At 62.8% G+C, this 55984-nt stretch carries 59 protein-coding genes and 1 pseudogene (2 of these 60 running past the window's edge); 28 read left to right on the forward strand and 32 right to left on the reverse strand.

Going from position 1 to position 55984, the window contains the following annotated elements; translation table 11 throughout:
• From NE850_RS04055 to NE850_RS04065, 3 genes are all read left to right on the forward strand, one after another.
• Positions 1-312, forward strand: partial view of an anti-sigma factor domain-containing protein gene (locus NE850_RS04055; RefSeq protein WP_310698452.1) — the end only. It extends 471 nt beyond the left edge of the window; only the last 312 of its 783 coding nucleotides appear in the window; the start codon falls outside the window, past its left edge; it ends in the stop codon at positions 310-312.
• 141 nt (positions 313-453) lie between these two features.
• Positions 454-1734, forward strand: coding sequence for an FAD-binding oxidoreductase (locus NE850_RS04060; protein WP_007177854.1), 1281 nt, complete (start codon positions 454-456; stop codon positions 1732-1734).
• Between the two features lie 97 nt (positions 1735-1831).
• A complete protein-coding gene (locus NE850_RS04065) occupies positions 1832-2551 on the forward strand; it encodes a TetR/AcrR family transcriptional regulator (protein ID WP_165188722.1) in 720 nt (239 codons plus the stop codon).
• Here NE850_RS04065 and NE850_RS04070 read toward each other — a convergent pair.
• The 3 genes from NE850_RS04070 to aroQ are packed head-to-tail and all read right to left on the reverse strand — an operon-like array spanning position 2526 to position 5308.
• Complete coding sequence (locus tag NE850_RS04070) at positions 2526-3896, reverse strand: MFS transporter (RefSeq protein WP_007177856.1); 1371 nt, start codon at positions 3894-3896, stop codon at positions 2526-2528. The genes NE850_RS04065 and NE850_RS04070 overlap by 26 nt on opposite strands.
• Positions 3897-3941: 45 nt before the next feature.
• Positions 3942-4856 carry a shikimate dehydrogenase gene (locus NE850_RS04075; RefSeq protein ID WP_007177857.1) on the reverse strand — a complete coding sequence of 305 codons (915 nt, stop codon included), beginning with the start codon at positions 4854-4856 and terminating at the stop codon, positions 3942-3944.
• The gene (gene aroQ, locus NE850_RS04080) at positions 4853-5308 is read right to left on the reverse strand and encodes a type II 3-dehydroquinate dehydratase (protein ID WP_007177858.1); all 456 of its coding nucleotides are present in this window, start codon (positions 5306-5308) and stop codon (positions 4853-4855) included. Before aroQ ends, NE850_RS04075 begins: the two co-directional genes overlap by 4 nt.
• 319 nt (positions 5309-5627) lie before the next feature.
• Here aroQ and NE850_RS04085 point away from each other — a divergent pair, with 319 nt between their 5' ends.
• The 3 genes from NE850_RS04085 (at position 5628) to NE850_RS04095 (ending at position 8453) form a co-directional block, all read left to right on the forward strand.
• Entirely contained in the window at positions 5628-7511 is a 1884-nt protein-coding gene (locus NE850_RS04085; protein WP_310698453.1) for a TIM barrel protein, read from the forward strand.
• 190 nt (positions 7512-7701) lie between these two features.
• The gene (locus tag NE850_RS04090) at positions 7702-8034 is read left to right on the forward strand and encodes a hypothetical protein (RefSeq protein ID WP_007177860.1); all 333 of its coding nucleotides are present in this window, start codon (positions 7702-7704) and stop codon (positions 8032-8034) included.
• A 158-nt stretch (positions 8035-8192) separates the two neighbouring features.
• A complete protein-coding gene (locus NE850_RS04095; protein ID WP_007177861.1) occupies positions 8193-8453 on the forward strand; it encodes a hypothetical protein in 261 nt (86 codons plus the stop codon).
• 110 nt (positions 8454-8563) lie between these two features.
• Here the strand turns inward: NE850_RS04095 and NE850_RS04100 are convergent, their stop codons facing one another.
• From NE850_RS04100 to NE850_RS04125, 6 genes are all read right to left on the reverse strand, one after another.
• A complete protein-coding gene (locus tag NE850_RS04100; RefSeq protein WP_007177862.1) occupies positions 8564-8893 on the reverse strand; it encodes a hypothetical protein in 330 nt (109 codons plus the stop codon).
• Positions 8894-8903: 10 nt separating this feature from the next.
• The gene (locus NE850_RS04105) at positions 8904-9674 is read right to left on the reverse strand and encodes an AraC family transcriptional regulator (RefSeq protein ID WP_007177863.1); all 771 of its coding nucleotides are present in this window, start codon (positions 9672-9674) and stop codon (positions 8904-8906) included.
• 137 nt (positions 9675-9811) lie between these two features.
• The gene (locus NE850_RS04110) at positions 9812-11101 is read right to left on the reverse strand and encodes an FAD-dependent oxidoreductase (protein WP_035517314.1); all 1290 of its coding nucleotides are present in this window, start codon (positions 11099-11101) and stop codon (positions 9812-9814) included.
• Between the two features lie 124 nt (positions 11102-11225).
• Entirely contained in the window at positions 11226-11504 is a 279-nt protein-coding gene (locus NE850_RS04115; protein ID WP_007177865.1) for a 2Fe-2S iron-sulfur cluster-binding protein, read from the reverse strand.
• On the reverse strand, positions 11494-12624 hold the full coding sequence (locus NE850_RS04120) for an FAD-binding oxidoreductase (RefSeq protein WP_007177866.1): 1131 nt from the start codon (positions 12622-12624) through the stop codon (positions 11494-11496). The genes NE850_RS04115 and NE850_RS04120 overlap by 11 nt, the downstream gene beginning before the upstream one ends.
• A complete protein-coding gene (locus tag NE850_RS04125; protein ID WP_007177867.1) occupies positions 12621-13577 on the reverse strand; it encodes a 4-hydroxyproline epimerase in 957 nt (318 codons plus the stop codon). Before NE850_RS04125 ends, NE850_RS04120 begins: the two co-directional genes overlap by 4 nt.
• A gap of 350 nt (positions 13578-13927) precedes the next feature.
• Between NE850_RS04125 and NE850_RS04130 the strand changes: the two genes are divergently transcribed.
• Positions 13928-14833: a dihydrodipicolinate synthase family protein gene (locus NE850_RS04130; RefSeq protein ID WP_007177868.1), complete on the forward strand. Its 906-nt coding sequence runs from the start codon at positions 13928-13930 to the stop codon at positions 14831-14833.
• Positions 14834-14852: 19 nt separating this feature from the next.
• On the opposite strand, the gene NE850_RS04135 is transcribed toward NE850_RS04130, so the two are convergent.
• A complete protein-coding gene (locus tag NE850_RS04135) occupies positions 14853-15599 on the reverse strand; it encodes a response regulator transcription factor (RefSeq protein ID WP_007177869.1) in 747 nt (248 codons plus the stop codon).
• Positions 15600-15993: 394 nt separating this feature from the next.
• Here NE850_RS04135 and NE850_RS04140 point away from each other — a divergent pair, with 394 nt between their 5' ends.
• Together NE850_RS04140 and NE850_RS04145 are read left to right on the forward strand one after the other, a co-directional pair.
• A complete protein-coding gene (locus tag NE850_RS04140) occupies positions 15994-17295 on the forward strand; it encodes an MFS transporter (protein WP_007177870.1) in 1302 nt (433 codons plus the stop codon).
• Between the two features lie 149 nt (positions 17296-17444).
• Positions 17445-18941: an MFS transporter gene (locus NE850_RS04145; protein ID WP_405044791.1), complete on the forward strand. Its 1497-nt coding sequence runs from the start codon at positions 17445-17447 to the stop codon at positions 18939-18941.
• A gap of 135 nt (positions 18942-19076) precedes the next feature.
• Here the strand turns inward: NE850_RS04145 and NE850_RS04150 are convergent, their stop codons facing one another.
• The 9 genes and pseudogenes from NE850_RS04150 to NE850_RS04190 form a co-directional block, all read right to left on the reverse strand.
• Positions 19077-19349 carry a hypothetical protein gene (locus NE850_RS04150; RefSeq protein WP_007177872.1) on the reverse strand — a complete coding sequence of 91 codons (273 nt, stop codon included), beginning with the start codon at positions 19347-19349 and terminating at the stop codon, positions 19077-19079.
• Positions 19350-19412: 63 nt separating this feature from the next.
• Complete coding sequence (locus NE850_RS04155; protein ID WP_007177873.1) at positions 19413-19871, reverse strand: DoxX family protein; 459 nt, start codon at positions 19869-19871, stop codon at positions 19413-19415.
• A gap of 207 nt (positions 19872-20078) precedes the next feature.
• The gene (locus NE850_RS04160) at positions 20079-20486 is read right to left on the reverse strand and encodes a VOC family protein (RefSeq protein WP_007177874.1); all 408 of its coding nucleotides are present in this window, start codon (positions 20484-20486) and stop codon (positions 20079-20081) included.
• Positions 20487-20659: 173 nt separating this feature from the next.
• Positions 20660-21124, reverse strand: a complete 465-nt coding sequence (locus tag NE850_RS04165; RefSeq protein WP_007177875.1) for an RbsD/FucU family protein — start codon at positions 21122-21124, stop codon at positions 20660-20662.
• A 302-nt stretch (positions 21125-21426) separates the two neighbouring features.
• Positions 21427-21639 (reverse strand): annotated as a pseudogene (locus NE850_RS04170) (hypothetical protein); the annotation flags it as partial.
• 24 nt (positions 21640-21663) lie between these two features.
• Positions 21664-22032, reverse strand: coding sequence for a nuclear transport factor 2 family protein (locus NE850_RS04175; RefSeq protein ID WP_007177877.1), 369 nt, complete (start codon positions 22030-22032; stop codon positions 21664-21666).
• A 265-nt stretch (positions 22033-22297) separates the two neighbouring features.
• Positions 22298-22849, reverse strand: a complete 552-nt coding sequence (locus NE850_RS04180; RefSeq protein ID WP_310698455.1) for a 3TM-type holin — start codon at positions 22847-22849, stop codon at positions 22298-22300.
• Positions 22846-23328 carry a glycosyl hydrolase 108 family protein gene (locus NE850_RS04185; RefSeq protein WP_310698456.1) on the reverse strand — a complete coding sequence of 161 codons (483 nt, stop codon included), beginning with the start codon at positions 23326-23328 and terminating at the stop codon, positions 22846-22848. The genes NE850_RS04180 and NE850_RS04185 overlap by 4 nt, the downstream gene beginning before the upstream one ends.
• Positions 23325-23501, reverse strand: a complete 177-nt coding sequence (locus tag NE850_RS04190) for a hypothetical protein (protein WP_310698457.1) — start codon at positions 23499-23501, stop codon at positions 23325-23327. Before NE850_RS04190 ends, NE850_RS04185 begins: the two co-directional genes overlap by 4 nt.
• Positions 23502-23798: 297 nt before the next feature.
• Between NE850_RS04190 and NE850_RS04195 the strand changes: the two genes are divergently transcribed.
• Entirely contained in the window at positions 23799-24653 is an 855-nt protein-coding gene (locus NE850_RS04195) for a hypothetical protein (protein ID WP_310698458.1), read from the forward strand.
• A gap of 226 nt (positions 24654-24879) precedes the next feature.
• On the opposite strand, the gene NE850_RS04200 is transcribed toward NE850_RS04195, so the two are convergent.
• Positions 24880-27387 carry a tail fiber domain-containing protein gene (locus NE850_RS04200; protein ID WP_310698459.1) on the reverse strand — a complete coding sequence of 836 codons (2508 nt, stop codon included), beginning with the start codon at positions 27385-27387 and terminating at the stop codon, positions 24880-24882.
• A 61-nt stretch (positions 27388-27448) separates the two neighbouring features.
• The gene (locus NE850_RS04205; protein ID WP_310698460.1) at positions 27449-28939 is read right to left on the reverse strand and encodes a host specificity factor TipJ family phage tail protein; all 1491 of its coding nucleotides are present in this window, start codon (positions 28937-28939) and stop codon (positions 27449-27451) included.
• On the opposite strand from NE850_RS04205, the gene NE850_RS04210 reads away from it, so the two are divergent.
• Genes NE850_RS04210 through NE850_RS04220 form a run of 3 tightly spaced genes read left to right on the forward strand, consistent with a single transcriptional unit; the run spans position 28838 to position 30668 of the window.
• The gene (locus NE850_RS04210; RefSeq protein WP_310698461.1) at positions 28838-29491 is read left to right on the forward strand and encodes a PRTRC system protein A; all 654 of its coding nucleotides are present in this window, start codon (positions 28838-28840) and stop codon (positions 29489-29491) included. The two genes, NE850_RS04205 and NE850_RS04210, sit on opposite strands and share 102 nt — an antisense overlap.
• Positions 29488-30234, forward strand: a complete 747-nt coding sequence (locus tag NE850_RS04215) for a PRTRC system ThiF family protein (RefSeq protein WP_310698462.1) — start codon at positions 29488-29490, stop codon at positions 30232-30234. The genes NE850_RS04210 and NE850_RS04215 overlap by 4 nt, the downstream gene beginning before the upstream one ends.
• Positions 30231-30668 carry a hypothetical protein gene (locus NE850_RS04220; RefSeq protein ID WP_310698463.1) on the forward strand — a complete coding sequence of 146 codons (438 nt, stop codon included), beginning with the start codon at positions 30231-30233 and terminating at the stop codon, positions 30666-30668. The genes NE850_RS04215 and NE850_RS04220 overlap by 4 nt, the downstream gene beginning before the upstream one ends.
• Positions 30669-30747: 79 nt before the next feature.
• Here the strand turns inward: NE850_RS04220 and NE850_RS04225 are convergent, their stop codons facing one another.
• Positions 30748-30969: a hypothetical protein gene (locus NE850_RS04225; protein WP_310698464.1), complete on the reverse strand. Its 222-nt coding sequence runs from the start codon at positions 30967-30969 to the stop codon at positions 30748-30750.
• Between the two features lie 94 nt (positions 30970-31063).
• Between NE850_RS04225 and NE850_RS04230 the strand changes: the two genes are divergently transcribed.
• The 12 genes from NE850_RS04230 to flhC all read left to right on the forward strand — a co-directional run bounded on the left by NE850_RS04230 (position 31064) and on the right by flhC (position 38889).
• Positions 31064-31579, forward strand: a complete 516-nt coding sequence (locus NE850_RS04230; RefSeq protein ID WP_310698465.1) for a hypothetical protein — start codon at positions 31064-31066, stop codon at positions 31577-31579.
• A complete protein-coding gene (locus NE850_RS04235; protein WP_310698466.1) occupies positions 31576-32778 on the forward strand; it encodes a hypothetical protein in 1203 nt (400 codons plus the stop codon). Before NE850_RS04230 ends, NE850_RS04235 begins: the two co-directional genes overlap by 4 nt.
• A gap of 51 nt (positions 32779-32829) precedes the next feature.
• The gene (locus NE850_RS04240) at positions 32830-33162 is read left to right on the forward strand and encodes a hypothetical protein (protein ID WP_310698467.1); all 333 of its coding nucleotides are present in this window, start codon (positions 32830-32832) and stop codon (positions 33160-33162) included.
• On the forward strand, positions 33156-33413 hold the full coding sequence (locus NE850_RS04245; protein WP_310698468.1) for a hypothetical protein: 258 nt from the start codon (positions 33156-33158) through the stop codon (positions 33411-33413). Before NE850_RS04240 ends, NE850_RS04245 begins: the two co-directional genes overlap by 7 nt.
• 52 nt (positions 33414-33465) lie before the next feature.
• Positions 33466-33687, forward strand: a complete 222-nt coding sequence (locus tag NE850_RS04250) for an excisionase (RefSeq protein WP_310698469.1) — start codon at positions 33466-33468, stop codon at positions 33685-33687.
• Entirely contained in the window at positions 33677-34792 is a 1116-nt protein-coding gene (locus NE850_RS04255; RefSeq protein ID WP_310698470.1) for a tyrosine-type recombinase/integrase, read from the forward strand. Before NE850_RS04250 ends, NE850_RS04255 begins: the two co-directional genes overlap by 11 nt.
• A gap of 270 nt (positions 34793-35062) precedes the next feature.
• A complete protein-coding gene (locus tag NE850_RS04260; RefSeq protein WP_007177878.1) occupies positions 35063-35434 on the forward strand; it encodes a type II toxin-antitoxin system RelE/ParE family toxin in 372 nt (123 codons plus the stop codon).
• Positions 35431-35733 carry an addiction module antidote protein gene (locus tag NE850_RS04265; RefSeq protein WP_007177879.1) on the forward strand — a complete coding sequence of 101 codons (303 nt, stop codon included), beginning with the start codon at positions 35431-35433 and terminating at the stop codon, positions 35731-35733. The genes NE850_RS04260 and NE850_RS04265 overlap by 4 nt, the downstream gene beginning before the upstream one ends.
• A 111-nt stretch (positions 35734-35844) precedes the next feature.
• Positions 35845-36747: a helix-turn-helix transcriptional regulator gene (locus tag NE850_RS04270; RefSeq protein WP_310698471.1), complete on the forward strand. Its 903-nt coding sequence runs from the start codon at positions 35845-35847 to the stop codon at positions 36745-36747.
• A 74-nt stretch (positions 36748-36821) separates the two neighbouring features.
• Positions 36822-37355, forward strand: a complete 534-nt coding sequence (locus NE850_RS04275) for a GNAT family N-acetyltransferase (RefSeq protein ID WP_007177881.1) — start codon at positions 36822-36824, stop codon at positions 37353-37355.
• A 629-nt stretch (positions 37356-37984) separates the two neighbouring features.
• Positions 37985-38305 (forward strand): flagellar transcriptional regulator FlhD, encoded by a 321-nt coding sequence (gene flhD, locus NE850_RS04280; RefSeq protein WP_007177882.1) that lies wholly within the window; start codon positions 37985-37987, stop codon positions 38303-38305.
• Between the two features lie 14 nt (positions 38306-38319).
• Positions 38320-38889 (forward strand): flagellar transcriptional regulator FlhC, encoded by a 570-nt coding sequence (flhC, locus tag NE850_RS04285; protein ID WP_007177883.1) that lies wholly within the window; start codon positions 38320-38322, stop codon positions 38887-38889.
• A 155-nt stretch (positions 38890-39044) separates the two neighbouring features.
• Here the strand turns inward: flhC and NE850_RS04290 are convergent, their stop codons facing one another.
• The 9 genes from NE850_RS04290 to NE850_RS04330 all read right to left on the reverse strand — a co-directional run bounded on the left by NE850_RS04290 (position 39045) and on the right by NE850_RS04330 (position 52016).
• On the reverse strand, positions 39045-40373 hold the full coding sequence (locus NE850_RS04290; protein WP_007177884.1) for an Nramp family divalent metal transporter: 1329 nt from the start codon (positions 40371-40373) through the stop codon (positions 39045-39047).
• Between the two features lie 59 nt (positions 40374-40432).
• The gene (locus tag NE850_RS04295) at positions 40433-41635 is read right to left on the reverse strand and encodes an acyl-CoA dehydrogenase family protein (protein WP_007177885.1); all 1203 of its coding nucleotides are present in this window, start codon (positions 41633-41635) and stop codon (positions 40433-40435) included.
• 173 nt (positions 41636-41808) lie between these two features.
• Complete coding sequence (locus NE850_RS04300; RefSeq protein WP_007177886.1) at positions 41809-42465, reverse strand: methionine ABC transporter permease; 657 nt, start codon at positions 42463-42465, stop codon at positions 41809-41811.
• On the reverse strand, positions 42458-43618 hold the full coding sequence (locus NE850_RS04305; RefSeq protein WP_310698472.1) for an ATP-binding cassette domain-containing protein: 1161 nt from the start codon (positions 43616-43618) through the stop codon (positions 42458-42460). Before NE850_RS04305 ends, NE850_RS04300 begins: the two co-directional genes overlap by 8 nt.
• A gap of 135 nt (positions 43619-43753) precedes the next feature.
• Positions 43754-44593, reverse strand: coding sequence for a MetQ/NlpA family ABC transporter substrate-binding protein (locus NE850_RS04310; protein ID WP_007177888.1), 840 nt, complete (start codon positions 44591-44593; stop codon positions 43754-43756).
• 379 nt (positions 44594-44972) lie between these two features.
• Complete coding sequence (locus NE850_RS04315) at positions 44973-46586, reverse strand: efflux transporter outer membrane subunit (RefSeq protein ID WP_007177889.1); 1614 nt, start codon at positions 46584-46586, stop codon at positions 44973-44975.
• Positions 46587-46599: 13 nt separating this feature from the next.
• The gene (locus NE850_RS04320) at positions 46600-49785 is read right to left on the reverse strand and encodes an efflux RND transporter permease subunit (RefSeq protein ID WP_007177890.1); all 3186 of its coding nucleotides are present in this window, start codon (positions 49783-49785) and stop codon (positions 46600-46602) included.
• 56 nt (positions 49786-49841) lie between these two features.
• A complete protein-coding gene (locus tag NE850_RS04325) occupies positions 49842-51116 on the reverse strand; it encodes an efflux RND transporter periplasmic adaptor subunit (protein ID WP_310698473.1) in 1275 nt (424 codons plus the stop codon).
• A 45-nt stretch (positions 51117-51161) separates the two neighbouring features.
• Complete coding sequence (locus tag NE850_RS04330) at positions 51162-52016, reverse strand: alpha/beta hydrolase (RefSeq protein ID WP_035517323.1); 855 nt, start codon at positions 52014-52016, stop codon at positions 51162-51164.
• Between the two features lie 183 nt (positions 52017-52199).
• Here NE850_RS04330 and NE850_RS04335 point away from each other — a divergent pair, with 183 nt between their 5' ends.
• Both NE850_RS04335 and NE850_RS04340 read left to right on the forward strand, forming a co-directional pair.
• Positions 52200-53204, forward strand: coding sequence for a LysR family transcriptional regulator (locus NE850_RS04335; RefSeq protein WP_007177893.1), 1005 nt, complete (start codon positions 52200-52202; stop codon positions 53202-53204).
• Positions 53205-53439: 235 nt separating this feature from the next.
• Positions 53440-53745 carry a DUF4148 domain-containing protein gene (locus NE850_RS04340; protein WP_007177894.1) on the forward strand — a complete coding sequence of 102 codons (306 nt, stop codon included), beginning with the start codon at positions 53440-53442 and terminating at the stop codon, positions 53743-53745.
• A gap of 221 nt (positions 53746-53966) precedes the next feature.
• On the opposite strand, the gene NE850_RS04345 is transcribed toward NE850_RS04340, so the two are convergent.
• Positions 53967-55040, reverse strand: a complete 1074-nt coding sequence (locus NE850_RS04345; protein ID WP_310698474.1) for a purine nucleoside permease — start codon at positions 55038-55040, stop codon at positions 53967-53969.
• Positions 55041-55302: 262 nt separating this feature from the next.
• Between NE850_RS04345 and NE850_RS04350 the strand changes: the two genes are divergently transcribed.
• Positions 55303-55984, forward strand: the 5' portion of a protein-coding gene (locus NE850_RS04350; RefSeq protein WP_007177896.1) for an aldo/keto reductase. 299 nt of this gene lie beyond the right edge of the window; only the first 682 of its 981 coding nucleotides appear in the window; it begins with the start codon at positions 55303-55305; the stop codon falls past the right edge of the window.

Genomic DNA, 55984 nt, shown 5'->3' on the forward strand with positions numbered 1-55984 from the left:
AATAAGGATGCGCATCCGGTCATGCTGGTCGCATGGGACGAAGCCCATTCGACCATGACGGTGCAACCGCTCGGCAAGGTCGAGCTACCCGCGGGCCGGGCGATGGAGCTGTGGGGCATTCCGGCGAGCGGCCAGCCGGTCTCGCTCGGCATGCTGCCGGACAGCGCGAACGGCAAGGTCGCAGCCGGCCAGCAGAAGCCTGAGAATTATGCGGCGCTGGCGGTCTCGATCGAAGCGCCGGGCGGCTCGCCGGATCACAACGCGCCAAGCGGTCCGGTGGTGTACACCGGCAAACTGCTGCCGGTATCCTGAGGCCGCTCAGCTTCGTCTCGACTCCCGGTCCGGCAACGCCGGCATTTGCTCTATGCGGGTGCCGGCCTTCCCGGCCGTTCTTCGACACGGGCATCGCGCGACGGCTGGACGCGAGCGCACGAATGCCGCTACCCTAGTTCCATGCAAAGCTTTTACGAAGCCACTGTCACCCGTTCCTCCACCTATGCGCCGCTGGCCGGCCGGCGTGGCGCCAATGTCTGCATTATCGGCGGCGGCCTGGCGGGATTGTCCACCGCGTTGGGACTCGCCGAGCGGGGCGTCGCCGACGTCACCGTGCTCGAAGCGCGGCAGGTGGGTTTCGGCGCATCCGGGCGCAACGGCGGGTTCGTGTTCGGCGGCTACAGCCTCGATTGCGCCGACCTGCTGAAAACTCTCGGTGCAGTTCGCGCCCGCGAGCTCTATACGCTGACCACCGACGCCGTCGATCTGATGAGGAAGCGCATTGCACGCTATCACATCGACTGCGATGCGACCGACGCCGGCGTGATCCTCGCCAACTGGTTCGACGAACCGGCGCGGCTCGAGTCGCAGCGGCGTTTGATGCGCGATTCGTTCGGCGTCGAATGGGAACCGGTGCCGGCGGAGCAGCTCGCTTCGCAACTGAAGACGCGCCGTTATCACGGCGGTCTGTTCGAGCGCAACGCGTTCCACTTTCATCCGCTCAGGTATGTGCTCGGCGTGGCCGGCGCCGCGGCCCATGCCGGCGTGCAGATTCATGAGCACTCGCCGGTCGTGCGCTTGCAGCGCGAGGGCGGCGGGTTCGTGGTGCACACGCAGCACGGCGCGCTCGAAGCACGCCACGTCGTAATGGCGGGCGGCGGCTACGCGCGTCGCGTCTACCCGCGGGTCGAGCGCGCCGTGCTGCCTATCGCCACCTACGTGATGGCAACCGAACCGCTTGGCTCACGTCTGCCAGACGCGATCGACACCCGCGCCGCCGTCTACGACACCCGTTTCGCCTTCGACTATTACCGGCCGCTGCCCGACACGCGCATTCTGTGGGGCGGCCGCATCTCGGTGCGCGACCGCGCGCCCGAGGTGATCGCGCGCCTCTTGCGGCGCGATCTGCTGAAGGTCTATCCGCAGTTGCACGACGTGCGTATCGAGTACGCATGGGGCGGCCTGATGAGCTACGCGCGGCACAAGATGCCGCAAATCGGCCGCAGCACGGACGGCGTCTGGTACGCAGTCGGCTTCGGCGGGCACGGCATGGCGCCGACCACCGTGTCCGGCGAACTGCTGGCGGCGGCGATTGCCGGAGAGCGGCCGGTGCCCGAGGCGTTTGCTTCGTTCGGGCTGACGCCCGCTTATGGCGCGCTCGGTCTGGCGGCCGCGCAACTCACCTACACCGCCATGCAGACACGCGACGCGCTCGCCGCGCGCCGCCGGCCCGCTGTTTGACGTCGGCCAACCTATGCGGCCGCTCAAGCCCGGAACCCCGCGCCGGACGCCATTTTCGCCATGCTAGAATGCGCCGTCACTGCCGCTCGAATACACAATGAAAAAGGGAAGCAAGGCTGCCGAGCCTGATACCAACGGCATCCCGTCCGACAGTCCGCGTACCGACACCCGGCGCAAGTACGATCCCGAACAGACGAAGCGCAACATCCTCGAGGTCGCGACCCAGGAGTTCTCCGCGATGGGACTGACGGGCGCACGCGTCGACGCGATCGCGGAACGCACGAACACCACCAAGCGCATGCTGTACTACTACTTCGGCAGCAAGGAAGGGTTGTACCAGGCGGTGCTGGAGAAGGTGTATGGCGACATTCGCGCACTCGAACAGGATCTGCACGTCAGCGAACTCGATCCGGTCGAGGGCATGCGCGCGCTAGTCGAGTTTACGTTCGACTATCACGACCGTCAGCGCGATTTCGTGCGGCTCGTCACCATCGAAAATATTCACGGCGCGAAGTACGTCGAGCAGGTCAAGAGCTTCAAAGGCCGCAACGTCACCGTGATTCATACGATCGAAGACCTGCTCAAGCGCGGCATCGCGTCCGGACAGTTCCGCAGCGACATCGATCCGATCGATCTGCATCTGCTGATCAGTTCGCTGTGCTTTCACCGCATCGGCAACCGGCATACCTTCGGCGCCGCGTTCGGGCGCGACCCGTCGCATCCGCGTTTGCGCGCGCGGCATCGCGCGATGATCGTTGATGCCGTGCTGCGTTTCGTCCGGTCCCGGACGTTCAATCCACCAGCACGATCCGCTTGATATCGCCGACGATAAAGATGTACGACAGCGCGCCCACCAGAGCGATCGCGCCGATAAACACCAGCGCGCCGACAAACGAGCCGGTTGCCGCGACGATAAAACCCACCACCAGCGGCGTCACGATGCCGGCGAGGTTAGCCGCGAAGTTGAAGATGCCGCCGGTCACGCCGAGCAACCCTTCCGGCGCGATGTCCGACACTAGCGTCCAGCCCAGCGCGGCCATGCCCTGCGCGAAAAACGCCGCGGACAGAATCGCGATCACCACCACGTTGCTCTCGACATAGTTGGCAAGCACGATGGTCGACGCGAGCAGCAGGCCGGCAATGATCGGCAGCTTGCGCGCCACATTCGGCGACTTGCCGCGGCGCAGCAGCCAGTCCGAGAAAATGCCGCCGAACATCACACCGATCGACGCCGCAATGAACGGCATGATCGCGAAGAAGCCGATCTTCAGCCACGCCATATGGCGTTCGGTGGCGAGATACGTCGGGAACCAGGTGAGGAAGAACACGAGCGTCGAGTTGCCGGCAAACTGGCCGAGGCAGATGCCCGCCAGTTGACGATGCTTGAGCAGGCGTCCAATGGTGCGCCATTCGAAGCCGTTCGTCGAAGCGCCGGCCGCGGTACCCTGTGCATCGGCGGTCTTCTTCGCGTTCGTGAGACCGCCGCCCGCCTCGATATAGTCGAGCTCCGCCCGATTCGCCGCAGGATGATCGCGCGGCTCCCGATAGAACATCCACCAGATCACGCCGAATACGAGGCCGATGCCGCCGACCACATAGAACAGCGAACGCCAGCCGAATGCGCCCATCAGCATGAACAGGAACGGACTGAAAAAAGCGAGGCCGATATATTCGCCGACCGTGTACGTGCCGGTTGCCATCGCGCGTTCGCTCTGCGGGAACCATGTCGCGACCACGCGGCTATTGGTTGGAAAACACGGCGCTTCCGAAACGCCGAGGCCGAGCCGGAACACGAACAGCGCGCCGATACCGTGCACCAGTCCTTGTGCGAGCGTGCACAGAGACCAGAAGGTCATCGACAGGAAATAAGTGAGCTTGCTGCCGAAACGGTCGAGAAACAGACCGCCCGGAATTTGCGAGGCCACGTAGCTCCACGAAAATACGGAAAAGAGCAGTCCCATGAGCGCGGCGTTGATGCCGAGTTCTTTGGTCAACTGCGGCGCGGCGATGCCGAGCACCGTGCGGTCGAGATAATTGATCATCGTTCCCACCGCAAGCAGCGTCAGAATCTTATAGCGGGCGTTCGAGCGGCGCACGGTGCTTGCCGCCACGTCTTTCGGCGTTGCGGCGCCGGCGTGGGTAGATTGAATGGGTCGGTGCATGTCGTGTTCGTCTCCTCTGCCTGTTACCGGTTGGGGCGCTACCGGTTAGCGTTGCAACAACGACTGAAAATGGCCATACACCCGCTCGGCGTCGGGTTCGAGACCGGTGAAGATGCGCATGGCGTCGACCGCCTGATACACCGCCATGCCGCCGCCGCTCAGCGTGCGGCAGCCGAGTGCCTCGGCCGCCTGCAGGAGCGCCGTGCGAATCGGGAAATAGACGATGTCCGCTACCCACAGGTCGCGGTGCAGCAATTCGACCGGCAGCGGCAGGCCAGGCAATTTCGCCATGCCGGTGGGTGTGGCGTGAATCAGGCCATTGGCAGCTGCTAGCGACCCGGCGAGCGAACTGCCGGCGCTGACCGCGGCGGCGGGAAAGCGCTTCTGCAATTCGCCGGCGAGCGACACGGCGCGCGCGGCATCCACATCGAATAGCGTGAGCGATTTCGCGCCCAGGGTCAGCGCGGCGTGCGCGACCGCCGCGCCGGCGCCGCCCGCGCCCAGTTGCACGACGCGCTCCAGCGACACGTCCGGCAAGCCGCGCTGGAACGCGCGTGCGAAACCGGACCAGTCCGTGTTGTGGCCTATGCGTTTGCCGTCCTTGAACAGAACGGTGTTGACCGCGCCGAGTGCGCGTGCGTCGTCGGACAGTTCGTCGAGCAGGGGAATCACCGCCTGCTTGCATGGATACGTGATGTTCAGACCGTTGAAGCCCATGCGCTCGGCGGCGATGAGCAGATCCGGCAGTGCGGTGATGTCGAGCTTCAACGCTTCCAGATCGATGCGGCGGTACACGTAGTGCAGGCCGAGCCGGCTGCCCTCCTCCTCGTGCATGGCGGGCGTGAGCGATCCGCCGATGCCCGAGCCGATCAGACCGACCAGGCAGGAATGGGGTGTTGCCTGTGAGTTCGCTTGTGCGTTCGGTTGTGCGTTTGCTTGTGCGTTTGCTTGTGCGTTCATTCCGCTGCCCTATGCTCAAGAATGGTCGCCATCCGCTCCAAAGCCAGCACATAGCCCTGCGTGCCGCAACCGACAATGATCGCGTCCGCCACCGCCGACACGTACGAGTGATGCCGGAACGCCTCGCGGCGATGCACGTTTGAAATATGCACTTCGATGACCGGCTTTGCGATCGCAGAAAGCGCGTCGGCAATCGCCACCGAGGTATGCGTATAAGCCGCCGGATTGATCACAATGCCGTCAACCTTGGTCCGCGCCGCATGCAGCCAGTCGATCAGTTGATGCTCGGCGTTCGACTGGCAGAAGTCGATCGACAGTTTCAGACGCTCTGCCGCGTCGCCGCAGAGTTTCGCGACGTCGTCGAGCGTTTCCGAGCCGTAGATGGCCGGCTCGCGCGTGCCGAGCAGATTGAGATTCGGTCCATTGAGGACCAGTACTGACGCAAAACTCATGACATCCACTCCTGCAAAGTAAGGCATGAAGCCGGGCGCACCACCTGCGGCGCTCTGGCAGCGTGAACGAAGTGTGCGCCCATTGGATGCCGTCGTCATTCGGGGTTTATACGAGTTTGTACCATCTAGTTAGTTTGTATAATCTGTTTAAAATTCAGTCTAATTTGGGCGATTCTGGTCTGTGTCTTGCTGGCACAAGTAACGAACTGGTCCATTTTAAGCATTTCGTCACACCTGTCACCAGCACATGCGAGCATCGCGCGCGGGCTGTCGCGCGCCTTATCCAACAGCCGTTTTGATTGTTTTGCAGGAGCCGTCCATGCAACGTTCGATTGCCACCGTGTCGATCAGCGGAACCCTCGTCGAGAAACTGACCGCGATCCAGGCGGCGGGCTTCGAAGGGGTCGAGATCTTCGAGAACGACTTGCTGTATTTCGACGGCTCGCCCGCCGACGTGCGGCGCATCGCCGAAGATCTCGGGCTGAAAATCATGCTGTTCCAGCCGTTCCGCGATTTCGAAGGTGTGAGCCCTGAGCGCCTCGAACGCAACCTCGAGCGCGCAAAGCGCAAGTTCGACGTGATGCATGAACTGGGCACGGTCCGCATTCTGGTGTGCAGCAACGTGTCGACCGACACCATCGGCGACGACTCGCTGATGACCGACCAACTCGGCGCGCTCGCCCGCGCCGCCGAAGCGGCCGGGGTGATCGCGGGCTACGAAGCGCTCGCGTGGGGCAAGCACGTCAAGACCTACCGGCACGCGTGGAAACTCGTGAATGCCGTCGATCATCCCAATCTCGGACTCGTGCTCGACAGCTTCCACACGCTTTCGCTGAACGATTCGGTAGAGGGGATCGCCGACATTCCGGGCGAGCGCATTGCCTTCGTGCAGATCGCCGACGCGCCGAAACTCACCATGGACGTGCTCGAATGGAGCCGCCACTATCGCTGCTTTCCCGGCCAGGGTGATTTCGATCTGGCCGGTTTCACCGCGCAGGTCGTGAAAACCGGCTATAGCGGGCCGCTTTCACTGGAGATTTTCAACGACGGCTTTCGCGCCGCGCCCACCACCATCACGGCTGCGGACGGCCATCGTTCGCTGCTGTTCCTCGAGGAGCAGACCCGCGCGCTGCTCGAAACCACACAGCAGCCGATGGGCGGGCTTTACCGCTCACCCGCGGCGCCTGCGCACGTCGGTTATCAGTTTCTCGAATTCGCGGTCGACCACACCACGCGCGCACAACTCGTCGACTGGCTCGGCAAGCTGCGCTTTCGCGAGGCCGGCCGGCATCGTTCGAAAGAGGTGACGCTTTATCAGCACGGCGCGGCTTCGATCGTGCTGAACGCCGAGCCGGATTCGTTCGCCAATGCGTTCTTCCAGCAGCACGGCTTGTCGCTGTGCGCGTCGGCATTTCGTGTGGACGACGCCCATCAGGCGTTCGAACGCGCCGCCGGCTTCGGTTACGCGCCGTTCTCCGGGCAGATCGGCCCGAACGAGCGCGTGCTGCCTGCCGTACAGGCGCCGGACAGCAGCCTGAACTATTTCGTCGACGAAACGCCGGATCAGCCCACTTTGTTCGAAGCCGATTTCGTCCTCACCGACATCAACGGTCCGAGCGAAGTGGGACCGCTCAGCCGCATCGACCATGTCTGTCTGTCGGTGCCGGCGAATTCGCTGGATACGTGGGTGCTGTTTCTGCGAACCGCCCTGGGGTTCGACGCCGAGCCGGGCGTGCTGGTGCCCGATCCGTACGGCCTCGTGCGCAGCCGCGCGCTGCGCAGCCGCGACGGGTCGGTGCGCATCGTGTTGAATGCCTCCGTGGACCGTCACACGGCGGTGGCCGAGGCGCTGCACACCTATCACGGTTCCGGCCTGAACCACGTCGCCTTCAGCACCGCCGACATTTTCAGCGCGCTTCCCGAGTTCGTCGGCGACGGCTTGCCGGTGCTGCGCATCCCCCGCAACTACTACGAGGATCTCTCCGCCCGTTACGCATTGCCCGACGAGACGCTCGCGGCGCTGCGCACCAACAACATCCTGTACGACCGCGACGAGCGCGGCGGCGAATTTTTCCACGCTTACACGGAACAGCTCGACCAGCGTTTCTTCATGGAAGTCGTCGAACGACGCGGCGGCTACGACGGCTACGGCGCGGCCAACGCCGCCGTGCGGCTCGCCGCGCAGGCGCAGCGCCGCAAATAGGCTTTTCTCTGGGCAGGCTGGCGCCATCGGGAGCGCCGAGCCGGGCCCGCCGGGCACGGCGTGTGCGGGATCGGCTGGACAGCCGCGCCGCCCCGATATAATGGCGCCTGATTTCGCGGCCCATGCCGCGCGGCTGTGCCAGGTGCGGGCGTCGCACGAACTGTCGGCCGAATGTCATGCCAGGAGAGATATGAAGAAGTTTGCCGTAGTCCTGTCAGTTCCCCTGCTTCTCAGCGCGTGCGCGTATTTCCAGAAGAATCCGGATGCCGGCGAGCCCGTCACGGACACCACCACGCAGCGCTCCGTCAACGACGTGGTGGCGTGTATGACGCAAGTGGCGACCAGCCACAACGCCGCGTTCAAGTCCACCGCGATTCCGCAAGGCCAGATGCTCGACTTCGGCGATTCGAATATCGTCAAGGTGCGCAGCGACAATGGCGCGACGACTTACCGTTTTTATGCGGGCAAGCGTCACGTGAATAATCTGTGGATTGAGACGGCGGGCAAAACCTGCGCCCCATAGGGCTTTGCGGCGGAAGCAGCCGTAAGTGTGACAATTGGTAACTTGGTCCGGTGCAATCTTCGTGTCATGGTGTTACAGGATAATGGTGTCTTAAGAATCGTTTAAGACTTCGTCCGCATCATCCACCCGACACCACTATCCCGCACAAGGGGCGCACCATGAACCAGCCCGACCCGAACACGAACGACACTGTGGCGCCGGCCAGGCGGCCTACCATCCTGCGCCGCCTGCTGAGCCATCACGAACTGGCAACGCTGCTGCTGTTGCTGCACGCACCGATCGACGCGTCCGCGAAACCCGAGATTCCGCAGCTTCACGAAGCCGGCCTGATCGAAACGGTTTCCGGCGACGCCGGTTCTTCCCATATCCGTCTGACGCCTGAGGGCAACGCAGTGCTGCGCGGCCTTGGCGTGAAGTAACGCGCATTCGATATCCGGGTTCAAAGGCGCGCACATACAGCTCCGGGAACCTTCCCCTCATCGAGCGGTGAGCAGACCCGCCGACGTAAGCCGCGGCCGCATCGCGCAAGTCATGCCTGCCACACGCCGTATCCCGCTTCACGCAGTCCAATCGCCAGTTCCACTTCCATATCCTGTGCGCCGCGGTAAGGCATGGGATTGAACACTTCATATAGCTCGGGCACGAGCCGCAAACCGTAGTCGCGCACATAGCGATTCGCCTGAATGCCGGCCTTATGCCGGTCGAAGCGCAGGTCCGGGTCCAGTCCCGTCATTCCCACATACACGCAAGGCTTGTCGAACCGGTAGTCAGGATTCGCGCGGCGAAAGCGCGCCTCGTTCCACACCTTGTCGTCCAGCGCGACGACGTACACATAGTAGTGATGCTTGCGACGAGCCATGTGCAGCGGTTCAGCTCCGCGAAGTGCCGTGCAGCAGCATGCGGTATTCGGTCGGCGTCACGCCCACGGTCGCTTTGAATTGCCTCGTAAACGCGCTGTGATCGGTGTAGCCGCACAGTGCGGCGACGTCGGTGACCTTGTCGTGCGAAACCAGCAGCGCCGTAGCCGCGTCCAGCCGGGCCTTCAGCAACACCTGGCGCGGAGTCAGATGAAACACCTTGTGAAAGTAGCGCTCCAGTTGCGCGACCGACATATCCGCCATCGCCGCGAGCTGCTTCAGATTCAAAGGCTGGACGTAATTTTCCTGGATGGACTGCACCACCGTGGCGAGGCGGCTATAGGCCGGATGACTGCTTTCGTCCGCTTTCAGATCGCGGGAAATGCCGGCGAGGCCGACCACCTTGCCGGCCGCATTCCGCAGCGGCTGCTTGCAGGTCAGACACCAGCCCGGCTGTCTGCCGGGATAGAGATGCAGTTCCAACTGATCGATCAACTGGTTACCGACGTTGATGATCGCCTTGTCCTGTGCCGTGTAGATGCGCCCAAAGCGGCGCGGGAACACGTCCTCGGCGGTCTTGCCCAGCAGCGCGGTCTTTTCCTTGAAGCCGCAGCGGGACGCGAGCGTGCGGTTGACCAGCGCATAGCGCGCCTCGGCGTCCTTGACGAAGAACACGACGTCCGGCATGGCGTCGAACACCGGCTCGAGCAGCCTGAAGTGCGACAGCATGCCCGACAGCGTTGCGTCGTCCGTTTCGGGCGGATGAGCCAGCGTGTTCGTCATGCGGGTCCCGTTGGTCCGTGCGTTGGTGGGGGCATTCGGGGATGCGTTCGTCGTCGCGGCCGGGCGGCCGGCGTGTGCGGTCGATTATAGGGCCGCGCGGCAGCGGAACAATATGCGCCGGCATGCAAGCGGACGGGTCATTCGCCTGGCGGCGGCTCCGCATTCATCGCCATCAGCGTGCCGACCTGCGCCGGGCTGAAAGGCGCACGCGGCGCCGCGCTCTGCCAGCCGAAGTACAGGCTCGCCGCCGCGCCGCAGATTCGCCCCTGGCAGGCGCCCATGCCGCAGCGGGTATGCAGCTTGGCGTCGCGCCAACTCGAAAACTCGCGGACTTCGCCAATACGCACGTCCTCGCAGCGGCACAGCAGCGTAGTGTCGGCAGGTGGCGTGCGCGCGGCGTCCCGCAGGGCGAAAGCGGTGTCGACACGTCGGCCGAAGCGGCGCCATCGGGCCCGTTGTGTATCGAGTGCGGTGTGGCCCGTAGCGCCGCTCGCAACGAGACCGGCTATCTCGCCTTCCACACCGGCCAGTTCCGCGCCGCCGACGCCCGTGCACTCGCCCGCCGCGAACACGCTCTCGACCGACGTACGCTGCCCGTCGTCGACGACGATCTCGCCCGCCTCACTGATCGCGCAGCCGAGCGCCTGCGCCAGCGTGATGTTCGGCACGAGTCCATAGCCACAGGCGATGCGGTCGCAGTCGCAGTCGAGCGTGACGCGCTTCCTGCCGGAACCGCGCGCGATGGTGACGCGCTCGACGCGGCCGTCCCCATGCGCCTCTTCAACGATGCTGTCGGTCCAGTACGGCAGGCCCACGAACCCGCGCGTCATGCCGACGGCTTGCCGCAACTTGCCCGGCTCGGCCAGCAGCGAGGCGCCAAAACGCGCGACATCGAACGCCGAGGCCTGCTCCACCACCGCCACCACGCGCGCCCCGGCCGCGCGCGCGGTGGCGAGCGCCGCGATCAGCAAAGGACCGCTGCCGGCAATCACGATCCGCTCGCCACGCACCGGCATGCCGCCTTTGATGAGTGCCTGCAGCGCGCCCGCGCCGGTCACACCGGGCAAGGTCCAGCCCGCGAACGGCAGGAGCCTTTCACGCGCGCCGGTTGCGAGAATCAGGCGCTCGTACGTGATGCACACGCCACCACGTTCCGCCGATTCGAGCAGCAGCCCGCGCGGACCTAGCGGCGCGATCACGCGAGTGGACGGCCAGTGCGAGATGTTGGCCTGTCCACCTATCGCGGTGAGGAGGTTGTGCAACGGCGCTTGCGGCGCGTAGCCCGGACCTTGACGCCAGATCTGGCCGCCCGCGCGTGGGTTGTCGTCGAGCAGCGCAACCGAGGCGCCCGTGCGCGCGGCGGCATGCGCTGCGTTCAGGCCCGCTGGCCCCGCGCCAACGACGACGATATCGAAGTGGTGTCTCATAGTGTGGTCGGGCGTCCGGCGGATTCCCGTGGCGACGGTGTCGACTTGCTGTTTCATAGTGTGCCCGCCACTTCGTCCAATCCGGCCAGGTGGGCTTTCCTGGCGACCATGCCTAATCGCCGTCTCATCGCATGTCCATCGAATCGTCGGTACGAACGATCTGACCTTCCCGGCACAGGGTCTGGCACGCCAGCGCATGCGCCCGGCCGTCGATCGTCACGCGACATTCCTGGCACACGCCCATGCCGCACAACGCGGCGCGAGGCTGCCCGCTCACCGACATCCGCGTGCTGCCAACGCCCGCCAGAGCGAGCGCCGCGGCCACAGTCGTGCCGGCCTCGACGGCGATGCGCTGGCCGTCGATCGTCAGGCAGATGGTTGCCGCGCTGCCGCTACGATTCATAGGCCACCTTCCTGGCAAAACGACCGGGCAGATAAGGCTCGACAGGAATCGGCGCAACGCCCGCCACGATCTGCGCGGCAAGGAGTTTCGCGGTAGCGAGCGAGGTCGTTACGCCCAGGCCCTCGTGACCGACGGCGAGCCATACGCCGGGCGCGAAATCGCCGGCCGCGCCGATCAGCGGCAGTCCGTCCGGCGTGGCCGCGCGAAAGCCGGTCCACGCGCGAATGCCGTTGAGTGTCGGCAGCGCCGGCAGATAGCGCGCGGCACGCTGCAGCATTTGCGCGAGCACGGGCAGGTCGACGGCGGGATCGGTACTGTCGAACTGGCGCGAAGACCCGATCAGCAACTGCCCCGTGGGCCGCGGCTGCGCGTTGAACGCCACCGAGGTGCCGGCCGCGTGATGCGCGCTCTTGATGTAGCCGAGTTCGAGCAACTGATGCCGGATCAGGCCGGGATAGCGGTCCGTGATCAGCAGGTGGCCCTTTTTCGGCTGCAGCGGCAGCGACGGCACCAGCTGCCGCGCGCCGAGACCGTTGGCGACGACGACATGCGCCGCGCCGACACGCCCGCCATCGGCAAGCGTAACGCCGCTCGCGCCGATCGACGTCACCGTCGTGCCGAGGCGCACGCGAATATTCGCGGCGGCCGGCGATTGCGTCAGCAGCCACTCGGCGACAGTCGGCGCATACACGATGCTGTCGTGCTCGATGCGCAAACCGCCCGCCATTGGCGCCGCCAGCGCCGGCTCGCAAGTCCGCAACGCCGTCGAATCGAGCAGTTGCGCGGCAATGCCTTGCGCCTCGAACGCGGCGTGCATGGCGCGGGCGGCTTGCCACTCTTCTTCGTCGGCGGCGACCCAGAGCGTGCCGCAGCGCGCGAACGCGTCGCGCGCTCGCAGCCGCGGCGCGAGGTCGAGCCACAAGTCTCGCGAATAGCGGCTGAGCGCGAACTCCGCCGGCGAGTCGTTCATGACGACGAGGTGGCCCATGCCCGCCGCCGTCGTGCCGCCGCCAATGCCCTGCGCGTCCAGCACTTCGACCCGCATGCCGAGCGCCGCCAGTTCCGCCGCGCACGCCGCGCCGACAATGCCCGCCCCGACGACCACCACGTCCGCCGTCATGCCGTGCGGATGCCCCAGGCAAAGGGATCGCGCTCGTCGAAGCACAGGCGCGCCTGCGCGGTGATGTACGCGTGGCCGGTAATGGTGGGAATCACATGGACGCCATCGCCGGCATGGCGATAGCTCGCCTCGAACACGCTGCCGATAATGCTCTCCTGCCGCCACACCGCGCCTTCGGCCAGTTTGCCGTCGGCCGCGAGACAGGCCACCTTGGCGCTCGTGCCCGTGCCGCATGGCGAGCGGTCATACGCGTTGCCGGGACACAGCACGAAGCTGCGGCTGTCGATGCCGTCGCGCGAACCGGGGCCGAAGAGCTCGATGTGATCGATCAACGCGCCCTCCGCGCCGGTGATGCGCTGCGCGATCAGCGCGTCGCGGATCGCCCCGCTGAACACCGTCAATTCGCCGATACGCGATGCGTCCAACGCGCAGCCGTGGTCGGCCACGAGAAAGAACCAGTTGCCGCCCCAGCCGATATCGCCCGTCAACACGCCGTGGCCCGGCACGTCCACCCGCACGGACTCGCGATAGCGATAGGCCGGCACGTTGCGCACGGCCACGCTGCCGTCCTCGTTGAGCGTCGCTTCGACGACGCCGACCGGCGTCTCGATCCGGTGACGCCCCGGCTTGATCCGTCCCAGGTGCGCCAGCGAAACGACGAGACCGATCGTGCCGTGTCCGCACATGCCGAGATAGCCGACGTTGTTGAAAAAGATCACGCCGGCGGCGCACGTCGGGTCGTCCGGCTCGCAGAGCAACGCGCCCACCATGACGTCCGAGCCGCGCGGTTCGGTAACGACGCCCGCGCGCCAGTCGTCGAACTGTGTGCGCAATACGTCGAGCCGTTGCGCCAGCGTGCCGCCGCCGAGATCCGGGCCGCCCGACACCACGAGGCGGGTCGGTTCACCGCCGGTGTGCGAGTCGATGATGTCCAAGGTTTTCATGGTGCTCATGGTAAGAAACCGCGCACGGCCGAGTCTTGGTGTGCTTGCGCGCGGATTGTGACGATTTCGGCATAGCGAGGCGATGCTGCGGTGGCTTTTTTACTCCTCGCAGATCATAGCTTGGGAACGTCTGTTTGGCGCCTGAAGCAGGTTATCCAGAACGCATCGGGTCGCGCTTGCAATGCGCTTTGGACGCACCCCATCCCACATATCGGAACGGGCCGACTGCCTTGATCCAGCGATGCTTCAAGCAAAACGGCTGTGCTGAAATCGTCATTCGCTGCGCGCGATTCGCGCAAGACGGCAGGATTTTCCCTGCTTACACTGCGCTTGAACACATCACATTCAGGAGAGCAGTCGTGGCGCATATCTGGGAAGGCGTATTGCCCGCAGTCACCACCAAATTCAACGCGGATTTCAGCATAGACCGCGCATGGACCGGCAAGAATATCGAGGCGCAGATCGACGCGGGTGTGGACGGCATCATCGTGTGCGGATCGCTGGGCGAAGCGTCGACGCTCTCGCTGGATGAGAAGCTGCGTGTGCTCGACATCGCCGTCGAGGCCTCGCGCGGCCGTGTACCCGTTCTGTTGACGATCGCCGAAAACAGCACGCTCGACGCGTGCCGCCAGGCCGAAGCCGGCAGCCGTCACGGCGCGGCCGGCTACATGGTGTTGCCGGGGTTGCGGTATCTGTCGGACCGCCGCGAGACGCTGCACCATTTCCGCAGTGTCGCCGACGCAAGCGCGCTGCCGCTGATGATCTATAACAATCCGCTCGCCTATGGCGTCGACATGACGCCCGACATGTTCGCGGAGATCGCCGACGAGAAGAAGGTCGTCGCGATCAAGGAATCATGTGGCGACGTGCGGCGCGTGACCGACCTGATCAACGCGGTCGGCGACCGCTTCGCGATTCTCTGCGGCGTCGACAATCTCGCGATGGAAGCGATACTGATGGGCGCGCATGGCTGGGTGGCCGGTCTCGTGTGCGCGTTTCCGCGTGAGACGGTGGTGATCTACAAGCTGCTGAAGGCGGGGCGCTTCGAGGAAGCGCGGGCGATCTACCGCTGGTTTGCGCCGCTGCTCGCGCTCGACGTCTCGGCGAAGCTGGTGCAGAACATCAAGCTCGCCGAAGCAATCGTCGGACTGGGCACCGAGCCGGTGCGCCCGCCGCGTCTGCCGCTGGCCGGCGACGAACGCAAGGCCGTCGAAGCGTTGATTCGCAAGGCGCTCGAAACGCGGCCGGCGCTGCCGCAGATCTGATCTGACGGCCGGACTGGCCTCAGGCTGCCTGCTTCTCGGCATCAGCGCCGGCGCTGGCATCGGCATCGGCGGATTCGCCGTGGCGCAGATGCAGCAACCGGTAGCCGCTTTTGTAGACCGGTTGCAGCCGGAACTCGTTTTGCGGCTCGATTTCGAGCAGCAGGCGCAGCCGCGAAACGTGACTGTCGATCGTGCGGGTGAACTCGCGAAACTCGCGTCCCCATACCATCGCGAAGATGTGATCGCGCGACAGCACGCGGCCGATGTTGGAGAAGAACAGCGATGCCAGCCGGTATTGGGTGCCGGATAGCTGGACCGGCTGGCCGCGCAGCATGACGAGCTGGCGGCGCGTATCGAAATGGTACGGGCCCACGTCGAAACTCGTGGCGCTGAACCTGTCCGGATACGCCCGCCGCAGCAGCGCGGCAACCCGCTCGCGAAACTCGGCTGCGCGCAGCGGCAACGCCACATAGTCGTCCGCGCCGGCGACGAAGGCGCGCACGACGTTCCCCTCCGCCGTGTCCGCCGAAGCGAACATCACCGGCAGACGGTCGCCGCCCACCGCGCGCGCCGCGCGCAGAACCTCGGCACCGGAAAGGCGTACGCCCTGCCAATCGAGCACCAGAAGATCCACGGTAGAACGCGCGAGCATTCTCGACATGCTCAGGCCGTCGTCGAAGGCCGTGCAGATGTGGCCGGCGGTCGTCAGGATCTTTTCGATCGACTGACGCATGACCGGGTCACGTTGAAGAATGGCAATGCGCATGGGATAACTCTTAACTGATAGCTCGGACGCGATTCTCAGAGGCACGCCCGCGCCATCCCATAGGAGCAATCCTAATTTACATATGAAGCGGTCAGCCCTGATAGCGCCGCCGGACATTCCTGCCCGCGCTTGCGACAATTCTCAAAACGCCAACGCATTTGCACGAAAGAAGCACGTTCCGGGGAACTTTTTCAGTCTAATTAAACGCTTCCTGAAGCGATCGGCTTGCATCCTGTAAAATCGCCGCTTGGCCCCAGTCGTCATCGCGCCTGCCTTACCCGGGCCGGCGCGCCGGTGTCCCGTGCTCTACCCAGCGCTTGCCACACTTCTCGCCCGACGACCGCCGTGTTTCCACGCACTACGTGTGGCTCCCAATCCAATAAAGACATCAGCAATGCAAGCGACAAATCTGGGTGGAGCGCAGGCTGTCACCCCACGCCCTCTTGGGCGAAGCGATTACAAGACGCTCGGTCTCGCCGCGCTCGGCGGGGCTCTGGAGTTCTACGACTTCATCATCTTCGTGTTCTTCGCGCCGGCGATCGGCCAGCTATTCTTTCCGGCGGCGATGCCGGACTGGCTGCGCCAGGTGCAAACCTTCGGCATCTTCGCCGCGGGCTATCTGGCACGGCCGCTCGGCGGCATCATCATGGCGCATTTCGGCGATCTGTTCGGCCGCAAACGCATGTTCACGCTGAGCGTGCTGCTCATGTCCGTGCCGACGCTAATGATGGGCCTGCTGCCCACCTACACCAGCATCGGCGTGCTGGCGCCGGTCCTGCTGCTGTTGTTCCGCGTCATGCAAGGCGCGGCGGTCGGCGGCGAAGTGCCGGGCGCCTGGGTATTCGTCTCGGAACACGTGCCGCAGCGGCACATCGGCTATGCATGCGGCACGCTGACGGCCGGCCTCACGGCGGGCATCCTGCTCGGTTCGCTGATCGCCTCGGCGGTGAACCGCAACTTCGCGCCGGCGGAAATCTCCGCGTACGCGTGGCGCATTCCGTTCCTGGTGGGCGGCGTGTTCGGCATGTTCTCGGTCTACCTGCGCCGCTGGCTGCATGAGACGCCGGTGTTCGCCGAACTCAAGCAGCGCAAGGCGATTGCCGCCGAAGTGCCGCTCAAGGCCGTGCTGCGCGACCACGGCCGCGCCGTGATCGTCTCGATGCTGCTCACGTGGATGCTCTCTGCCGCGATCGTCGTGGTGATCCTGATGACGCCGACGCTGCTGCAAAAGCAGTTTCATATCGCGCCGGCCACCGCGTTGCTGGCGAACTGCGTGGCGACGCTGTGCCTGACGATCGGCTGCGTGATGGCGGGCTCGATTGCCGGCCGCATTGGCGCGGGGCGCACGATTTTCATCGGCGGCCTGGCGCTGGCCGTGACCTACTACGTGATGTTCCAGCAGCTCGCGCTCGATACCTCGGCACTGGTGCCGCTGTACGCGGTGGCCGGCCTGTTCGTCGGCGTGATCGGCGCGATTCCGTTCGTGATGGTCAAGGCGTTCCCGCCGGTTGTGCGTTTCTCGGGCATCTCGTTCTCGTACAACGTGGCGTATGCGGTTTTCGGCGGCCTCACGCCGGTCGCCGTGTCGCTGATGATGAAGTCCAACCCGATGGCCGCGCCGATGTACGTCGGCGCGATCTGCATTCTCGGGGCATTGACCACGCTGTTCATCAAGGACTCGCCGCAAAAGCGCTGATCCGCGGTTTCTGTCCGTCATTCTGTCTGGCAAAAACGGCGCGCCGAACGGTGCGCCGTTTTTATTCGCATCGGATTCGACGTCCGCGGTTTCCGCGACATCCACACTTCACGCCGCCGCGAAACATGGTGCGCTGCATCGGTCCTACGATGTGTCGCATGAACTCCTCAAACATCTCCCATTCACCCGCCCTCGGCCGCGTCCTCGCGACGGTCAGCGTCGGCTTCGTCGTCACGCAACTCGACGTCACCATCGTCAACATCGCGCTGCCGGGAATCGGCGCGGATCTCCGTGCGAATGTCACGGGGCTCCAATGGGTCGTCGACGCCTACACGCTCGCGTTCGCCGTGCTGATGCTGTCCGCCGGCGCGCTCGGCGACCGGTTCGGCGCACGGCGCCTGTACGCGGCCGGCATCGTGCTGTTCGCGCTCGCGTCGCTCGCCTGCGGCCTCGCGCTCGACGCGGCCATGCTGGTTGCGGCCCGCGCCCTGCAAGGGGTGGGCGCGGCCGCCATGCTGCCGAACTCGCTGGCGCTGCTCAATCAGTCATACGGACACGATCCCAGACTGCGGGCCCGCGCGGTCGGACTGTGGACCGCGGCGGGCGCGATTTCGATCGCGGCGGGACCGGTGGCCGGCGGCCTGCTAATCGCGGCGTTCGGCTGGCGCAGCATCTTCCTCGTCAATCTGCCGATTTGCGCCGCCGGCTTTCTGGCCACCTTGCTATGGATTCCGCAACCGGAGAGCGCGCCGCGTCAAGGCGCGCAGCCGGGGCCGGGGCCGGCGGCGGCCGCGCCGGCTGATGCAAGTCCGCGTGGCATCGATCTGACCGGCCAGTGTCTTGCCGTCGTCGCGCTGACCGCCTTCGTCGCCGCGGTGATCGAATGGCGGCCGCTGGGACTCGGTCATCCGTTCGTGGCCGGCGGTTTCCTGCTGGCGCTGATCGGAGCGAGCGCCTTTATCGCCGTGGAATCGCGCATCGCGGCGCCAATGCTGCCGCTCTCGCTCTTTCGCAAGCGCTCCTTCAGCGTGGCGGTGCTGTTCGGCATCTGCGTGAACCTGACCTACTACGGCATGGTGTTCGTGCTGAGCCTGTATTTGCAGCGCGTGCGCGGCTATACGCCATTGCAGGCGGGTCTTGCCTTCCTGCCGTTGACGGGCGGCTTTCTACTGTCGAACGTGGCGAGCGGCTGGGTGGTCGGCCGCTTCGGCGTACGGGTGCCGATGATCGCCGGCGCGATCACCGCCGGTCTCGGCTACGGCCTGCTGCATTGCGTCGACGCCGCCACGCCGCTCATCGGCCTGCTGCTGCCGTTCCTGCTGATTCCGTCGGGCATGGGCCTCGCGGTTCCGGCGATGACCACCGCCGTGCTGGCTTCGACGGATGCGAAACGCGCCGGCACAGCCTCCGCTGTGTTGAATACGGCGCGGCAGGCCGGAGGCGCGGTCGGCGTGGCGGTCTTCGGCGCACTGGCGAGCGGTGCGGCCGCTGCGCAAATCGTCCCGGGCATGCAGGCGGCGACCGCCATGTCAGTCGCTTTCCTTATGCTCGGCGGCGTGCTGAGTTGCTTCGTGCAACCGCAGCCGCAGCCCTCAGACTCCGCGGTTCGCGTTGCCGGTCGCGGACGGATCGGCGAATCGCGCTGAGCGCGCCGCCCGCTGTATCGTTCGCGCACAAAAACGACCCTCGCGATGCTTGCGCATGGCGAGGGTTATCAGCGCGAGGGCTCGTTGCGGGCAGCGGGCCACGACGCGAAAGCCGCCGACGCCGCGCCGCCAGGCTTATAGCGACGCTTCCTGAATCGTGCCGGTCTGGATTGCGCGCTCGATCAGGCCTTCGTCCTGCGCCTTGGCGATGGCATCGGCAACCAGTTTTTCCGGCTCCTCGATTTCCGCCTTGATCGTGCTAATGATTCCGGACGCATCCAGAATCACCAGTGTTTTCGCCGAATCGGCCAGACTGATGATCACCCGGTGCGGCGTAGGCCCTTCACCGAGACTCGCGCACAACTGCGTGACCTTGCCGCCAATGGTTTGCTCAAAACTTTGAATCATTATTTGCTCCCTGGTTACAGCCGGAATCGAAAGCGCCCCTCACAGACTACCTGAACGGCCGCATCAAAGTCCAAGTCCGCCGCGCGACGAGCGTGCGCCGAGAGAACTTCCTCCCGGGCGTGCACCGTCGATACTGATCCCGCCCGCGCCGGTCACGAACAGCAGCAGGAAACCGCCGGCAATGCCGATGTTCTTCCAGAAATGGATCACCATATCGCGTTGCAAGGCGGCGTCGGTCACGTTCCAGAAATCGTGGCCCAGCACCGCTGTCGCTACCGTGTACGCGGCCATGATGAGCGCAAGCGGACGTACCTTGAAGCCGACGATCAACAACAGACCGCCGAGCGCCTCGACTGCGACCGCGATCGGCGCGGCGACCTGCACGAACGGCACGCCCTTCGAATGCAGATAGCCGACAAAGCCCGCATAGCCCAGCAACTTCATCACTCCGCCCCACAGGAACAGCACGGCAAGGGCAATACGCGCGATGAGGATAACGCCGGAATCGACGGGACGCGACATGAGGGGCTCCTGTAAATGAATAAGCAGCAGACCCGGCCGGGAGGCCGCAGTTCCCCGCATTGCACGTGAGAATATGTGCATTGCCCGCCTTTTCCAAGCTCAGGCCAAGGTGGGCGGCGCGAGGCGTGCCGCATACGGGAAGGAAAAGAGCGCCCTGGCGCCGAGCGGGACGCCGGTTGGCGTCCCCTATCCATGCCGCCGCCGTGCTTATGCCCGAGGATACGTCGCGACTTCGATCAGGTTGCCGTCCGGATCGCGGCAATACACCGAGGTCATCTTGCCAAGCGCGCCGTCGCGCTCCACGGGGCCAGCCGCGATTTCGACGCCTTGGGCGAGCCAATGCGCCTTGACCTCGGCCGGGCTCGTGGTCGTAACGAAGCACAGATCGGCGCTGCCGGGCACCGGCTCGCGGCCGGTGAACCACGCGACGGTGTCGGCCGCTGCGGGACGCAGATTGATCTTCTGATTGCCATAGGTCATCGCCACCCGCGTGCCGGTGCGCGACTCGAACTCGGTGCGCTGCATGCCGAGCATGCGTGCGTACCACGCCGCGCTGACCTCCACGTCCGCAACGTTCAGAACGAGATGATCCAGACTCTCTATAGAAAAGCTCATGGGTTCGTCACCGTGATGTGGACCGTTGCCTCGCGGCGGACCAGGACGGTCCGCCGACAGCGGCCAGAAGCAAAGGTGGCACGCGTGTGATACTCGCGTGCGGCTATCGGCATGTTGCGCTCATGGCGTCGCGCTGGCACCAGCACCAGCACCAGCACCAGCACCAGCCAAGATTACGACTGCGGCGCGTCCGCGGCGAGCAGAACGCCCTTCGTAAAGACGAAGCAACCATAGCCGCGCGCTTCGCCGGTGGCGATCACGCAATACGCTTTGCGCGCCCGCTCATAAAATGCGAACCGCTCGATCGGCGCGAACGGCACGTCGCGCCCCTCCGCTGCGTTGACTTCGGTTTGTGCCTCACGCTGCACGGCCGGAATCGTGTGCGGTTCGCCGACCACCTCCATGCGCGACGCCGGGTGCTCGATGAATGTATCCAGCGGCATCACCGAGAGAACCGCGCGAATCGCGCGCGGCGCGCTCACGCCGTCGAGGCGGAGCAGCTTGCCTGATACGCTCTCGCGCGCGACCGAGTCGCCCGGAAAATTGGCGTCGCAAATGACGAGTTCGTCGCCGTGGCCCATCGAGCGTAGTGCATGCAGTATGTCGGCATTGAGCAGCGGGTCCAGATTCTTCAGCACGGTGTCTCCTTGTAGTCCGATCAGGTCCGATTGGCGGCTGGCCGCCCGGGTTCGGAGGTTGGTTTCCGGATGCGCGGAGCACCCGGCTCACGCCCGCGTTCGAGTCGGCCCGAAACGGCAGGCGCCCGGCTCGACGAAGGCGTGACGGCGCTTCGAATCGCTTCCAGCGAACGATTGTAGCAAGCAACGCCGCACACATTCGCCAAGGGTCGCCCGTGGCCGCGGCACGCTGCGCTTTTGCCCGAGTGGGCCGTCGCCCGGACCTTCTGCGTGGCCGGCAAAGTACTGGCGGCACCGCACTGCCAACGCAGCCAGCCGACCGACGCCAGCAGCACGAGACCCGCGCCGCCCAGCACCGGCTCGCGCCAGCCGAGCAACGCGATGAACATAAACGCGCGCGCACCGGCGAGCAGCGCGAAGCCGGCGATTGAGCAGGACAGCGAGTCGACGGCGCCCGCCAGGCGCGCAACCATGATGGCCGTTTGCGCAGACGTGGCGGCAGTGAGCTCGTCCATGATCGTCTCCCAAAAAAACGATGTTCAGGCGCCGCCCGGCACCTGATCGAGGAAGCCGGTAACGGCCTGCAAGAGTCCGCGTGGATCGACCACACCGAAGTCGGACCCCTTCACGATTGCCTCGCCGGCGGGCGTGATCAGTTCCCAGGAAAAGCGCAGCCGGTTGGCGTAGCCGTCAACCTGGCCCGTACGGCGAAACGTGTGATGCGGGAAGCGCTCGTGCACCGCGCCGATCATTGCGTCGATGCCTTCGTGGCCAGCACCCGACAGCAGCGGGTCGCGATAGTCGGCGTCGGCGCTCCATGTCGCGGCGATCAACTCGCGACGGCGCGCGCCATCGGTCTCGTTCCATGCATCGAAATAACGGTCGATCAGATCGGTATGCGCATTCATCTCAAGACTCCTTCATTGGCATGACTGAGCACTACGTCTCGCAAACACGTTTGTATGCGGCGGGCCCGGAGTGAAGATTGGCGGCTTGGACGCAGTGCGTCGATTACGTGGGAGGTAAAGCCCACCAAACAGAGGAATCCTCCATTAATTCAATTGCTTATCGATACTTCATGCACTGGCATGCAACCAGCTAGATGCACAATCACGACACAATGAAATCAAAGAGTTACAAGCCCATTCCAGACGAGGCTTTTCGCTATTGCCACTACCCCCTGCTGTCACTCTTGACGCCCGGATCGGCCTGCATCTTCCCGCGGAAGAAACTCGCCACTCCAAGCACACCACCGATAGCAATCCACGCCTCGGGCGGGATGCTCGGCTGAGCGATGTTTGGCCACCAGCCGCGCAGCACCGGGATGATGAAATACGCGCCAATCCATGCGAACCCGAAGCAGAAACCAACGAACGGCCGCCATGCGTAGGTAGGCCAGTGATCGGCCTTCGCCTCAACCTGCATTGTCTGGTTGACCACTGCGGTGTTGGCCTGGTCGGCCGCAATCTCGGCCTTCTCGACGTCGGCGGCGATCTGCGCGAGCTGCGCCTGCCGATCGAGCACCGCCTTCTGGAATTGCAGCGAGAGATTCGGATCGGCCTGGATCGCGGCGAGCGCAGCGTCGGGCGCGGACTGCCCCGTAACCGTCTGGGCAATGCCAACTACCTTGCCTGCAATGTCTTCGGCTTTGGCGCCGCCGAGCCAGCCAGCGATCATCGGCGCGAACTGCGCCAGTGCCATTGCGATAGGGATAAGCGGCATCATGCGGCTCCTTTAGTGAGATTGGTTGCAATGCGATTTGCCCAGCCCTTGCCAAAGGTCGGCCAGGTCTTGAGCGATGTGAAATAGGTCAGGCGCAGCGAGTTCCAGCGCAGAATGAAACGGAGCGGATCAACGGCCTGCACCGCAGCCATCGTCGCAGGCCCGATCAGCCCGTCGACCTTTGCGCCGGCTGCACCCTGCATCCAGATCACCGGATGGCCGCCGTTGTAGTTCGCGTCGAAGATCTGGAACGCCACCCGCGCATCGAGCTCGTCGAGCCGCAGCGGATCCCAGTACAGCTTTTTGGCGATCGCCTTTGCGGTGTCGCGCGGCAATTCCTTCATCGGTCCGGCGTAGCCTGCCGCGCGCGCGACGCGCGCCGTGACGCCCCACATCGTTTCGCCGCCGGGGTCGGCTGGGTTGTTTGAATATCCGCCCTCGTTGCCGATCAATGCACCGAAGGCGTCGTCGAAGCTGGTCATTTGCTGAACCCCTTGGTTTGAAGGAATGCGTACGCCAGTGCGGCCAGCCCGAGCGACGTGATGCCGCCCAGCGTCCACTTGCCCAGCGTCGCGAACTGCTTATCGAGCCACTCAGTCAAGCCTTCCTTGAGTGCGGTTTTAACTTCGTCTTGCGACAGGCCTTCTACTGGCATGGTGAGTCCCCGGTCACGGGCAAAAGCCCAATAAAAAAGCCACCCGAAGGTGGCTCAATAAAAGCCACCCTTGGGTGACCTGCGAAATAAACCGCTCGAAAGCGGCTCGTATTGAACGGCTGTGACTCATTCAGCAAATTTCGCTCTCACGCGACTCGTGTGCATGCGGATGAAGCGTTTACGCTAGACTTCGCCCGCAGAATTTCTGGCAAGACTCAACACAAAATGACGATTCCACGCGAAGCAGTAATCTGGGGATACCGATTCTTTCTTGGTCGCGACCCTGAATCAGAGTCAGTGATCGAATCGAAGATGCGAACGGCGAACCATCATCAGTTGGCGCGTGATTTGATCGGATCTTCAGAGTTCAAAGATAAAGACCGCATGCGGACGCTCTTCGGCGCGCCGCCAGTTCCCTCCTCCGCGCCGATCCGGCCGGCCGCGCCCGAGGCGAAGATTACGCTCAAGATCTCGGAACTTCCGCAGGCTTGCTTCATCAACGAGCAAGCAAAACAGACAAATGGGGAAGTAGTCGTGTTCGCGCGCGACCAGCGATTTTTGAACCGGCTCCGCGTCCTCTTTCATGGCGGCGCAGATCCGAAGTCGATCACCGGCATTCGAATCGAGTTCGAGTCGATCCCTGATGAGGTCGAGGTTCATGTTTCCAATTCGAACCAGCGAGTGCTTTTCGGCCAGAACTGCCGCGGGAAGTGGATCTTCAGGATGTGGGGCGAGTCAGTCGCGCGCATCGGCAAGAACACTACCAGCAATGGGACCGAAGTCTTCCTTTGCGAGGGCGGTACGCTCGAAGTAGGCGAAGACTGCATGTTTGCGACAACACACATTCACGTTGGCGACAGTCATTCGATCTTCGACGTAGCCACGGGAGAGACGCTTAACTATTCCCCCGCCCCTCGTATCGCTATTGGCAACCATGTTTGGCTTGCGTCGAGGACGACTGTCCTCGCCGACAGTACGATCGGCGCCGGCAGCATCGTCGGCGTCGGATCTGTTGCGAAGGGAGGCTTCGAGCCAGCAAGTCTCATCGTCGGCATGCCTGCGAAGACGAAGCGCACCGGCGTATCCTGGACGCGGAGCGCTGACGGTGCCGGCCTTGAGCACGTCACCAACATGCTCCGCGGCATTTTGTGACAGCCTCGCGCCTCATTGCGAAGCGGAACACCGAATCAGTTCGTCGAAAGGGTGCAGATCTCGAGCATACTTGTGGACGAGTGCCGCCACCATGACAACGATCTGCGAATTGAAACCCCTTAAAATATGCATCGACACGGGCGGTGCCGCCTTGATAATTGCTGAAACGGCGTCTCTCATGGGCATCTCTGAATGAGAAAGCCGCCCGGAGGCGGCTTGGGTGGCATCACGATGCTTTCGATTTCAATGCTTCGACTTCGGCAGAGAGTTGCTGCACTGCCTTGATCAGCGGCGCAATGAATTGATCGTACCGCAATCCTTGAAGGCTATCCGGATCTTCCGGATCCGCGATCGTCCAGCCAGCGAAGTCCACACCAGCCGCATCCACCACCTGCTTCACCTCCTGCGCGATCAATCCCCAGTGCGTGCGCGTCCCCGGCCGATCCTTCGTGATCATCTCTGCAGCGCGCGCCCCTTCTGCGTCAGTATCACACTCCACCCCATCATCATCCCGATACACCTGCCGCACGACATCCGTCCCGCCCACCTTGAACTTGTAGCTCACGGGACGAAGTGCATTGATGAAGTCCAGTCCCAGCGACGCATTTTCGATGTCGCTCTTCGTGTTGCGGTCCGAGGTATTGATCGTGCCCGTCGCTGCATAGATCACCGACCAGCGATTTGCTGACTGCCCAAACGTATAGGCGTTGTCAGTGAGTGGATACATGTACCCGGCGCTGTGGATGCCGAGCCGGTCGGTGAGTCCTGATCCGCTATTCGTCGAGAAGACCATCGTCGTGGGCATTGATCCGACAGCCGGCGCGCCTTGCACCTGCGCACGGATCTGACCACCGGAAACAAAGTTCGAGCCGTCATACCCATATCCGAACATCGACACCAACTGATCTCCGGAGGCGACAATGGCCGGAGCGGAAGCCGTTCCCCGCGCCTTCTTCGCCCGTATCGAAGGGCCGCTGTTGTCCGGCGAGTACGCCTCCCACGCGCGCTGTGCCGCGACGGCGCTTTCGGCCGCCTCTCTTTGGCCAATGGTATCAACCGCGTTGATGAATCGATTTCCGCGTGCCGCTAGCAAGTTGAGCGCGGCGCCATTGACGTTCCAGCACGTACCGCAGCTGTCGAAGGATGTATCCGTGATTAGCGTGCTTCCAGCGACGGTGGAGTTCAGTGTGACCGCGACGCGGGCGCCACCATTCGTATCACGCATTACGCAGCCGTCGAGTTGTAGATGCTTGTGCGCGTCGGAGACGATGTGCTGATAGTTGCCCCAGAATGCCGCTCCGGTGATATTCACCGCGCCGGTGGAGCTTCCAGACGGAACGTTGCAATAGAGGCCAGTGTCAACGCCGGACGCACCGCCGCCGATCATCCGGATAAGATCCGCGGACCCAGTGAATTTGAAGCCGATCTGGCCAGTGCCGGCGGACGGACCATCTACGAAGCAATTGATGATCGAGACGGTTTCCTTTGCCTCAATATCGAAATCGATCGCATACCCGTAGGCAAAGCAATTGACAATCATGCCCGTGTCGTAATGCCCCGTGATTTTGAAGCCACCGCCGGCTCGACAAAGAAGCGCCGTCGTTGTCCACGTTTGATGCGTCGTAAGGAATGGCCAGCAGTGCACATCCTCGATTCGCCCGATGTCAGACGACGAATCGACGTACACGCCGCTCGTACAGTCGATCTGAACACGATACAGCTTTGTGCGCTCATAGCCAGATGAAGAGAATGCTTGAGCAAAGCCGCCGATCCACACGTCTTTTAATTGCGCGTCCGCGCCAAGGGCTGTGAAAGGGGTGCCCGCGAACGCGTTGACTGCCGCTTGAGCCGCCGTCGCAGTTGCAAAGGGAAGCGCGTTCGCAAGGGCGCTGTTCAAGACGTAGCAGCCGCAAACTGTTGCGGCTTCGCCAAGGTTGATCGTCGCCGCTCCGTTCAGGAGGATTGTCCCAATGGTGTTGTAGTTCCACGATTCGTTCCGGCGCTCGCCGACGTTCTCCAGCGGGCCCTTGAGGCAGCAACCAGACGGAATCGTAAGATTGGAGCCGATGTAGAGCTTGTTCCGAAACGTCACCGTGCCGCCTGCGCGCGCACCGAGCGCGGCGGTCACAGCCGCCGTGTCGTCAGTCGCGCCGTCCTCGCGCGCACCGAACTGTGCAGCCGCGAGCGTCGACGTGTATGAAAGCTTCCATCGACCGCCGTCCGAAGCAACGATAACGGTGCCTCCGTTGTCCGCACTGACAGTGTCCGTCGAGTCATACGTGTACGCGCCGCCGCCACCATCGCCGGCACCGTAATAGCCGGTAACGAACGCATGCGTATAGGTCAGATGAGACAGCCCCTTCAGCGCCGAGATCGCATCGACCACGCGGCCGATTCTGCTGCTGAATTCGGACGGAGGAATGCCCTGATAGACCGCGACCTTGCCGGAAGCGAGATCCGCGCTGATCGTCGTTGATGTGTGGGCCTGCATCACCATGTATGCAATACCAGAATCGGTGTACACGTCCTTGAATGCGTACGCGGCTCCGGTCACCCACTGCCCTCGCGCGATGAACGTTTGAATGCTCGCGACCGCGGCGGCAACGCTCTTGATCGGGCCACCTTCGGTCATCACCGAGACGGTCGGATCGGCATGAATCACGCTGTGCATCAAGCCGGAGTCGGTATGCAGTTGCGCGACATCGGCCAACAGTTGGCTGCTTGAAGTGCTCATTGAGAGCTCCTAGAAATTAAAAAGCCACCCGGAGGTGGCTTAATGCGGATGTCGGTGAAGCTTATGGATACGTCGCGGTAATCGCGGTCGAGGCAGAAGTGTTTCCCCACTTGTCGGTGACGGACAGGTAGTAGCTCGTGTTGTCAGTCGTGACGATCGAGCCGCCTGCGGCACCCTGGTAGACGATCGACCCCGACGCCGAGCCCGACCTGATGTAGTACTTGTCGAGATCGAGTGCCGATACCGCGTTGATTGATAGCGTGCCGGAGTTGACGCCAGATCCCTTCGCATAGGTTCCGGTCGGAGCGGATGGCGCAGCCTTCGTGACCGTCAGCGACGCAGCGTTCGGGGATGAGCCCACGACGTTGGCTTCCGTCACATTGAACGTCACCGATGGCGATACGGCGCTGTACTGCGCCGCCATATTCAAGTCCCAATTGATCACAAAGTTCGTCGTGTCGTATTCAAGCCTCACCACGCCCCCGGTCAGCACCTGAACATGGCGGAAATCGCCATTCGCATTCGATACGTTGATGTTCATCGTGCCGCCGTTGAATGGTGGGTTCTGAAGCGTCAACGTCGGGGCAGCGGGCGGATACGTTACGGGCGAGACCGTTCCAGACCAGACAGCCCACGGCCCTGGTAGATTGCCGATCGCTCGCGCGCGCACCTGCCACGGCCCAGCGCCGAGGTTCGCCGCAATCGATGGAACCGTGCTTGCCCCGAGCGCCGTCCATGTGACGCCGCTATTTGTCGACCCCTGAAACTCATACGACACCGCGCCGCGCGCTGGCGTGCACGACACCATCGATTGGCCATTTTGCGGCGTGCCGATCACTGCCACTGATGCAACAACTGGCGCATCAGTGATGCCAGGCAGCAGCGATGCAGCCGGCGGCGGTGGGGCTGACCCGTTGGTTTCGGCCTGCTGCACGGATGACGCATAGTTGACCATCATCAACTCCACCTGCCCGTCGCCCTTCGGGTTGACGCTGATGACTTGGCAGTCGAGTCCGCGCCGCTCACCGGGCCCGAACTGGTAATGCGTCGGCTCTTCGCTGTTGCCGTCCGAGATGTAGAGCGACGGCGCACCAGCGACGATCGCAGTGAAATCGTCGGCGCCCTGAGTGACCACATATGGGCCGTCCGCCGAGCCGTCGCGCTTGCGAAATGCCATGTAATAGGTCTGCCCAGCGGTTGACCAGTCGAGCGGCTCCGATGTCGTCACGACGCCGCCCGCGTAGCTCATCACAACGCCTGACAAGCCCCAAGCCGGCACATCGTGCGAGACCGCCACCAGATCGCCATAGCGCGGTATATAGCCCTCCATCTCGGTCACAAGCGTGATACTGCGTCGCCGGTCGCGGTTTGCTGCGGCGAGCCGGATGCCGTGCCGCCATGCCTGATTGCGATCGGTGCAGCCGAACAGTTGCAGCCGCGACGGCTTCAGTTGCGTTCCACCCGCCAGCACACACGGAACCTCGGCAGGCTGGAACGTCACGTTGCGGTACCGAAGCATGCACAGTTCGCCCCGCTGCTCGAAGTCGGCCATCGTTTCCTGATGACCGCCGAGGGCGTATTCGTCGAGGTGCGCCGCCCGTGGCTCCATGTGATCCAGCAGCTGGCCAAGCACAACGACATGGGCCCGAAGCCTCCGTACGGCCTGGTCATGCCGAAGATCGAGCTCGCGTTCGGCCGACTCGGCGTCGCGCTGCCGTTCGTGCAGGCGTTCGCGGAAGAAGCGCAAAGCGCCCTGCCGAACGAGCACGCCGCGTGGATCGTATGGGACAACGACAGGAAGGAACTGGCGTACAAGGCCCTGCATGTCTCGTCCGCCACGCCCGGCGCGATCACGTTCGAACGGCCGGAACTGCAGCCGCACGAATCGCTCGCGATCGACTTGCACAGTCACGGCGCAACGCCGGCGTTCTTCAGTGCACAGGACGACGCCGACGACGCTGGTGAAGTGAAGATCTCTGCGGTGCTCGGCGGCCTCGGTGATGGTGGAACGCCGAGCGTAGCGTTCCGTCTCTGCGTGCTCGGGATGCTTATTCCGCTGAGGGTGCCGGCGTCGGCCGTGTTCAAGGTTCCGGAGCCGGCATGACCCACATCACGCCCGCACATTTTCTCGATCGGCGCGTGAATATCGCGCTGATCGGCTGCGGCGGCAACGGCTCGCAGATGCTGACAGGCCTCGCGCGACTCAACCACGCGCTGACCGCGCTCGGACATCCGGGCTTGCACGTCACCGCGTTCGACGGCGATACCGTCAGCGAGGCAAACATCGGTCGCCAGATGTTCAGCCCGGCCGACGTCGGCCTGCACAAGAGCGTCGTGCTGGTTCACCGGCTCAACGCGTTCTTTGGCCTGGACTGGCACGCCCGACCGATTCACGCGGGCCCGAGCGAGCTAGTCAACGTGGGGGCGGGAATTGCCGTCGTGTGCGTCGATAGCGCAGCTGCTCGAGCAAAGCTCGCACCGATCCTCGCGAAGACCGCCGCGTACGTGATGGATCTCGGCAACCGCGCCAGCGACGGACAAGTGATTTTCGGGCGCAGCTTTGCGCACGGCAAGAAACCTTGCGGGACTGCGCTGCGCTGGCCGTACGACGTGCTGCCCGAGCTGATCGACACAACCGTCCCCGAGGACGACACGCCGAGTTGCGGCCTCGCCGAAGCGCTCGAGCGGCAAGAGCTGTTCATCAATCAGGCGATTGTGACGCCGGCGCTCGGTATCTTGTGGGAGTTCTTCCGGCACGGCCGCCTCAGCTGGTGCGGCGCCTTCGTGAACCTCAAAACCGGGCACGTCCGGCCGTTGTCTGTGGATAACTCGGCGGTGGCGTCATGAGCTTCGATTACATCCGCAAGTATTACAACGTGCCCGCCGAGCGTGGCCGACAGGTGACCTGCTACGGCGAGCGTGGCGTCATTGTCGGTGCCGACGGCCACTATCTCTGCGTTGTGATCGACGGCGACAAGAGCGAGGAAGAGCGACGCTACCACCCAACTGACAAGGTCGAGTACGGCGAGATCGTCGACGTGCCCGTGCTGCGTGAGTGGCGTTGCCTACCACCGTGGAACGACAAATGGAACCACGAAGCGTGGTTCACCGTGACGGCCAGCGCGCGAAGCAAGGCTCGCTATAAAGCGTTCCTCGCACTTTCCGACGTCTGCGATATGCGTGGGAAAGACCTGATTCGAATCTGTGTGAAGGCAGTGCCGAAAATCCGGGAAAGAACGCCCCTTGAATCGGCCCCTGAAGACAACGACTTGCCGTTCTGATCGGGAATATCCGCAAAACGGATAAACGGCATTTATCCGAAATACAGATAGAGCGACGCCAATGAGAACACGGCCAGTATCACACGCAGTCCACCATGCGCATGCCCTGGATCTTTCCGATTTCCACGGCTTGCTCGTGCGTTCCTCGAAACATCAGAAGACCAGCGGACAGCGGAATGCTGCCAGCCCAGACCGGGTCGTCTTTCGCGATCGTCCACCGCGGGCCGAACACACCTCTTCCCGCCTCCAAAGGCGTGAAGTCGATGATGTAGCCCTTATAGCGGATGACGTAGTCGTTCACGGAACCTGCCTCCTGAAGTCCCCGTAACGCTATCACCTGCCGCGCCAGTGAAATTTTAAAGATTGTTAGTAATCGCACAATGAGAGATCGCGCCATGACCATGAATGCAGATCCAGTGCCGCATACGCTTGCGGACTTCAAGGCTTCATTTTTCGACGCTAGCCGCCGGCCACTGACCGAACAGGATATTTTCGACGCTGGCGTGCGCTCTGGTCTCGCGCGCGGTGCCGATGTGCTTGGTGAAGCTGTGCGCGACGTTATCACCGAGCGTCAGCGTCAAATGTCTGTCGAGGGCTGGACACCTGAGCACGATGACCAGCACGACATGGGAGAAATGGCGCATGCGGCAGCCTGGTACTCGATCGACCAGATGATGCGCAATGCGCTGGACGAGCGCGGGCTTAGTTTCTGGCCGTGGGCGCAGGAGTGGTGGAAGCCGACGACGCCACGCCGTGATCTGGTCAAAGCGGGCGCATTGATCCTCGCCGAGATCGAGAGAATCGACCGAGCAGAACCGGGCACATGCTTCTTTTGTTCGCAGTCGATGAGCGGCACCCACGAAATTGACTGCCCTCAGAATTCCGTTCCATCTACCGGTGACCAGTCATGACCGCCACCCATGAAGGATTGGGTATGACCACACTTAGTGATGAACAGATGTGTCACCTATATAACAGCCGGTATTGCTTGGAGCGAACTCGCGGCGTCGAAGGAGGTGAGGCTGAACGTCTCGCTATGGCCGAGCTTCGAGACGCCCTGCTATCTGCAAGCAAGCCTGCCGCGCCAGTGCAATCGGGGGAGCCTGTGGCATGGCTCGTCGAATGGCAAGGTAAAGGGCAGTTCAGCGATGAGACGTGGGTTCGCTCTCATGCCAATGAACTGACCGCACGCGATCAGGCACGAGCAAACGGCGGGACATGCACGCCGCTCTACGCCGCCCCGCAACCATCCCAGCCAGTGGAAGCGGGCGAGACGTTAGACACGGATTTTCTGTGCGTCGATTCTTTCGCTGAAGCGATGAAGCAGAAACTGCTTGAGGCACGACTGAAAGGCCGTAGCGGCTGGCAGGACTGCGACCCGGAAGACCTGTCCCGCATGCTGCGCGAGCACGTCGAGAAAGGCGACCCGCGCGACGTGGCGAACTTCTGCATGATGCTTTGGCATCTGTCGCAGCCGATCAGCGCCCCCTCTGCCGTGGTGCTGGACGATGGGCGTGCGGCGTCAGCAGGCAACCCGGCGCGTGGCGTTCATGCGCTGCGCTACATCATCGAATGTCTTCGTGAATCAGGCTGGTATCGCGACGAAGAAGGCGAAGATACGGACGCCTTGGACGACCTGTGCAAATTGTTGGAGCGCACAGACGATCCGGCCGTGGACGCAGAGGAGGCGGTGGCGCTGCGCTCTTTCGACAAGTCGAAGATCGCTGGTTATTCGCATGACCTTGGAAGCTATTGTGCGGGCTATATCGATGCCCGCGCCACATCCATCAAGCCGGTTGTGGCGGACGAAGAGCGGGCGGTAAGCGATTTGATTGACGCTTGGGATGCGTACGTTGCCGATCGCAGTAACGAGCAAGCTGCAACACTGTTCGTGCTCGCCATGAATGCGGTTCGTGAAGCCCGTGCCGCATCCTCACAATATCAACCGGTGGCGACGGACGAGCGGGCGGCGTTTGAGGCGGACTACGCGAAAATATGGAACGCGGCGATGAAGGAAAACGGCTGGAACGGGGACCACACTGCCGACGACGTTAAGGATTTGCGCGAGGGCGACACTTACGGAGAAGGGCGAGACTATCTGAATGCGTGATGGGAAGGCTGGCAAGCCCGCGCCGCATTCCCGCAACCATCTCAGACCGCCGTGGTGCTGGACGAGGAGCGGGCGGCGTTTGAAGCTGCGATGCGAAAGATTGGCTATTTGGATTTCGCGAGGAACGGCGATGCTTACACGAATCCTGCTCTAGATAATGGCTGGGAAGGCTGGAAAGCCCGCGCCGCCCGCGCCGCCCTGCGCACAGTAGCGCAACCAGTGGAGCAGACGCGGGCGCTGACTGAGGGGCAATCTAACGCGCTTTCGGTCGCCTTGTCGTGGGTACCGAAGCAGAGTTGTCCTGAGATTCATGCCGTCCTGCAACCGCTGACGGTCGCCGTCTCACCCGCCGCGCGTCCGGCAAGCGGAGAGACAGAATGCTGATCAAACGCATTGAAGGCGCAACGCGCAACCTCGGTGCACCACCGAACTGGGATGGCGACATCTCAAAGTGCAATGTCCTGCCGATTCGGGATGTCCTCACCGAACAGGGGCAGTTCATGGTCTCGTCGTGGGAACCAACGCCGGCAGAGCTTGCGGCGATTAACGCGGGTGAGCCGATCGAACTGTGGATCGCCGGTACCGGCCACCCAGTCGTGGCGCTGAGTGTCGGGCCGATCGGGAAAACCGATTAATGGCAGCAGCACAACGAATGATTGAAACCACGCGCAAACACTGGGGGATCTGATGAAGGTCGTCGAATTGCCAAAATTGATGACGCTTGAGGCATGGGCGGAGCGGCTGTTCGGTGAAGCCAAGCCGCATCGCAACACGCTTTTGAACTGGCGGCGCAACGGCCGCATCGTGCCACAGCCGATCAAATGCGGCGGCCGCTATTTTGTCGAACCGGACGCGGTGTATTGCGACGATGCGGGCGAGATGTCGCGGAGGCTGGGCAATGGCCGCTAGGCGCCGCGAAGCAAAGCGCCGAAACTGGCCTGATCACTTGAATAAGAATGGCGCCGGTTACTTTTACTGGCGCGACCCGGACACAAAAAAGGATCATGGGCTGGGGCGCGATCAGGCGCGTGCGTTCGCAGAAGCGCGCGCAGCAAATCTAGCGGTAGAAAAGCGCCGCGGCAATATCTCGCTTGCGCAAAAAATTCTGGAGCCGGCAGGAAAAACGCTCGATGCGTGGTCGGCTGAATATGAGCAAATCTACATCGACACGCGCAAGGGAACACCAGCAACCATTAAAACGGTCAAGTCCGGCATCCGCGCCGTGCGTACGGCGCCGTTCGTCGGAAAGCATCTGCGCGAGATCAATACAGCGGAAGTATCCGAGTTCATCAAGCATGCAACCGAGACACGCGGTGCGCAAATGGCAGGCCTCGTTCGGAAGACGCTCGCCGACATGATGCGCGAGGCAGAGACGCGTGGACTTATAGAGACCGGCAAGAACCCGGTGACTGTCACACGGGTTCCTGACTTCGAGGTCGAGCGCTCCCGCCTGACGTTGGATCAGTTCCTGAAAATATACGAGGCAGCACTGCAGGATGTTCCATGGGCGGCCCGCAGCATGGAACTCGCGCTCTTGACCGCGCAGCGCCGCGAGGATGTCGCATCCATGCTGTTCTCCGACGTAAAAGACGGATTCCTTTTTGTGACCCAGAAGAAAACCGGGGCCAAGCTTCGCATCCCGGTGACTGTGCGCGTCGACGTTCTCGGACTGTCACTTGAGGATGTGATAAAGCGCTGCCGCGATTCGGTCATTTCGAAGTCGATGCTGCATCACGTTAGGCGACATGGACAGCAAAAGCCCGGTGACACGTTGGAGGCCAATGCCCTAACTCGCGCCTTCGCGCGAGCCCGAACGAAGTCGGAAATCACATGGGAGGAAGGCAAGACGCCGCCCACTTTCCATGAGTTGCGCAGTCTCGCCGCGCGTCTCTATTCGGAGCAATACAGCCCAGATTTCGCACAGGCGATCCTCGGCCACAAGAGCGCCAGCATGACCGCAATGTACCGGGACGTACGCGGCTCAGAATGGGTCGAGGTCAAACTTGCAGGCTGAAAATTCCAGACGAATTCCAGACGAATTCCAGACGCTCTAGCTGGGGCGTGCGTTTCAGGCCCGGTCGATTACGTGGGAGGTAAGCAAGCGCGCGCAGCGGTGCGAACGCATTTTGCTGTATGCCGTTCGGCGTTTGCCGGATAGGCCATCCGGCCGAGTCATCAGCCGCGACGGCAGCCACTAACCTCATGTGGCAAATGGGGGCCGCGCGGCACTGGCGCGCGGCGTGTGACGCACTCAACAGACACGGACACGGGCCGCTTTTTCAATATGGTTTTTACACCTGCAAGACCGTATCCGAAAGGATACATTTCTCAGCAGATCGGTTCACCACCTGTGTACACGGTCAACCGCACCGAGGAGTTCGACACCTGGCTCGCGCGGCTCTCCGATCAAAGAGCAAGGGCGAAAATACTCGTGCGAATCCGGCGTGCGGAACGCGGGCATTTCGGCGACGTGAAGTTGCTGGAAGACGGTGTGTCAGAGATGCGAATCGACTGCGGCCCGGGTTATCGGGTCTACTTCGCGCGTGAAGAACGCGTAGTCTATCTGCTGCTCTGCGGTGGCGACAGGTCCACCCAGCCGGCCGATATCAAGCATGCCAAAACAATGTGGGCAGCAATCAGAGAGGAACTGTCATGAGCAAGATCAAAACCGCACCGTTCGACGCGTCACACTACCTCGATAGCGAGGAAATGATCGCCGAGTATCTCAACGCAGCACTGGAAGAAGGCGACGCCGACGTCCTGCTCGCCGCAATCGCCGACATCGCCAAAGCGCGCGGCATCGCCAAGATCGCGGCAGATGCCGGACTTGGGCGCGAAAGCCTCTATAAAACACTCGCGCCCGGTTCCAAACCACGCATGGATACGGTGTTCAAACTGTTGCGCGCGCTCGGTGTCAAACTCAACGCGGTGCCCGAAGGTGTGGCGGCGGCCTGAGTTGCGTTTGGCGTCGCGTTCGCCAGTCCGCCGACTTTGGCACCGTGTCAATGCGCCGGGATCTGCTTCGTTGTCAGGGGTGTTCCGGGGTTTTCCATTACCTGTCAGGTAATGGATCGCCGGCGCGGTTTGGCTATCATCGTTGGCATGAACACACTCTCGCTTGCCCAAACCGTCCCGCCGCATATGCCGGCGGCCAGCCGCACGGTCGGCGATCTGCTGCGCGAATGGCGCCAGCGTCGAAGAATGAGTCAGTTGCTGCTCGCCGCCGAAGCCGATATTTCGACCCGGCATTTGAGCTTCGTCGAATCGGGTCGCGCGGAGCCGAGCCGGGAAATGGTCATGCATCTTGCCGAACGGCTCGACGTGCCGTTGCGGGCGCGCAATGCCCTGCTGGTCGCGGCAGGTTATGCGCCGTTGTTCCGGGAGCGGCAGCTATCGGACCCACAATTGGCTGCTGCACGCGGGGCTGTCGAGTCGGTGCTGAAGGGGCATGAGCCCTACCCGGCGCTTGCCATCGACCGGCACTGGACCATCATTGCCGCGAATGGCGCGCTCGCGCCTCTGCTCGACGGCGCAAGTCCGGAACTGCTGAAGCCGCCGGTCAACGCGCTGCGCCTGAGCCTGCATCCGGAGGGCATCGCGGCGTCGATCGTTAATTGGTATGCGTGGCGCGAGCACATACTGGCTCGGCTGCAGCGGCAAATCGACGTGAGCGGCGACGATGCTCTAAGCGCGCTGCACGAGGAACTGGCCGCCTATCCTGCGCCGCCGGGCGCAGAAGCGGCCGAACACGACACCACCGCCGCCGGCCAGATTGCGGTGCCGCTGCGGCTGCGCACGCCGATCGGCGTGCTGTCGTTTCTGAGCACGACCACGGTATTCGGTACGCCGGTGGACGTAACACTTTCGGAGCTCGCCATCGAAGCGTTCTTCCCAGCCGACCAGCAAACCGCGGCGGCATTGCGCGAATCCGCTGGGAGTCGATGCGCAGAGGCAGTGCGCCACCCATAGTCTGACGGTAGACGCGGCACTGCCCAACGTCGAGTCCGTCTCCTTTCAATCGCCAGACCGAGCGGAGAGAACATTTGTACAACAACGCCGTGCTCATACGCCAACTCGGTCCCGACGACCGCGACGACTACTTCCAGCTTCGCCTGCGCGGACTGCGGGCGCATCCGGATTCGTTCGGCCAGAGTTACGAGGAGGCGCTCGCCAAAGGCGCGTCACAACACGACGCGATGCTGGAGGGCTCGCGTGCGGCAGAAGGCGATTTTCTGCTCGGCGCTTACGCATCGGCGGCAACGGCGTTGATCGGCGTGGTCGGACTGCTGCGAATCCCGAGCGACAAGCAGCGCCATAAAGCCGCCGTGGTCGGCATGTATGTTGCGCCGGAAGCCGCGGGCTGCGGCGTCGGGCGCGCATTGCTCAATGAACTGCTGGCGCGGGCGTCGCATATAAACGGTCTGCGGCAAATCCAGCCGCTGGTCGGCAGCCGCAACGAAGCTGCCCGAAAACTTTATGAATCGCTCGGTTTTCGCAAATATGGCTGTGAAGTTGGCGCGCTGAATGTCGACGGCGTGTTTCACGACGCCGATCTGATGGCGCTGTTCATCCAATAGATACAGACACCGATAGCGAAGGCGGCGAACCTCGCCGCCGTTCAGCGGCTCGTCCGGCTCGGCGTCGAAGTCGAGCATACCGGTTCGGCCACTCAATAGAAGTTATGCAGGAAGTTACAAATCCGGCCTTGTTTGTAACCGGGGCCGCACCAACCTGTTACATCTCCGCTTTGTCCCCAAAGTACGGTCAAGCAACGGTACTTATTACATATATTGACCCCTCTTTCTATTTCCCTTCCAGCCAAAGCTGGAATTACCTCGTCGTGACCGGCTCATATTATTTGTTCAGATGAATAAGTGAAAAGCCTGTATTGCAAGGGTTTTCATGGATCTGACAACAGTTCGGGCGGGCGGAAAATCCGCTATGCATCATGTATTACAGCACCATGAAAGAGTTACCGAAAATTGATGTATCTTTTTGAGACATTTTTTTGAGAAAGGATTGATTTCTTGTTTTACCCTTCATACAATTCGTCCCAAGCTGTTACGAAATGTAACGCGATGTATCAAAAGGTCGCCATCTGTATCTGGTGGTGACAGTAGCCGGAGGACATCATTTCCGGCGAGGCACAAAAGACATAACGGCAAAAAATGCCGACATCGTAATTCGGGGCTTCGGAAACACAAAAATGGACCGTAGCAGCGAGACGCTGGATTCAATCCGCGAGATCAACTTGTCTTACATCATGCTCGCGCAACGTATGTTGCGTGAGGACAAACCGGTCGGCATGTTCCGGCTGGGATTGTCATCGGAACTGGCCGATTTGCTTGCCGGGCTGTCGCTCGCGCAGATCGTCAAGCTGGCCGCTTCCGATCAGCTTTTGTGTTTCTTCCGCTTCAACGACCACTCCATGTTGTCGGCGTTGACGCAAACGACGAAACACACAGCAGTTGCACCGACTCACGCGGCGATCCTGCTTGCAGGCCAGCCTGCTGAGCAGTTCGCTTAATCGAGGTGACCGCGATGCTCAAGCGTAGCCTGACGGAAGACGCACAGGAAGTATTCCGTGCGATCGCACTGATCGAACTCGGCGCGCGCATGCAGGTGCTCGAAAGCGAATTGACGCTCTCGCGCGACCGCATGATCCGCCTGTATCGCGAGGTCAAGGGTGTATCGCCGCCCAAGGGCATGCTGCCCTTCTCGGCGGACTGGTACATGACGTGGCTGGCGAACATTCACGCGTCGCTGTTCTACAACACGTATCTGTTCCTGAAGAACGAAGCGCGCTGCTCGCATCTGGACGCGCTGACCAAAGGGTATCGGCTGTATCTGGAACATTGCCAGCACAGCGAAACCGAACCGGTGCTGGACCTGACGCGTGCGTGGACGCTGGTGCGATTCTTCGACGCCGACATTCTGCAATTGACCAAATGCTGCCGTTGCACCGGCAAGTTCGTGGCACACAAACACGATCTGCAGCACAACGTGGTGTGCGGCGCATGCCAGCCGCCGTCGCGTGCCGGTAAGACGAAGAAAGCCGCGGCCGCCCGCCAGGAAGCGCTCGAAGCCGCGCAGATTGCGCAAGCCGCCTGATGACTGGATTAACGCTGACTCGATGAGGGCTGGTCCGGCCCGACCCGATCCGAAGCCTCACATAGAAAGTCCGCTCCATGCGGACTTTCTTTCGCCCTCTTCGCCCTCTTCGCTCCTTTTGTCCCGTTAGCGCCGACAGCCGGCGCGAGGCCGGATCATCCGGCCAATCCCACCGTTTGCACCACCAGCCAGAGGTTCGCCGCGCTGATCACCACGAACAGCGTCCACGCGACGCACCGTGTCAGCAACGTATTCGCGAATTCGCCCATCAACGAACGGTCGTTAGTCATACGGATCAGCGGGTAAAGCGCGAACGGCAATTGCAGGCTCAGCACGACCTGGCTTGCGACCAGCAGCTTGCCGACGGCGCCGTTGCCCATCATCTGCACGCCGATGAGCGCGGGAATCAACGCCAGAGCCCGCGTGATGAAGCGCCGTTGCCAGCACGGAATCTTCAGCTTCAGGAAACCCTCCATGATGACCTGCCCCGCCACCGTGCCGGTAAAGGTCGAGCTTTGTCCCGAGGCAAGCAAGGTCACGGCGAACAACACCGCCGCGAAACCGGTGCCGACGACGGGCGCGAGCAGCTTGTAGGCGTCCTCGATTTCAGTGACCTGATTGTGGCCGGTGGCATGGAACGCCGCGGCGGCGAGAATCAGGATCGCCATGTTGATCAGCAGCGCCAGTACGAGCGACACGATCGTATCGATGCGCGACATGCCGATCGCCGACCTGATGCTGGCGGGATCGCGCTTCACCGCGCGCGTCTGGACGATCGACGAATGAAGATAGAGGTTATGCGGCATGACCGTTGCGCCGAGAATGCCGATTGCCAGATACATGGGCTCGCGCGAACTCAAAGCCTGCCACGACGGAATCAGCCCCTGCGCGACCGACGGCCAGTGCGGCTGCACCAGCGCCAACTCGATGATGTATCCAACGCCGATGGTCGCGATCAGCCCGAGCATGATCGCTTCGAGGTCGCGGAAATTCTTGCCCTTCAGGCCGAGCACGATCAACGTATCGAACGCGGTCAGCAGCACGCCGGTGGTCAGCGAGCATTTGAAGAGCAGATGGAAAGCGAGTGCGCCGCCGAGCACTTCGGCCAGATCGCAGGCCACGATCGACAGTTCCGCCAGCAGCCACTGAACACGCGCCACGGCCGGCGAATAGCGTGTTCTCGACAACTCGGCGAGATCGCGCCCGGTCGCAATGCCAAGGCGCATGCTCAGGCATTGCAGCGCCATCGCCGCGAGACTCGACAGCATGACAACGAACAGCAGGCTGTAGCCATAGCGCGAGCCGGCTTCGATGTCGGTCGCCCAGTTGCCCGGGTCCATATAGCCGATCGAGACCAGCAGGCCGGGCCCCGCGAATTGCAGAATCTTCTTCCAGAAAGGCGCGTCTCGCGAGACGGCCACCGAGCCTTGCACCTCGGATGGGCAAAACGGCGCCGTTGCCGTAGTCGGTAGTTTGAACTGCAATCCGGGAGTCTCTTGAAGGGGATAAACACGGCGCATCGTACAGGCCGCCGCGAGCCGCCTCAAGTGTACAAAGAAACCTCCGGCAACGCGCCGGTAAGCGCGTAGCGGCCGACGTCGCGCACGCGGTAGTCGAGCGGATCGTGCAGCGTATGCACGCGAGCGTTGCGCCAGAAACGGTCGAGCGCGAGCGGCGCATGCGTGGCGCGGGCGCCACAGGCGTCGAACAGCTGTTCGCTGACGTCGAGCGCGGCGCGGTGCGCGACGATCTTCGCCTCCGAGGTGGCGAGCGCCACCTGCGCGCGGGTTTCGGGGGAAAGCGCCGCGCCTTGCTGCCATGCGTCTTCGAGCAGCCAGGCAGCGCGCGTGGCCAGCGCTTCCGCGCTGACCGCTTGCAGGCGCATCTCGCCGAAGCGCTGGATCAGGTAGGGATCGTCGGTGGCTTTGTCCACGCCGGAATAGATCCACGGCTTGCCGTGCCGCGTGACGTAGGCTCGCGCTTCGTCGAGCGCGCCTTGTGCGATGCCCACGAACAGGTTGGTCAGCACCAGTTGCGAGATCAGCGTGCGCAAACTCGCGTGCGGCGTGTCGGGCCGCTCCATCACTTCTTGCGGTTCGAGCTTGACGCGCACGAACGACACGCTGCCGCTATCGGTCTGCCGCTGACCGATCGGATTCCAGTCTTCGTGAACGGTGATGCCTTCGCGCGTGGTCGGCACGACGCCGAACACCGGTTTGCCGGTGACCGGATCCTGCGCGGAGACCGTCATCATCTGCGAGCCGCGCGTGCCTGAGCAGAACCCCTTCTGGCCGTCGAGCAGGTAGCCGCCGTCGCCGCTTGCGGTGGCAATGAGCCGCGTGTCGAGCGGATTGACCGCGTTACCCCACCACCAGCGGTTTTCGACCGTGCCGCTCAGATAGCGGGCGCGTTGTTCAGGATTGCCCCATACATTGACGCTGACCAGCTGCAGGCAGGTGAAGCCCAACAGATGCGCGAGCGCGCTGTCCACTTGCGCGATCTTGCGAACCGTCTCGTAGATGTCGGGCCAACGCGCGCCGAGGCCGCCGAATTCGCGCGGCACCGCGAGCGTGAGAAGCCCCGCGTCGGCGATCCATTGTTTTTCCTGGGCGGCGTGGCCGCCTTCGAGATCGCGCTGCGCGGCACTGGCATGCAGCGCGTCGAGCAGACTCGCGAGATCGCGCACCACGGGCGCAGCGGATGCCTGAGGCGTGTGCAACGCATCGGCATGACGAGGATCGTTCATGCAATTTCCACGTGAAAAGTTTTTTGGCGGACGGCCGCGAACAGAATGCTTGCGACGACGCCCAAAGCTGTAGCTAGCATGATAGGCGGTGATGCAGGCGCCGGAAATGCGCGCGGCTATTCTTCATGCAAATAACCGCCGCGTGGCCGGGGCGACGACCCGATCATGGGCGCTCACGCCCGCTGCGCGAGCCGCCGCACGAATCGGTCGCCGACGAACTGCACCGCGGTGACGATCACGATCAGCAGCACGATCACCGTCACCATCACGGTCGTATCGAAGCGCTGGTAGCCATAGCGGATGGCCAGATCGCCGAGGCCGCCGGCGCCGACTGCGCCCGCCATCGCCGACGAGCCGATCATCGCCACCACCGTGATGGTGAAGCCGCCGAGAATGCCCGGCAGCGCCTCCGGCAGCAGCACATGCCAGATGATATGCCGGCGTTGCGCGCCCATTGCCTGCGCGGCTTCGATCAAACCACGGTCTACTTCACGCAAACTCACTTCGGCTACGCGCGCGAAAAACGGAATCGCCGCGATGCTGAGCGGCACGATCGCGGCCCATACGCCAATCGTCGTGCCGATCAGCAAACGCGTGAGCGGCAGCAATGCCACTAGCAGAATGATGAATGGCGTGGAGCGGAACGCATTGACGAGTGCCCCGAGCGTGCTGTTCACCACCCTCTTCTCGAAGATGCCGCCACGTGTCGTGGTGACCAGCACCAGTGCCAGAGGAATGCCGACCAGCGCCGCGATGAATGCGGACACGCCGACCATGACGATGGTGTCGCGAACCGCGTCGGCGAGTTCGGAAAGCCACAGATCAGACATAGCCCAATACCTCGACATGATTGGCGTAGCGGCGGGCGCGTTCGAGCAATGTCGCGATCTGCGTTTGCACGGTGCTGTCCGCATTCGCACGGACTTGCGCCGACACCACGAGGCGTCCCTGCGCATGCCCCTGAATCCGGTCGATGCCGCCATGCACGAAGCTCACTCGCCCGCCTTCGACACTCAACGCCGAAGCAAGCCCGCCGAGATCCGGCTCACGCGCGTCGACGCCGGTGAAACGCACGTCCAGCAGAATCTGCGCATCCGCTTGCGCGATGTCGTGCAACGGCTTGACCCGCTCGGCGAGGTCCGTCGGCAAGTCATGCACCAGGGTACGCAACAGCGCGCGCGTCGCGTCGTGTTGCGGATCGCCGAATACGCGCCACACTGGACCGGTTTCCACGACTTCACCGCGCTCGATCACCGCAACCGTATCGCAAACTTCGCGAATCACCTGCATCTCATGCGTGATCAATACGACGGTCAGGTTCAGGCGCTGATTGATATCGCGCAGCAAGGCGAGAATGGCTTGCGTCGTTTCCGGATCGAGTGCGGAGGTGGCTTCGTCGCAAAGCAGAATGTCCGGATCGGTGACCAAAGCCCGTGCAATCCCGACTCGCTGTTTCTGACCGCCGGACAGGCTCGCCGGATAAGCATCGCGCTTGGCGGACAAACCCACCAGTTCCAGCAGCGCATCGACCTTTTTCTCGATCGCCGCTTTCGGCACGCTGGCGATTTTCAGCGGCAACGCAATGTTCTCGCGCACCGTCTTTGCGGACAGCAGATTGAAGTGCTGGAACACCATGCCGATACGGCGACGCAGAGTCACGAGTCCGCGCTCGTCGAGTTCGCCGACACTCACGCCATTCACGCGCACGGCACCTGAACTCGGCTTTTCCAGGCCGTTGACGAGTCGCAGCAGCGTCGACTTGCCGGCACCGCTGCGACCGATAATGCCGAACACTTCGCCGCGCGCCACGTTCAACGTGACGTTGGCAAGCGCCGCGGTTGCCACGCCGCGCGTGTTGGCAAACACCTTGCCGACGTCGTCGAATATCACGGCGGGTTGCGTCGCCGTTGCGTGCGAATCCGCGTTCACGGCGAGAGACGGCGCGTCTTCGATGAACTGCGGCGCGTCGAAAAGATTGGCCATGATCCAGCTCCTTTCAGGCTTCCGCGGTGGTCGGCGCAGCCGCTTGCAACCGGCGCCGATGCTGTGCGCCGGCATGCACGCCGGGCTTCCACGCGGGAGCGTAATCTTCGAACGATTCAGGCATGCCCGCGCGGGTTACCAGGCAACGGCATAAAGATTGCCGAAGGCTTTGTCGAGCGCGGCGCGCACCGCCGGCGAATGCTGATAGATCGAGATGTACTTACGGATACGCGGGTCGTTCACGCTTTCCGGACGCACGACCCACTGGATCGCGTAGTTCTTGTTCTCGAGGCCGTCGAACAGCAGCGCGCTATTCGGATCAGTGGTACCCGCGAGCTTGATGAAACTCGGATAGCCCTGCGCGAGATCGACGTCGTCGAGCGAGCGCGCCAGTTGCGATGCTTCGAGCTGCACGATCTTCAGGTGCTTCGGGTTGTCGATAATGTCGAGCGTCGTCGCGCGATAGTCGACGCCCGGCTTGAGCTTGATCAAGCCGGCGCGTTGCAGCAACAACAGACCGCGGCCGCCGTTGACCGGATCGTTGGCAATGGCGACCGTGGCGCCGTCTTTCAATTCGTCGAAGCGTTTGATCTTCTTCGAATACAGACCGATCTTCATGATCGTGCCGGGCGCAATCGCGACGAAGTTATAACCGCCCTGCTTCTTCGCATTCTCGAGAAACGGAATGTGCTGGAAGTAGTTGACGTCGATGTCCTTGTTGGCGAGCGCCGCATTCGGCGTGTTCCAGTCGGTGAACTCGATGATCTTCACGTCGAGTCCCTGCTCTTTGGCTTCGCGCGCGGCGATTTTGAGCGCCTCGATTTGCGGGCTGGTCGCAGTGCCGATTTTCAGCGTGGACGAGTCGGCCGCTGAGGCAGGCGAGACCTGCAATGCGAGCGTGAGACCGAAAGCGCCGATGAGCGAGATAGCCGGCGTGTGGAAAAAGCGCCGCACAGTGGATAGAAAAATGCGCATGGTGAACTCGTGGGATTGGGGCGTGGTGTTGATTCGAGGCGAGCCGATCCACCGTCATGCGCGCGCGTCTTCGAAGCGGACTTCGTTTGGAAGCGTAAGCACGCATGCCGGACATATGGGCAACGGAAATCCGCAACGTGCGGCTCAGGCCGCGCGTGGCAGCGACAGGACGCGCAGATCGGTCAGCGCGGACAGCGGAAGATCGGACAGGTCATCGCCTCTCTCCAGATGAGGTGCGGCTCATCATAGAGGGCGGAAATGCGGCGGTCTACGAAGGGATTTTCGAAAGGAAAGCGGGAAAAATGATTTGGGCAACAAAACGCCGGGGCCGCGCTTTCGCGCGCCCCGGCGTCCACCGCTCGCCCCTCGCGGGACAAACTTACTGCTTCGCCACCTGCTGCACGGAAGCGGAAGCGGGCGCCGACGCAGCGACCGCAGCCACAGAAGCCGACGCCGGCGCAATCGCGCCTACCGCCGTATCAGGCGCACTCACGCCGCCCCAACCACCGCCCAGCGCGCGAATCAGATTAACCGTCGCCACCGCCTGCGTGCCCGACAGATGGCTCGCCTGCAACTGCGAAATCAGCACCTGCCGCTCGCCGTCGATCACGTCCAGATAGCTGACCGCGCCTTCCGTGTACTGCGTACGCGACAGATGCGCCGCCCGTTGCGATGCCTGAACCGCATCGTTCTGCTCGCGCATCTGATCGTCGAGCAAGCGCAAATCGGCCAGGTTGTCTTCGACCTCACGGAACGCCACCAGCACCTGCTGACGATACTGCGCAACGTCCTCGTCGTACTTCGAACGGGCCTGCGCGAGATTCGCCTTGCGGCGACCGCCGTCGAACAAAGGCAGCGTCAACGCCGTGCCGGCAAACGGCCCGAGAATGAACGCACGGCTCGACCACATGAACAGATCGCCGAGCGTCGCCGACTCGAAACCGGCCGCGCCGGTGATATCGAGTTTCGGGAAGAACGCCGATTTCGCAAGGCCGACACGCGCGTTCGCCGCCTGCATCGCCCGCTCAGCTGCCGAAATATCCGGGCGCCGCTCAAGCAAAGCCGAGGGCAGACCCGGCGGCACCCGCACCGTCACGGGCGCCAGCGGCGCCTCCGCAAACGAGAAATCCGCCGGCGGCTTGCCCAGCAGAATCGCGAGGCTGTGTTCCGACGCGGCGCGCTGACGCGCCACGCCCACGGCGTCCGCACGCGCACTCGCGAGTTCGTTGCGGGCCCGCGAAACATCCAGCTCGCCGATATCGCCTTCCTTGAAACGCCGTTCGACCAGCTTCAGCGTGTCCTCGCGCAACGCCACGGTACGGCGGTACAGATCCTGATCCGTATCGAGCTCACGCAACTGGAAGTAGTTCTGCGCAACGTCCGCCTGCAACGACAGTTGCACGGAACGGAACAGCGCTTCGCTTTGCTGCTCGTCCGCCCGCGATGCGTTCACGTTCGAGCCGACCCGACCGAACAGATCCGCCTCGTACGACGCGCCCACTTGCGCGCGCCAGATCGTGCCGTTCGTGCCGCCCGCGCTGTCTGGCTGGAATTGCGACGCCGCCGAAGCACGCTCGCGCGTCGGGCCGAAGCCTGCGTCGAGCTTCGGGAACCAGTCCGACTTCGCCGCCTGCGTCACCGCCCGCGCCTGCTGCACGCGCGCCGCGGCGGCCTTCAGGTCCTGATTGGCGGCGGCCGCCTGCTCCTCGAGCGCGTTGAGTTGCGGGTCGCCGAAAATCGTCCACCATTCGCCTCGATGCGCGTCGTCGGCGGGCTGCGCCTGCTTCCATGTACCGTTGTCCTGCGCCGATCCAGCCGACGGCGCGGACGCTGCAGACGGCGCCGACGCAGCAGGCGCTTCCTTGAACGCAACCGGCGTATCCACTTCAGGCCGTTTATAAGTCGGCTCGACGGAGCAGGCAGCGAGCAATGCAACCAGCAAACCGCTGGTTGCCGCCCGGCCCCACCCACTCAAAGATTCAAAGCGTTTCATTATTGTTTTCTCCTCAGGCGTCCGTCACCGGCGCGCCGTAGTGCGGCGAATCCTTCTGCGCGACGTGAATGGTTCCACCCGCCAGCGTACGCAGCACCACATAGAACACAGGGGTCAGCATCAGACCGAACAGCGTGACGCCGAGCATGCCGAAGAACACCGCGATACCCATCGCATGACGCATCTCCGAACCGGCTCCGCTCGACAGCACCAGCGGCACCACGCCCATGATGAAAGCGATCGACGTCATCAGAATCGGCCGCAGACGCAAGCGGCTTGCCTCGATCGCCGCGGAGAGCGGCGTATGCCCGTCGTGCTCCAGTTCGCGAGCGAACTCGACGATCAGGATCGCGTTCTTCGCCGACAAGCCCACCAGCACCATCAAACCGATCTGCGTGAAGATGTTGTTGTCGCCACCGGTGAGCCACACGCCGGTCAGCGCGGACAGCACGCTCATCGGCACGATCAGGATCACCGCGAGCGGCAGCGTCAGGCTTTCATACAGCGCGGCGAGCACGAGGAACACGAGCAGCACGCTGATCGGGAACACCCACAAGCCTGCATTGCCGGCCAGAATCTGCTGATACGTCAGGTCGGTCCATTCGAGCTTCACACCGTGCGGCAAGACTTCCGCCGCCACGCGTTCGGCCGCGGCCTGCGCCTGACCCGACGAGAAGCCGGGCGCCGGTCCGCCGTTGATGTCGGCAGCCGTATAACCGTTGTAACGCACCACCATTTCCGGGCCGAACGTCGGCGTCACTGTCACCAGCGACGACAACGGCACCATGTCGCCCGCGGCATTGCGTGTCTTGAGTTGCAGGATGTCGTCGGCACGCTGACGGAATGGCGCGTCCGCCTGCACCCGCACCTGATACACGCGGCCAAAGCGGTTGAAGTCGTTCACATACAGCGAGCCCAGATAGATCTGCATCGTATTGAACACGTCCGTGACCGGCACGCCGAGCTGCTTGGCCTTCACGCGATCGAGATCCACGTTCAGTTGCGGCACGTTGATCTGGTAGCTGGAGAAGGTCGGGCCGAGTTCAGGCGTCTGTGCCGCCTTCTTCACGAACGCCTCTGCTGCCTTGTTCAACTCCGCGTAACCGAGCGCGCCGTGATCCTCCAACTGCATCTTGAAGCCGCCGAGCGTACCGAGACCTAGCACGGGTGGCGGCGGGAACACCGCGACGAACGAATCCTTGATCGCACCGTATTGCTGGTTCAGCGCACCGGCAATCGCACCGGCCGAGAGTTTCTTGTCGCCACGATCCTTGAAGGGCTTGAGCGTGACGAACACGATGCCCGCGCTGGAGCTATTCGTGAAGCCGTTCACCGAGAGACCCGGGAACGCCACCGCGCTCTCCACGCCCGGCTGCTTCAGCGCGATCGAGCTCATGTCGCGAATCACCTTCTCCGTGCGATCCAGCGACGCGCCGTTCGGCAACTGCGCGAAAGCAATCAGGTACTCCTTGTCCTGCGCCGGCACGAAACCGCCCGGCACCACGCGCGAGATCAGCACGGTCGCGCCCAACAGGATGGCGTACACCGCGAGCATCGCGCCCTTACGGCGCAGCACGCCGGTCACGCCGCGGCCGTACTCCGTCGAGCCGCGATGAAACACCTTGTTGAAACGCTTGAAGAAACCACCCAGCAGGCGATTCATCACGCGCGTCACGAAGTCTTCTTTCGCACCATGACTGCGCAACAGCATCGCGGACAGCGCCGGCGACAGCGTCAGCGAATTGAACGCCGAGATCACCGTCGAAATCGCGATGGTCATTGCAAACTGCTTGTAGAACTGGCCCGTCAAACCGGTCATGAACGCGAGCGGCACGAACACGGCAACCAGTGTCAGCGCAATGGCGATAATCGGCCCGCTCACTTCCTGCATCGCTTTATACGTCGCGTCGCGCGCACTCAGGCCGTTTTCGATGTTCCGCTCGACGTTCTCCACCACCACGATCGCATCGTCCACCACGATCCCGATGGCGAGCACCATGCCGAACAATGACAATGCGTTGATCGAGAAACCGAACGCGAGCAGCAGCGAGAACGTCCCCACGATCGACACCGGCACGGCGATCAACGGAATGATCGACGCGCGCCACGTTTGCAGGAACACGATCACGACGATCACAACCAGCGCGATCGCTTCGAGCAGCGTATGCACGACTGCCTCGATACTCGAGCGCACGAACTGCGTCGGGTCGTAGACGATCTTGTATTCGACGCCTGCCGGCATGTCTTCCGCGAGTTCCTTCATCGCGGAGCGTACCTGATCGGAAATCGCGAGCGAGTTCGCGCCCGGCGCCTGGTTGATGGCGAGCGCCACAGCCGGCTTGTTGTCGAGCAGCGAACGCAAGCCGTATTCCGACGCCGCAAGTTCGATCCGCGCAATATCGCGCAGATAGGTCACGCCGCCGTCCGGCGCGGTCTTGACAATGATGTCGCCGAATTCGCCCTCCGTCCTCAGACGGCCGCGCGCATTCACCGACAACTGCAACTGTGTGCCCGGCACCGAAGGCGATGCGCCGATCACACCGGCCGCCACCTGAATGTTCTGCTCGCGAATCGCGTTGACCACTTCGGTCGCCGTCAAACCGCGTTGCGCCACTTTCTGCGGATCGAGCCAGACGCGCATCGCGTAATCGCCCGAACCCCACAACTGCACTTCGCCCACGCCCTGAATCCGCGCCAGCCGGTCCTTGACGTTCAGCAGCGCGTAGTTGCGCAGATACGTCATGTCGTAGCGATTGTTCGGCGAGATCAGGTGGACCACCATGGTCAGCGTGGGCGAACTCTTGATCGTCGTAATGCCCAGACGCTGCACGTCTTCCGGCAGACGCGGCAGCGCCTGGTTGACGCGGTTCTGCACCAGTTGCGTCGCGAGGTCCGGATTGGTGCCGAGCTTGAAGGTCACCGTGAGCGTGAGATTGCCGTCGCTATTCGCTTGCGACTGCATGTACAGCATGTTCTCGACGCCGTTGATCTGCTCTTCGAGCGGCGAAGCGACCGCTTCGGCGATCACCTTCGGATTCGCACCCGGATATTGCGCGTGCACCACCACCGAAGGCGGCACGACTTCCGGATACTCCGAGATCGGCAGCTTGAAGAGCGAAATCACGCCCGCCAGCAGGATCAATACCGATAGCACGCCGGCAAAGATCGGCCGATCGATGAAGAATTTGGATATGTTCATTGGAAGCTCTTAACGTTGGAGCGTGCGCCGCGCAGTCATGCCACGGCGTGCAAGGCTCACGAATTCTTGTCCGCTTTGGTGCGCGTCGGCGTTTGTGCCTGCGTTTGTGCCTGCGTTTGTGCCTGCGTTTGTGCCTGCGATGGCGTCGGCGTCTGCGCGAGCGGCGCGCTGTTCGGATCCTGGTCGGTCGTCATCGGCACCATATGGGCGCGCACCGCGTCGCCCGGACGCACGCGCTGGATACCGTTCACGACGATGCGGTCATTCGGTTTCAGGCCACCCTTCACCACGCGCAGATTGCCCTGCATGCCGCCCACGTCGATCGTGCGATACACGACGTGATTGCCCTGATCCACCACCAGCACGAACTTCTTGTCCTGATCCGTACCGACGGCGGCGTCGTCGATCAACAGCGCGGGATGCGGTTCGCTGCCGCCTACCTTCACGCGCGCGTACAAACCGGGAATCAGTGCACCATCCTGGTTATCGAAGCGCGCGCGCACGCGGATCGTGCCCGACGAGGTGTCGAGGCGGTTGTCCACCGATTCGATCACGCCGCTGCGCGAATAGCCGCTTTCGTCCGCGAGACCGAGTTCCACCGGCACCTTGCTGCCGTCTTTCGCGCGGCTCAGGTATTGCAGATACGTTTGTTCGTCCGCGTCGAACGATGCGTAGATCGGCGAAACCGACACCAGCGTGGTCAGCGGCGCAGCAGCCGCGCCCGCCGATATGACGTTGCCCACCGTGATTTCCGCGCGCGACACGCGGCCCGAAACCGGCGCGACGATCTTCGTGTAGCCGAGATTGATGCGGGCGGTTTCGAGAGCGGCTTGCGCGGCCTTCAGATTCGCGCTTGCTTCGCGCGCGGCGTTCTGCTTCTCGTCATAGTCGCGCTTGGCGATCGCGTTGTCGGCGATCAGGCGTTGCGCGCGCTCCCAATCGCTTTGCGTGTAACCCGTGCGCGCCTGCGCGGCGGCCAGTTGCGCTTCGGCGCGATCCACTTCGGCGGCGTACGGGCGCGGGTCGATCACGAACAGCGTGTCGCCTTTCTTCACGAGCGCGCCATCCTTGAAGTTCACGGACACGATGGTGCCCGGCACCTGCGAACGCACGTCCACCTTTTCGACGGCTTCGAGACGGCCCGAATAGCTCTGCCAGTCCGTGATCGTTTTTTGCACCACAGTGGCGACATCGACCTCCGGCACGATGGTCGGCGCGGCGGGCGAGCTCGCATCCACGCGGATCGCGCCGAACGTGCCGAGCCCGGCCACGACGATGACGACAAGTGCGGCAATCGCCACACGGCGACGGGAAAGAGGAAGGATAGTCATGTGAAGCTCCCGGTATCGTTGATCAAAGTTCTGCTTATTTCTGTTTTATCGATGGGCGCGCGTATCGAAGCGCCACTGAAAAAATCGCACCGCCTCCTGCAGGGCGGGCACATGATCGGCCAACGCCGCATGCGAAACGCTCGGATAGCGGACCACCTGGGTCAGCACACCGGCGTCGATCAGACTGCTGGCGTATTTCTCCGCCTCCACGTGCAACACGTCGTTTTGCGCCGTCACGATCAGCGTGGCCGGCAGGCCCGCGAGCCGCGACGATTCGAGAGGCGCGGCATACGGATGCATGCGCTGCGACGCTTGCGGCAGGTACGCGCGGTAACATGCTGCGCACTCTTTCGCCGTGATGTCCGAGCCGAGGCGCTTTTCGTCGCCCAGCCGCGTGAGGCTCGGATCGAGCATCGGCCCGAACAGCGCCTGGGCCGCGATCCGCACGTCGCCGCGGTCACGCGCAATGAAAGCGAGGCAATTGGCCAGTTGGCCGCCCGCATCGTGACCCGCCACACCCACCTTCTTGCTGTTGCCGCCGAACGCACGAGCCCGCGTTTGCACCCACAGCGCCGCGCGGTGCGCGTCTTCGGGCGCGGCCGGAAACGGAAACTGTGGCGCGAGCGAGTAGCCGACCGAGACGACCAGAGCCGGTAAGTGTTCTGCGAAATAACGCGACGCGTAATCGGCCTGGTCGATCGATCCCTTCGTAAATCCACCACCGTGGAAATAAAGCAGTACCGGCAGTGCGGTTTTCTTTTCCTGCCGGTATAGGCGCAACGTGATGTCCTGCGCGTGCCCTTCGATCTGCACGTCAGTGACTTCCAGTGCCGTGCTGTCCGCCTCTGCCGCATCGCTGCCGGCGGGCACAAAGGAGTACGGCGGTTTAAATGCTTCCATGTCGAGCCGCGCAATGCGCATAGAACTTCAATGGTGCGAATTGTGGGTTCAGCAGACTCGTAAATAAATGCCTATAATCCGGCAACACAATTCGGCGCCCCTGAACAATCGAATGCGATTGTCTGCGGATTCGCGGTGGAGTCCTTTCCTGCTCGGTGCGCCCGCCCCTATTGGAGGTCTGCAATGGACCGGCTTCAGGCCATGCAAGTGTTCACGCGTGTCGTCGACACCAACAGCTTTACCCGTGCAGCGGAGACGCTCGACCTGCCGCGCGCATCGGTTACCACGATTATTCAGAACCTCGAAGCGTTCCTTGGCACGCGTCTGATGCATCGGACCACGCGGCGTCTGTCGCTCACGCCGGACGGCGCGGCGTACTACGAACGCTGCGTGCGCATCCTCGCGGACGTCGAAGAAACCGAGGCCAGTTTTCAAAGCGGCAATAAAAAACCGCACGGCAAGCTGCGCATCGACATGCCGGGGTCGATTGGCCGCCTGCTGGTGATTCCCTCGCTGTGTGAATTCCACACTCGCTACCCGGACATCGACCTGCAACTCGGCCTGACGGACCGGCCGGTGGATCTGTTGCAGGAAGGCGTGGATTGCGTGGTGCGGGTCGGCGCGCTACAGGATTCCTCGCTGGTGGCGCGTCGTATCGGTTTGTTCGAGGGCGTGACCTGCGCGGCCCCCGATTACATCGAACGCGCGGGCATGCCCTCTTCGCTCGAAGACCTGGAGAATCACAAAGCAGTCAATTACTTTTCGAGCCGCACGGGACGCACGCTCGATTGGGCCTTCATGGTTGATGGCAAAGAAATCGAAGTAAAAATGAAGGGCATCGTCTCGGTGAACGACGCCGACGCCTACGTGACCTGCGGACTGGAAGGCTTCGGCCTGATTCAGCCTGCGCTCTTCATGGTGCTGCCGCATCTGCGTTCGGGCCAACTGGTGGAAGTCCTGCCGGAGCTGAAACCTTTGCCGATGCCGATTTCCGCAGTCTATCCGCACAGCCGCCATCTGTCGCCTAAAGTCCGCGTTTTCGTAGACTGGATCGCAGAGCTGTTCGACCGCTGTCCGTTGCTGAGCGGACGCGGCAGTCTCGACGCAACCTGCACGAAGCGCACTTTCGAAGAGCGCGAGTCTGCTCCGACGCTCGATACGCCGGTGATAACAGAATGGGTCGCGTGATTAGCGCGATTTGAAGTACGGAATCTGCAACAGTGAATTCCAACCGCGGCTCCAATGCCGCGGTTTTCTTATCCAGCACCGCAATTACAGCGTTTTAATGCAGCGTTCTCGCGATTGTTCTGGAAACTCGACAATTCATTTCGCGAAAGTGCGATTTATCCGCCCTGCCTCGAAGTCTACATTTCACCCTGTCGCAGCGCCGCTCGTGCTGCAAACGAATCGACAGGAGTGAATCATGAAACGCAATCTCTTGGCAGGCCTGGCTCTTTCGCTGCTCGCGAGCGCTCCGGTGTTTGCGCAAAGCAGCGGCGGCATTGGCCGCGCCGGCACCTATGAACCGCTACCCACGCCGAGCACCAGCGCGAAAACGCGTGAAGAAGTGAAGGCGGAACTGGTCGCGGCCTATCGCGACGGCTCGCTGCCCGCGTTGAACCGCACGACGTATCCGAACAAAGGCCTGATCGGTCAAACGCAAGCTGCACGCATTGCACTGCAGGAAGGCAGGAGCGCCGACGTCACGCGCGTGGCCAACGGACAATAAGGCAAACCTGTTGCAATGATTCGGTTTCCAAAAGAAATAGTCATTGCGGCGCATTCATGCACTCTTCAAAAAGGAGCACATCATGACACCCTCTGAACTCGACCATTGGGATACCGACACGCCAGTGTGGACGCCGTACCGCGCGCCGCAACACTAAATGTCGAAAGCAGCAGCCAGTGCCCGCGGATCCGATTCGCGGGCACGCACTCATGCGAAGCGGCCTAGCGCCTCGGCACGCCGTCGCGCCACTCGCCCCAATGTGTGGCGATATCCTGCACGAGCGGATTGCCCGAGAGGAACAGGTTCTGGATAGCGATCGCAAAGCCGCCTTGCGCCGCATAGTTCAGCAGGTTGTCCGCGCTCGTCTGCCCATCGTAGGGCCGGTCGAAGTCGGAGCCTGCCCGCAGCACGGCAACGCGATTCAGATCCACTTTATGTACTGAAGCCGCACGCTTGAGGGCTTCGTACGTGGCGTTATCCTCCTGCTGCGTCGTGCAGTAGACACCCTTTCCATCGGTCAGGATTTTGGTCCAGTCGCGGGCGCGCTGCCCGAGCAGCGTGCCCGACCACCAGGTGTCGCCCGCCAGCGTGTCGCACTGAATGACGGTGGGCGGCCGGTTGGCCGGCGCATAGGCGTACTTGGCCCGGGCGGCCTGCGCCTGCAAGTTATCGGACAGTGTCACGCTACGCGACAGGGCGAAAGCCGTATCCGCGAGCCGGGTGTTCAACTGGAACACTTCGGTACGGTAGTCGAGCGGCGGCTTGGCGGTGGGACTCGTGGTGTTGATGCCAAGGTAGCCCGTTGTCCAGCCAGGCGGAATTTCGCGCCCGTCTATCTCCCACTGAATGCCGAAGTCGACCAGATATTTCGCCCATGCGGCGGATCCCACCGTCCCCTGCTGCGGATCGATCCCCGCAATACCGGCAACCATGAAATAGGTATGCCGCAAATCGAAACGCGACGAGAACGTCAGCGCCATGATCGACGCAGCGGCGTTGCTGTGCCCCATGCCGGTGGTCATCACGCACACGTCCTGCCTGTTGCAATGGACCGTGGGGTAATCGGGCGACAGGCCGTCCACCGCGATCTCGCGCCACGGCCCGAGGTTGTCGAGCCACACCTGCCCTTCCGGCCCGAACATCGAAATGATCATCACCTTGACGGGCCGACCGCGCGAGCCGCCGTCGTCGTGCGAAAAGCCGTCGTTGTCGTCCGCACTGGCCGGTCCGGACGAAAAGGCCGCGCATGCCGCGAGTGTAATGGCGGCCATGGCGCCAAGTGAGCGAGTCAGCATCGTGATCTTCCTTTTTTGCTTGTGATGCAGGTTGGGAGAGAGTGCTGCTTTCAAGCCGAAAGAAGTATAGGTGCGAAGAAATTATTTTCCACTACACGATGCACGATCGGTCCACGTTTGCGGCCGCTGCCGGAAAGCTATGCAAATCGGTTCAATACGCGCTCTTCGCCGTTTTCTTATAATCGAACGTCCGCAGCACGCCCCGAAGGAAGTCGCCTCGGGAGACGCACCGCGTTTGTGCACTCACAACAGGAGCACCACGATGGACTATGTGAAACTCGGCCGTACCGGCCTTGATGTATCGCGTCTTTGTCTCGGCTGCATGAGCTACGGCGTGCCGTCTCGCGGCCCCCATCCGTGGTCGCTCGGCGACGAAGCCGCACGGCCTTTCATCAAGCAGGCGCTCGATCAAGGCATCAACTTCTTCGATACCGCGAACGTCTATTCCGACGGCACGAGCGAGGAAATCGTCGGCCGCGCGCTGAAGGACTTTGCGATGCGCGACGAGATCGTGCTCGCCACCAAGGTGCATGGCCGCATGCATCCGGGCCCGAATGGCGCGGGGCTCTCGCGCAAGGTGATCATGGCGGAGATCGACAACAGTCTCAGGCGTCTCGGCACGGATTACGTGGATCTGTACCAGATCCATCGCTGGGACTACGGCACGCCGATCGAAGAAACCATGGAAGCGCTGCACGATGTCGTGAAAGCCGGCAAGGCGCGCTATATCGGCGCATCGTCCATGTATGCGTGGCAGTTCGCCAAGGCGTTGCACGTGGCCGAACGCAACGGCTGGACGCGCTTCGCAACGATGCAGAACTACGTGAATCTGCTCTACCGCGAGGAAGAGCGCGAAATGCTGCCGCTGTGCGAGAGCGAAGGTATCGGCGTCATTCCGTGGAGCCCGCTTGCGCGTGGCCGCCTGACACGCGACTGGAACACCG

The sequence above is a fragment of the Paraburkholderia sp. USG1 genome, from assembly GCF_031570135.1.
GTDB lineage: Bacteria > Pseudomonadota > Gammaproteobacteria > Burkholderiales > Burkholderiaceae > Paraburkholderia > Paraburkholderia dioscoreae.

Coding starts and splice junctions, on each gene's coding strand:
- NE850_RS04060 (WP_007177854.1), top strand. CDS start 454: ATGCAAAGCTTTTACGAAGCCACTGTCACCCGTTCCTCCACCTATGCG.
- NE850_RS04065 (WP_165188722.1), top strand. CDS start 1,832: ATGAAAAAGGGAAGCAAGGCTGCCGAGCCTGATACCAACGGCATCCCG.
- NE850_RS04070 (WP_007177856.1), bottom strand. CDS start 3,896: ATGCACCGACCCATTCAATCTACCCACGCCGGCGCCGCAACGCCGAAA.
- NE850_RS04075 (WP_007177857.1), bottom strand. CDS start 4,856: ATGAACGCACAAGCAAACGCACAAGCAAACGCACAACCGAACGCACAA.
- aroQ (WP_007177858.1), bottom strand. CDS start 5,308: ATGAGTTTTGCGTCAGTACTGGTCCTCAATGGACCGAATCTCAATCTG.
- NE850_RS04085 (WP_310698453.1), top strand. CDS start 5,628: ATGCAACGTTCGATTGCCACCGTGTCGATCAGCGGAACCCTCGTCGAG.
- NE850_RS04090 (WP_007177860.1), top strand. CDS start 7,702: ATGAAGAAGTTTGCCGTAGTCCTGTCAGTTCCCCTGCTTCTCAGCGCG.
- NE850_RS04095 (WP_007177861.1), top strand. CDS start 8,193: ATGAACCAGCCCGACCCGAACACGAACGACACTGTGGCGCCGGCCAGG.
- NE850_RS04100 (WP_007177862.1), bottom strand. CDS start 8,893: ATGGCTCGTCGCAAGCATCACTACTATGTGTACGTCGTCGCGCTGGAC.
- NE850_RS04105 (WP_007177863.1), bottom strand. CDS start 9,674: ATGACGAACACGCTGGCTCATCCGCCCGAAACGGACGACGCAACGCTG.
- NE850_RS04110 (WP_035517314.1), bottom strand. CDS start 11,101: ATGAGACACCACTTCGATATCGTCGTCGTTGGCGCGGGGCCAGCGGGC.
- NE850_RS04115 (WP_007177865.1), bottom strand. CDS start 11,504: ATGAATCGTAGCGGCAGCGCGGCAACCATCTGCCTGACGATCGACGGC.
- NE850_RS04120 (WP_007177866.1), bottom strand. CDS start 12,624: ATGACGGCGGACGTGGTGGTCGTCGGGGCGGGCATTGTCGGCGCGGCG.
- NE850_RS04125 (WP_007177867.1), bottom strand. CDS start 13,577: ATGAGCACCATGAAAACCTTGGACATCATCGACTCGCACACCGGCGGT.
- NE850_RS04135 (WP_007177869.1), bottom strand. CDS start 15,599: ATGCGCATTGCCATTCTTCAACGTGACCCGGTCATGCGTCAGTCGATC.
- NE850_RS04140 (WP_007177870.1), top strand. CDS start 15,994: ATGCAAGCGACAAATCTGGGTGGAGCGCAGGCTGTCACCCCACGCCCT.
- NE850_RS04145 (WP_405044791.1), top strand. CDS start 17,445: ATGTGTCGCATGAACTCCTCAAACATCTCCCATTCACCCGCCCTCGGC.
- NE850_RS04150 (WP_007177872.1), bottom strand. CDS start 19,349: ATGATTCAAAGTTTTGAGCAAACCATTGGCGGCAAGGTCACGCAGTTG.
- NE850_RS04155 (WP_007177873.1), bottom strand. CDS start 19,871: ATGTCGCGTCCCGTCGATTCCGGCGTTATCCTCATCGCGCGTATTGCC.
- NE850_RS04160 (WP_007177874.1), bottom strand. CDS start 20,486: ATGAGCTTTTCTATAGAGAGTCTGGATCATCTCGTTCTGAACGTTGCG.
- NE850_RS04175 (WP_007177877.1), bottom strand. CDS start 22,032: ATGAATGCGCATACCGATCTGATCGACCGTTATTTCGATGCATGGAAC.
- NE850_RS04180 (WP_310698455.1), bottom strand. CDS start 22,849: ATGATGCCGCTTATCCCTATCGCAATGGCACTGGCGCAGTTCGCGCCG.
- NE850_RS04185 (WP_310698456.1), bottom strand. CDS start 23,328: ATGACCAGCTTCGACGACGCCTTCGGTGCATTGATCGGCAACGAGGGC.
- NE850_RS04190 (WP_310698457.1), bottom strand. CDS start 23,501: ATGCCAGTAGAAGGCCTGTCGCAAGACGAAGTTAAAACCGCACTCAAG.
- NE850_RS04200 (WP_310698459.1), bottom strand. CDS start 27,387: ATGAGCACTTCAAGCAGCCAACTGTTGGCCGATGTCGCGCAACTGCAT.
- NE850_RS04205 (WP_310698460.1), bottom strand. CDS start 28,939: ATGGCCGACTTCGAGCAGCGGGGCGAACTGTGCATGCTTCGGTACCGC.
- NE850_RS04215 (WP_310698462.1), top strand. CDS start 29,488: ATGACCCACATCACGCCCGCACATTTTCTCGATCGGCGCGTGAATATC.
- NE850_RS04220 (WP_310698463.1), top strand. CDS start 30,231: ATGAGCTTCGATTACATCCGCAAGTATTACAACGTGCCCGCCGAGCGT.
- NE850_RS04230 (WP_310698465.1), top strand. CDS start 31,064: ATGACCATGAATGCAGATCCAGTGCCGCATACGCTTGCGGACTTCAAG.
- NE850_RS04235 (WP_310698466.1), top strand. CDS start 31,576: ATGACCGCCACCCATGAAGGATTGGGTATGACCACACTTAGTGATGAA.
- NE850_RS04245 (WP_310698468.1), top strand. CDS start 33,156: ATGCTGATCAAACGCATTGAAGGCGCAACGCGCAACCTCGGTGCACCA.
- NE850_RS04250 (WP_310698469.1), top strand. CDS start 33,466: ATGAAGGTCGTCGAATTGCCAAAATTGATGACGCTTGAGGCATGGGCG.
- NE850_RS04255 (WP_310698470.1), top strand. CDS start 33,677: ATGGCCGCTAGGCGCCGCGAAGCAAAGCGCCGAAACTGGCCTGATCAC.
- NE850_RS04260 (WP_007177878.1), top strand. CDS start 35,063: ATGGTTTTTACACCTGCAAGACCGTATCCGAAAGGATACATTTCTCAG.
- NE850_RS04265 (WP_007177879.1), top strand. CDS start 35,431: ATGAGCAAGATCAAAACCGCACCGTTCGACGCGTCACACTACCTCGAT.
- NE850_RS04270 (WP_310698471.1), top strand. CDS start 35,845: ATGGATCGCCGGCGCGGTTTGGCTATCATCGTTGGCATGAACACACTC.
- flhD (WP_007177882.1), top strand. CDS start 37,985: ATGGACCGTAGCAGCGAGACGCTGGATTCAATCCGCGAGATCAACTTG.
- flhC (WP_007177883.1), top strand. CDS start 38,320: ATGCTCAAGCGTAGCCTGACGGAAGACGCACAGGAAGTATTCCGTGCG.
- NE850_RS04295 (WP_007177885.1), bottom strand. CDS start 41,635: ATGAACGATCCTCGTCATGCCGATGCGTTGCACACGCCTCAGGCATCC.
- NE850_RS04300 (WP_007177886.1), bottom strand. CDS start 42,465: ATGTCTGATCTGTGGCTTTCCGAACTCGCCGACGCGGTTCGCGACACC.
- NE850_RS04305 (WP_310698472.1), bottom strand. CDS start 43,618: ATGGCCAATCTTTTCGACGCGCCGCAGTTCATCGAAGACGCGCCGTCT.
- NE850_RS04310 (WP_007177888.1), bottom strand. CDS start 44,593: ATGCGCATTTTTCTATCCACTGTGCGGCGCTTTTTCCACACGCCGGCT.
- NE850_RS04315 (WP_007177889.1), bottom strand. CDS start 46,586: ATGAAACGCTTTGAATCTTTGAGTGGGTGGGGCCGGGCGGCAACCAGC.
- NE850_RS04320 (WP_007177890.1), bottom strand. CDS start 49,785: ATGAACATATCCAAATTCTTCATCGATCGGCCGATCTTTGCCGGCGTG.
- NE850_RS04325 (WP_310698473.1), bottom strand. CDS start 51,116: ATGACTATCCTTCCTCTTTCCCGTCGCCGTGTGGCGATTGCCGCACTT.
- NE850_RS04330 (WP_035517323.1), bottom strand. CDS start 52,016: ATGGAAGCATTTAAACCGCCGTACTCCTTTGTGCCCGCCGGCAGCGAT.
- NE850_RS04335 (WP_007177893.1), top strand. CDS start 52,200: ATGGACCGGCTTCAGGCCATGCAAGTGTTCACGCGTGTCGTCGACACC.
- NE850_RS04340 (WP_007177894.1), top strand. CDS start 53,440: ATGAAACGCAATCTCTTGGCAGGCCTGGCTCTTTCGCTGCTCGCGAGC.
- NE850_RS04345 (WP_310698474.1), bottom strand. CDS start 55,040: ATGCTGACTCGCTCACTTGGCGCCATGGCCGCCATTACACTCGCGGCA.